At 57.9% G+C, this 50,238-nt stretch carries 49 protein-coding genes; 25 read left to right on the top strand and 24 right to left on the bottom strand.

Going from position 1 to position 50,238, the window contains the following annotated elements:
* Both aprA and aprB read right to left on the bottom strand, forming a co-directional pair.
* The coding region (gene aprA, locus ACQY5R_RS15925) for an adenylyl-sulfate reductase subunit alpha (RefSeq protein ID WP_428610087.1) at positions 1-1,838 on the bottom strand (1,838 nt) is incomplete at its 3' end.
* A gap of 56 nt (positions 1,839-1,894) precedes the next feature.
* Complete coding sequence (aprB, locus tag ACQY5R_RS15920; RefSeq protein WP_029134891.1) at positions 1,895-2,362, bottom strand: adenylyl-sulfate reductase subunit beta; 468 nt, start codon at positions 2,360-2,362, stop codon at positions 1,895-1,897.
* Positions 2,363-2,767: 405 nt separating this feature from the next.
* On the opposite strand from aprB, the gene ACQY5R_RS15915 reads away from it, so the two are divergent.
* From ACQY5R_RS15915 to ACQY5R_RS15895, 5 genes are all read left to right on the top strand, one after another.
* On the top strand, positions 2,768-3,322 hold the full coding sequence (locus tag ACQY5R_RS15915; protein WP_428610085.1) for a hypothetical protein: 555 nt from the start codon (positions 2,768-2,770) through the stop codon (positions 3,320-3,322).
* Complete coding sequence (locus ACQY5R_RS15910) at positions 3,319-3,717, top strand: DUF423 domain-containing protein (protein ID WP_428610083.1); 399 nt, start codon at positions 3,319-3,321, stop codon at positions 3,715-3,717. The genes ACQY5R_RS15915 and ACQY5R_RS15910 overlap by 4 nt, the downstream gene beginning before the upstream one ends.
* A 61-nt stretch (positions 3,718-3,778) precedes the next feature.
* On the top strand, positions 3,779-5,146 hold the full coding sequence (locus tag ACQY5R_RS15905) for a sigma-54-dependent transcriptional regulator (RefSeq protein ID WP_428610081.1): 1,368 nt from the start codon (positions 3,779-3,781) through the stop codon (positions 5,144-5,146).
* Between the two features lie 514 nt (positions 5,147-5,660).
* Positions 5,661-6,194: a sigma-70 family RNA polymerase sigma factor gene (locus ACQY5R_RS15900; protein WP_428610080.1), complete on the top strand. Its 534-nt coding sequence runs from the start codon at positions 5,661-5,663 to the stop codon at positions 6,192-6,194.
* Between the two features lie 3 nt (positions 6,195-6,197).
* Complete coding sequence (locus tag ACQY5R_RS15895) at positions 6,198-6,560, top strand: response regulator (RefSeq protein ID WP_428610079.1); 363 nt, start codon at positions 6,198-6,200, stop codon at positions 6,558-6,560.
* Positions 6,561-6,580: 20 nt separating this feature from the next.
* Here ACQY5R_RS15895 and glcF read toward each other — a convergent pair whose 3' ends face one another.
* The 11 genes from glcF to def form a co-directional block, all read right to left on the bottom strand.
* Complete coding sequence (gene glcF, locus ACQY5R_RS15890) at positions 6,581-7,798, bottom strand: glycolate oxidase subunit GlcF (RefSeq protein WP_428610078.1); 1,218 nt, start codon at positions 7,796-7,798, stop codon at positions 6,581-6,583.
* A complete protein-coding gene (gene glcE, locus ACQY5R_RS15885) occupies positions 7,798-8,868 on the bottom strand; it encodes a glycolate oxidase subunit GlcE (RefSeq protein ID WP_428610077.1) in 1,071 nt (356 codons plus the stop codon). The genes glcF and glcE overlap by 1 nt, the downstream gene beginning before the upstream one ends.
* A gap of 1 nt (position 8,869) precedes the next feature.
* Positions 8,870-10,342, bottom strand: a complete 1,473-nt coding sequence (locus ACQY5R_RS15880) for an FAD-linked oxidase C-terminal domain-containing protein (protein ID WP_428610076.1) — start codon at positions 10,340-10,342, stop codon at positions 8,870-8,872.
* A 7-nt stretch (positions 10,343-10,349) separates the two neighbouring features.
* Positions 10,350-11,801 (bottom strand): TrkH family potassium uptake protein, encoded by a 1,452-nt coding sequence (locus ACQY5R_RS15875; protein WP_428610075.1) that lies wholly within the window; start codon positions 11,799-11,801, stop codon positions 10,350-10,352.
* A gap of 42 nt (positions 11,802-11,843) precedes the next feature.
* Positions 11,844-13,217, bottom strand: a complete 1,374-nt coding sequence (gene trkA / locus ACQY5R_RS15870; protein WP_428610073.1) for a Trk system potassium transporter TrkA — start codon at positions 13,215-13,217, stop codon at positions 11,844-11,846.
* Between the two features lie 86 nt (positions 13,218-13,303).
* On the bottom strand, positions 13,304-14,671 hold the full coding sequence (locus tag ACQY5R_RS15865) for a sigma-54-dependent transcriptional regulator (protein WP_428610072.1): 1,368 nt from the start codon (positions 14,669-14,671) through the stop codon (positions 13,304-13,306).
* Positions 14,668-16,899 carry an ATP-binding protein gene (locus tag ACQY5R_RS15860; RefSeq protein ID WP_428610070.1) on the bottom strand — a complete coding sequence of 744 codons (2,232 nt, stop codon included), beginning with the start codon at positions 16,897-16,899 and terminating at the stop codon, positions 14,668-14,670. The genes ACQY5R_RS15865 and ACQY5R_RS15860 overlap by 4 nt, the downstream gene beginning before the upstream one ends.
* The gene (locus ACQY5R_RS15855; protein ID WP_428610069.1) at positions 16,881-17,477 is read right to left on the bottom strand and encodes a DUF4390 domain-containing protein; all 597 of its coding nucleotides are present in this window, start codon (positions 17,475-17,477) and stop codon (positions 16,881-16,883) included. Before ACQY5R_RS15855 ends, ACQY5R_RS15860 begins: the two co-directional genes overlap by 19 nt.
* Before the next feature lie 6 nt (positions 17,478-17,483).
* Positions 17,484-18,794, bottom strand: a complete 1,311-nt coding sequence (gene rsmB / locus ACQY5R_RS15850; protein ID WP_428610068.1) for a 16S rRNA (cytosine(967)-C(5))-methyltransferase RsmB — start codon at positions 18,792-18,794, stop codon at positions 17,484-17,486.
* Between the two features lie 18 nt (positions 18,795-18,812).
* The gene (gene fmt / locus ACQY5R_RS15845) at positions 18,813-19,754 is read right to left on the bottom strand and encodes a methionyl-tRNA formyltransferase (RefSeq protein ID WP_428610067.1); all 942 of its coding nucleotides are present in this window, start codon (positions 19,752-19,754) and stop codon (positions 18,813-18,815) included.
* Between the two features lie 59 nt (positions 19,755-19,813).
* On the bottom strand, positions 19,814-20,341 hold the full coding sequence (gene def / locus ACQY5R_RS15840; protein ID WP_428610066.1) for a peptide deformylase: 528 nt from the start codon (positions 20,339-20,341) through the stop codon (positions 19,814-19,816).
* 132 nt (positions 20,342-20,473) lie between these two features.
* Here def and ACQY5R_RS15835 point away from each other — a divergent pair, with 132 nt between their 5' ends.
* From ACQY5R_RS15835 to topA, 4 genes are all read left to right on the top strand, one after another.
* A complete protein-coding gene (locus tag ACQY5R_RS15835; protein ID WP_428610064.1) occupies positions 20,474-21,511 on the top strand; it encodes a LysM peptidoglycan-binding domain-containing protein in 1,038 nt (345 codons plus the stop codon).
* 27 nt (positions 21,512-21,538) lie between these two features.
* Complete coding sequence (dprA, locus tag ACQY5R_RS15830; RefSeq protein WP_428610063.1) at positions 21,539-22,726, top strand: DNA-processing protein DprA; 1,188 nt, start codon at positions 21,539-21,541, stop codon at positions 22,724-22,726.
* A 59-nt stretch (positions 22,727-22,785) separates the two neighbouring features.
* The gene (locus tag ACQY5R_RS15825) at positions 22,786-23,262 is read left to right on the top strand and encodes a DUF494 family protein (RefSeq protein WP_428610061.1); all 477 of its coding nucleotides are present in this window, start codon (positions 22,786-22,788) and stop codon (positions 23,260-23,262) included.
* A gap of 139 nt (positions 23,263-23,401) precedes the next feature.
* Positions 23,402-25,681, top strand: a complete 2,280-nt coding sequence (gene topA / locus ACQY5R_RS15820; RefSeq protein WP_428610060.1) for a type I DNA topoisomerase — start codon at positions 23,402-23,404, stop codon at positions 25,679-25,681.
* A gap of 137 nt (positions 25,682-25,818) precedes the next feature.
* Here topA and ACQY5R_RS15815 read toward each other — a convergent pair whose 3' ends face one another.
* Positions 25,819-26,250: a MerR family transcriptional regulator gene (locus tag ACQY5R_RS15815; protein WP_428610059.1), complete on the bottom strand. Its 432-nt coding sequence runs from the start codon at positions 26,248-26,250 to the stop codon at positions 25,819-25,821.
* 357 nt (positions 26,251-26,607) lie between these two features.
* Here ACQY5R_RS15815 and ACQY5R_RS15810 point away from each other — a divergent pair, with 357 nt between their 5' ends.
* The 6 genes from ACQY5R_RS15810 to ACQY5R_RS15785 all read left to right on the top strand — a co-directional run bounded on the left by ACQY5R_RS15810 (position 26,608) and on the right by ACQY5R_RS15785 (position 33,903).
* On the top strand, positions 26,608-27,960 hold the full coding sequence (locus ACQY5R_RS15810; RefSeq protein WP_428610058.1) for an efflux RND transporter periplasmic adaptor subunit: 1,353 nt from the start codon (positions 26,608-26,610) through the stop codon (positions 27,958-27,960).
* Positions 27,957-31,088, top strand: coding sequence for an efflux RND transporter permease subunit (locus ACQY5R_RS15805; RefSeq protein WP_428610056.1), 3,132 nt, complete (start codon positions 27,957-27,959; stop codon positions 31,086-31,088). Before ACQY5R_RS15810 ends, ACQY5R_RS15805 begins: the two co-directional genes overlap by 4 nt.
* A 146-nt stretch (positions 31,089-31,234) precedes the next feature.
* A complete protein-coding gene (locus ACQY5R_RS15800) occupies positions 31,235-32,056 on the top strand; it encodes a class I SAM-dependent methyltransferase (protein WP_428610054.1) in 822 nt (273 codons plus the stop codon).
* Positions 32,040-32,525, top strand: a complete 486-nt coding sequence (locus ACQY5R_RS15795; protein WP_428610052.1) for a WbuC family cupin fold metalloprotein — start codon at positions 32,040-32,042, stop codon at positions 32,523-32,525. Before ACQY5R_RS15800 ends, ACQY5R_RS15795 begins: the two co-directional genes overlap by 17 nt.
* 114 nt (positions 32,526-32,639) lie before the next feature.
* Complete coding sequence (locus tag ACQY5R_RS15790; RefSeq protein WP_428610051.1) at positions 32,640-33,131, top strand: NlpC/P60 family protein; 492 nt, start codon at positions 32,640-32,642, stop codon at positions 33,129-33,131.
* A gap of 82 nt (positions 33,132-33,213) precedes the next feature.
* A complete protein-coding gene (locus tag ACQY5R_RS15785; protein ID WP_428610049.1) occupies positions 33,214-33,903 on the top strand; it encodes an MOSC domain-containing protein in 690 nt (229 codons plus the stop codon).
* Positions 33,904-33,905: 2 nt separating this feature from the next.
* Here the strand turns inward: ACQY5R_RS15785 and ACQY5R_RS15780 are convergent, their stop codons facing one another.
* Complete coding sequence (locus ACQY5R_RS15780; protein WP_428610047.1) at positions 33,906-34,259, bottom strand: hypothetical protein; 354 nt, start codon at positions 34,257-34,259, stop codon at positions 33,906-33,908.
* Between the two features lie 217 nt (positions 34,260-34,476).
* Between ACQY5R_RS15780 and ACQY5R_RS15775 the strand changes: the two genes are divergently transcribed.
* Complete coding sequence (locus ACQY5R_RS15775; RefSeq protein WP_428610046.1) at positions 34,477-34,830, top strand: GFA family protein; 354 nt, start codon at positions 34,477-34,479, stop codon at positions 34,828-34,830.
* Positions 34,831-34,910: 80 nt separating this feature from the next.
* Complete coding sequence (locus ACQY5R_RS15770; protein ID WP_428610045.1) at positions 34,911-35,450, top strand: DUF805 domain-containing protein; 540 nt, start codon at positions 34,911-34,913, stop codon at positions 35,448-35,450.
* 161 nt (positions 35,451-35,611) lie between these two features.
* On the opposite strand, the gene ACQY5R_RS15765 is transcribed toward ACQY5R_RS15770, so the two are convergent.
* Both ACQY5R_RS15765 and ACQY5R_RS15760 read right to left on the bottom strand, forming a co-directional pair.
* Positions 35,612-36,148, bottom strand: coding sequence for a DUF1097 domain-containing protein (locus ACQY5R_RS15765; RefSeq protein WP_428610043.1), 537 nt, complete (start codon positions 36,146-36,148; stop codon positions 35,612-35,614).
* A gap of 370 nt (positions 36,149-36,518) precedes the next feature.
* Positions 36,519-37,871 carry an MATE family efflux transporter gene (locus ACQY5R_RS15760; RefSeq protein ID WP_428610042.1) on the bottom strand — a complete coding sequence of 451 codons (1,353 nt, stop codon included), beginning with the start codon at positions 37,869-37,871 and terminating at the stop codon, positions 36,519-36,521.
* A 101-nt stretch (positions 37,872-37,972) separates the two neighbouring features.
* Between ACQY5R_RS15760 and arsN2 the strand changes: the two genes are divergently transcribed.
* From arsN2 to ACQY5R_RS15720, 8 genes are all read left to right on the top strand, one after another.
* Positions 37,973-38,398, top strand: coding sequence for an arsenic resistance N-acetyltransferase ArsN2 (gene arsN2 / locus ACQY5R_RS15755; RefSeq protein ID WP_428610040.1), 426 nt, complete (start codon positions 37,973-37,975; stop codon positions 38,396-38,398).
* An 82-nt stretch (positions 38,399-38,480) separates the two neighbouring features.
* The gene (locus tag ACQY5R_RS15750) at positions 38,481-39,038 is read left to right on the top strand and encodes a DUF1285 domain-containing protein (protein ID WP_428610038.1); all 558 of its coding nucleotides are present in this window, start codon (positions 38,481-38,483) and stop codon (positions 39,036-39,038) included.
* A gap of 2 nt (positions 39,039-39,040) precedes the next feature.
* Positions 39,041-39,682: a lysophospholipid acyltransferase family protein gene (locus ACQY5R_RS15745; RefSeq protein WP_428610037.1), complete on the top strand. Its 642-nt coding sequence runs from the start codon at positions 39,041-39,043 to the stop codon at positions 39,680-39,682.
* Between the two features lie 26 nt (positions 39,683-39,708).
* Entirely contained in the window at positions 39,709-40,092 is a 384-nt protein-coding gene (gene gloA, locus ACQY5R_RS15740) for a lactoylglutathione lyase (RefSeq protein ID WP_428610036.1), read from the top strand.
* A 324-nt stretch (positions 40,093-40,416) separates the two neighbouring features.
* Positions 40,417-40,614: a hypothetical protein gene (locus ACQY5R_RS15735; protein WP_428610034.1), complete on the top strand. Its 198-nt coding sequence runs from the start codon at positions 40,417-40,419 to the stop codon at positions 40,612-40,614.
* Between the two features lie 45 nt (positions 40,615-40,659).
* Complete coding sequence (locus tag ACQY5R_RS15730; RefSeq protein WP_428610033.1) at positions 40,660-43,437, top strand: ATP-binding protein; 2,778 nt, start codon at positions 40,660-40,662, stop codon at positions 43,435-43,437.
* Complete coding sequence (locus tag ACQY5R_RS15725; RefSeq protein ID WP_428610031.1) at positions 43,409-43,783, top strand: response regulator transcription factor; 375 nt, start codon at positions 43,409-43,411, stop codon at positions 43,781-43,783. The genes ACQY5R_RS15730 and ACQY5R_RS15725 overlap by 29 nt, the downstream gene beginning before the upstream one ends.
* A gap of 15 nt (positions 43,784-43,798) precedes the next feature.
* Complete coding sequence (locus ACQY5R_RS15720) at positions 43,799-45,280, top strand: DUF294 nucleotidyltransferase-like domain-containing protein (RefSeq protein WP_428610029.1); 1,482 nt, start codon at positions 43,799-43,801, stop codon at positions 45,278-45,280.
* Between the two features lie 61 nt (positions 45,281-45,341).
* Here the strand turns inward: ACQY5R_RS15720 and ACQY5R_RS15715 are convergent, their stop codons facing one another.
* The 7 genes from ACQY5R_RS15715 to ACQY5R_RS15685 form a co-directional block, all read right to left on the bottom strand.
* Positions 45,342-45,809 carry a hypothetical protein gene (locus tag ACQY5R_RS15715; protein ID WP_428610027.1) on the bottom strand — a complete coding sequence of 156 codons (468 nt, stop codon included), beginning with the start codon at positions 45,807-45,809 and terminating at the stop codon, positions 45,342-45,344.
* Positions 45,810-46,238: 429 nt separating this feature from the next.
* Positions 46,239-46,715, bottom strand: a complete 477-nt coding sequence (locus ACQY5R_RS15710; RefSeq protein ID WP_428610025.1) for a MaoC/PaaZ C-terminal domain-containing protein — start codon at positions 46,713-46,715, stop codon at positions 46,239-46,241.
* Between the two features lie 51 nt (positions 46,716-46,766).
* Complete coding sequence (locus tag ACQY5R_RS15705) at positions 46,767-47,174, bottom strand: VOC family protein (protein WP_428610023.1); 408 nt, start codon at positions 47,172-47,174, stop codon at positions 46,767-46,769.
* A 429-nt stretch (positions 47,175-47,603) separates the two neighbouring features.
* Positions 47,604-48,254: a TorF family putative porin gene (locus tag ACQY5R_RS15700; protein WP_428610021.1), complete on the bottom strand. Its 651-nt coding sequence runs from the start codon at positions 48,252-48,254 to the stop codon at positions 47,604-47,606.
* 389 nt (positions 48,255-48,643) lie between these two features.
* Complete coding sequence (locus tag ACQY5R_RS15695; RefSeq protein WP_428610019.1) at positions 48,644-49,066, bottom strand: DUF4399 domain-containing protein; 423 nt, start codon at positions 49,064-49,066, stop codon at positions 48,644-48,646.
* A 197-nt stretch (positions 49,067-49,263) separates the two neighbouring features.
* Positions 49,264-49,608, bottom strand: coding sequence for a hypothetical protein (locus ACQY5R_RS15690; RefSeq protein ID WP_428610017.1), 345 nt, complete (start codon positions 49,606-49,608; stop codon positions 49,264-49,266).
* A 187-nt stretch (positions 49,609-49,795) separates the two neighbouring features.
* Positions 49,796-50,238, bottom strand: a 443-nt coding sequence (locus ACQY5R_RS15685) for a Crp/Fnr family transcriptional regulator (protein ID WP_428610015.1), incomplete at its 5' end; no start/stop codon positions are given.

The following is a 50,238-nucleotide window of genomic DNA, read 5'->3' as shown; positions in this document are numbered from 1 at the left end:
GTCTCTTTGCGGTACTGGATGTGGCGCAGGTGCGATTCCACGGTCCAGATGCGGTGCTGAATTTCCCAGGCTCTCATCAATTCGTGCAGATCACCGGCGGCCAGCTTCTCGTTGTCTTCGCGCATGGTCTGGAGCAGTTCCATGACGATCTCCAGATTCTTGGTAGTGGTCTGGTAGAAAGTGGCTGTTCCGGCACCATACTCGTGGGTGGCCTTCATCATGCGATACATCATGCCGTTGGGTTTGATGTAGTTGGGGTTGACGTCGATCGCGGTGGTGTAATCCTTGAACTCCAGGAAGTTACGTACCGGACGATAGATCTCGGTCACCAGATCCTCAACGCTGGTCTCCAGCTCGGGGGTGTGGCCCTGGTTGTCCATGACGAACTGCACCATGGATTTGGCACACATACGACCCTCGGCGTGTGAACCGGAGGAGAACTTGTGGCCGGATGCGCCCACGCCGTCAGCGGCGGTGAACAGACCCTGTACGGTGGTCATGCCACGGTAGCCCCAGTTCCAGCCTTTCGGCAGGTGTGCAGGCACACCATCCATCGTCTCATCAGTCGGTGCACCAACATCGGTAGGACCGGAGACCCAGATGCCGCAGCAGCCGGAGTGTGAACCCAACAGGTACGGTTCGGTCGGCATCAGCTCGGAGTTTTTCTTCTCTGGCTCAACGTTTTCACCAGCCCAGATACCACACTGGCCGATACACATATCCAGGAAGTCTTCCCAGGCCTCGGCTTCGAGATGCTTGACCTCACGGGGGGTCAGGGTCTCACGCAGGTTGGCGAGTGCGGTGACGGTGTCCATCCAGATCGGACCACGACCTTCACGCATCTCTTTCAGCATCAGGTGGTTACGCAGACAGGAAGCCGGAACAGCCGCCTGGCCGTAAGGAGGATAGTCGTCCAGCATCTCCTTGTTGCGGTCCATGTAGACTTCACCGAAGGCGTTGGTAGCCTTGGATTTGAACAGCAGGAACCAAGCACCCACCGGACCGTAACCGTCTTTGAAACGGGTCGGTACGAAGCGGTTTTCCATCAGGGTCAGCTCAGCGCCGGCCTCTGCAGCCATGGAGTAGGTGGAACCGGCATTCCATACGGGATACCAGGCACGACCCTGACCCTCACCGACTGAACGGGGACGGAAGATGTTCACACAGCCACCGGCTACCAGCAGGCAAGCCTTGAACTTGTAGACGAACAGCTTGTGGTCACGTACGGAGAAACCGACGGCACCGGCAACGCGGTTCTTGTCGTTCTTGTCGTTGACCAGCTTGACGATGAAGACACGCTCCTGGATGTTTTCGATACCCAGTGCCTTCTTGGCAGCCTCAGCGACGATCCATTTGTAGGATTCGCCGTTGATCATGATCTGCCACTTACCGGAACGTACCGGCTTACCACCGTCTTTCAACGGGGTCATGCCCTTGGAGCCGTCAAAGCGCTCGCCGTTCTCGTCGGTCTTCCAGATCGGCAGACCCCACTCTTCGAACAAGTGCACAGACTCATCCACGTGGCGGCCCAGATCGTAGGTCAGATCGTCACGGGTGATACCCATCAGGTCGTTGGAGACCATGCGGGCATAATCCGCCGGATCCTGCTCGGAACCGATGTAGGTGTTGATAGCGGACAGACCCTGTGCCACAGCACCGGAACGATCCATAGCGGCCTTGTCGACCAGTTTGACTTTGATATCCACGCCCTGTTTCTTGGCAGCGTCGACCCACGGGCCGATCTCATAAGCTGCACCACAGGCGCCCATACCACCACCGATGATGAGGATGTCTACCTCTTCTTCGATGACTTCAGGATTTCCGAATTCACCAGCCATTTGAATTTCCTCTTTATTCTAAAAACTTTACAAATACAGTTCGGCTATGCCGCAGCTCACTTCTTGATCAGCTCGCTGGGATCGCCTGCGCGATAACCGTTGACCTGCACGAAGAAGCCGGACTCAGCGATCTTGGAAATATCAGCCTCTGGCTTGCCACCGTAAGGATCGATAGAACCTTCCGGGGTGGTGCGGATGGGGAACTTGAAACGCTTCATGGTGCCGTTGCGGAACTTGATGGTCCACATGATGGAGTCGGTACCACGCAGCGGCTGTACAGATGCGCCCAGCGGAACGATATCGGCGTAGGGACGCGCTTCGATAGCCTGCTGCGGACAGATCTTGATGCAGGAGTAACACTCCCAGCACTGATCGGGCTCCTGGTTGAACGATTTCATGGCATGACCGGTCAAGGAACCGTCCATATCCAGTTTCATCAGGTTATGCGGGCAGATGTACATACAAGCGGTCTTGTCCTGACCCTTGCAGCCATCACACTTATCAGTACGCACAAATGTAGGCATGGTACTTTTTCTCCTAGTTTCACTGCAGTGTTAAAATCACCACCAGACTTCAATGGCGTTTTCTCGAGTCGATACCCGGATATCCGGGAAGATTCTCAATCTGTTGTATCCCCGGACCGCGTTCCTGCGGCAGCGCGCTGGCCCAGTGGACTTAAGCTCTGGTCACTCTCTCGATAACCCTGCATGACAAACAGAGAAGGCAACTTTCAGCCGAGCATTCCAGAAATCAGGAGTGACAACATAAAGATTTGCTAATAAAAGTGCCAAACAGTAGTTTTGGTCGGTGCATAAGCCCTGTTTATTCGCTGGATAAGAAACTGATGGCATCGCCATTTTGCAACCGGGCTTCCCTCTCGACCGCACCTCGGTTATGGTGAAGCAACGTCATTTAACACGCTGTCTTTTATGAAAAATCTACCCCCCAAACAGCAACAGATCGTCACCCTGCACGCCCCCTTCATCTGCCAGGTGGTGCAACTGGCCCAGCAGCCGGACAACCGGGCCGCACTGGAGCCGCTTTTGCAGCAGGCGGAGGCGAGCGGTTGGCAAGCCCTGGTCCGGGCAGTTCGACAGATCGCAGGCGGTCAGCGGGAGTTGTCGTTGATCCAGGGATTGGACGAGGAAGATCGGGTGATTGCCGAGGCGATTCTGCGCGGTCTGCAAGACCCCAACACCCTGCCCGACCCCACCGCCCGACCGGAACCGACGATGGCCGCACCCGGTCTGGCCGGGATGATCCAGGCCGCCGCCCGCGGTAACGTCGAGGCCCTGACCCTGATCTCCAACATGGCTGAGCAGATGAGTCGCGCCGGGGGATCCATGGCGCGGCTGGCAGCGGTGATCCGCCCGCTGATCAACGGCGAACGGGACGCCGATAAGCTATGCAAAGGGATGAATGAGCAGACACGCCAGTTGACCCTGGATATCCTCAGTGAACTGGGGCGGAGCCAATCCCATTGAATACCCTGTCCCGATACCAATTGATTGCGGGGGCTCTGTGCGGCTTTGTCACCGTAGCCCTGGGGGCCTTTGGTGCCCATGCGTTGCGCGCCAGCCTGAGCAACGAGATGATGGCTGTTTGGCAAACGGCCGTTCAGTATCAGGGCTTGCACTCGGCAGCGCTGCTCCTGACCGGTTTGCTGGGGCTGCACTTTCCGTCTGGCCGCTGGATCCGAATCGCCGGGTGGCTGATGTTGGCAGGCATTGTGCTGTTCTCAGGCAGCCTCTATCTGATGGCACTGAGCGGATTGATATGGCTCGGCTTCATCACCCCGCTTGGCGGCGTCTGTCTGCTGGCGGGCTGGGCCGCCCTGGTCTTCGGCCTGTTGCGGCGTCAGGCATCCAAAACCCCTTAACGGAGCTGCTTGCCCACGCCCGGATGAAGTATGCTTAGCGCCAGGAGGCACACAGAGACCCATGACCACCCGACTGCTGATCATCGAAGATGACGACGCCCTGAACCAGATGCTGCAACTCCACTTCGAGGAGCAAGGCTTTCAGGTGGAGGGGACGCATCATTGCGCCACGGGGCTCGACAAAATTCGCGCCTCCGCCTACGACCTCCTGTTGTTGGACCAACAATTGCCGGACGGCCAGGGCATCGACCTGCTGCGCCAAATCGGCGAGGAGTCGCTGGACCAGAGTGTGATCATGATGACCGGCCAACATGACCTGGAGTTGGCCATCGAGGCGATTAAACTGGGCGCGGTCGATTTTATCCATAAGCCGATCAAGATTAGCGAGCTGCAACACGTGGTGGAGCGGGTGCTGGAGAATCAGCGCCTGTCCCGCGAAGTCAAGGCACTGCACGCCGACGACCCGGAGCCAAAAACCCACCAGGAGTTGATCGGCCGTGGCGAAGCGATGTTGCAGGTGAGCAAGGAGATTGCGCTCAGCGCCGGCAGCAATGCCACCGTGCTGATTACCGGTGAGTCCGGCACCGGCAAGGAGGTGGTGGCACGGCTGATCCATACCCACTCCGGCGTCACGGGACCCTTCGTGGCAATCAACTGCGCCGCCATCGTCGACACCCTGTTGGAGAGCGAGCTGTTCGGCCACGAAAAAGGCGCCTTCACCGGGGCTAGCGAACGCAAACAGGGGAAATTTGAGCTGGCCCAGGATGGCACCCTCTTTCTGGACGAGATTGGCGAACTGGCGCCCTCACTCCAGGCCAAGCTACTGCGGATCCTGCAGGAGCAGACCTTCGAGCGGGTTGGCGGCAGCCAGCAACTGCGTACCAACGCACGCATCATCGCCGCCACCCACCGGGATCTGTTTGCCGAAGCGGCTGCCGGCCGGTTTCGTGAAGATCTGGCGTACCGGCTAAAGGTCATCTCCATTCACCTGCCGCCCCTGCGTGAACGGCTGGAAGATATTCCTCTGCTGGCGGAGGCGTTGATCGAGCGTATCGCCCGCAAGATTCACAAACCGCCCGTCCAGCTCACCGACGCATCCCTGGCGGCCCTCAAGAGTTACGACTGGCCAGGCAATGTGCGGGAGCTGGAAAACTTGCTTACCCAGGCGCTGGTGCATGCCCGGGGCAACGTACTGACACCCGATCTGTTGCTGTTCAAACCGCCTACCAACACCCCCCTCCAGCAGGCAACCCCGGCAACCGCTGGCAACGGCCCGGTGGAGCGGACCCTGGATCAGGTGGAGGCGGCGCATATCCAGCGCGTGCTGGATCATACCGGGGGACACAAAGGCAACAGCTGCGAGATCCTGGGCATCTCCCGCCCCGCCCTGGACCGCAAGATCAAGAAATACAACCTGATTCTCCCCTGAGAGACCGATAGGTCTTGCGTCCTGCTCAAGGCATACAAGTCTTGCATGCCCGAGCGATAACGAGGCCATCCTCCATCCACCCAACAATGTGTAGGGGCAGGCCCCCGTGCCTGCCCTTCCGGGAACCAAGGGTGGCCGTATCGAACGGGCAACCACAGGGGGTTGCCCCTACGCGACACGTAAGCGTCATGGTATGGCGTGTAGCCGACGGGTCTGGTGTCGGCGCAAACCGACAAGTGAGGCGAACAGATCCTGCCTACACAGGCGGTGACAATGCCACGGCTCATCTACCACCCCACAATTCGTAGGGGCAGGCCCCCGTGCCTGCCCTGCCCGTGCGGATACCGGCCTCATCAGATCGTTACGTTTAACGTTTCGTTACAACGTTTTGTTACGATTTTATACGGTAAACTTTACATTAATTCTTTATATTTCAATTAGTTATAAACTTGGCACGGCTTCTGCTCTGCTCCTTGCAAACCCAACACACAACTGACAGCAAGGATATCGAGTAATGAGCAATTTAGCCCTGGTACAGAACTGGAACGAAGCACCTGCACCGAGCAAGCAGGACGACAACCGCCACTTTAACGAGCTGGTCAGCCAATACGCACAGGACCTGCAGCGTTACGCCCATTGGCTCGCCGGTGACAAACACACCGCAGAGGATCTGGTCCAGGAGACTTTGTTACGGGCTTGGAAATCGTTGCATAATCTGCAGAACCCCAAAGCGGCCAAAGGCTGGTTGTTCACCATCCTGCGGCGCGAAAATGCCCGTCGCTTCGAACGCAAGCAGTTACAGGAATCCGACATTCCATTGGAGACCCTGGAGTCGAACGACAATTACTACGACACTTCCACGGAGGCCTTTGTGTTGCGCCGTGCCATCGACGATTTGCCAGCCGAGTATCGGGAACCCCTGGTGCATCAGGTGATCGGCGGTTATTCGCAGAAAGAGATTGCCGAGAAGCTGGGCATCAGCTCGGCCGGCGTCGGCACCCGGCTGTTCCGGGCACGCAATAAATTGAAAGAAGCCCTGGTCGCCTGACCCATGGCCTGCGCACCCCATCTGCTGATTGTCGAGGATAACCGTTCGCTACGGCAGATGCTGACTTGGGAGTTTGAGGACCTAGGCTATCGGGTTACCGCCACCGACTGTTGTGCGGAGGCGATGCGGACAGCCCGGCAGGAACAGCTGGATATGGCGTTGCTGGATTACAATCTGCCGGATGGTTGCGGGGCGGATCTGGTGACGCAACTGCGGGCTATCAACCCGCAGATGCAGATTATCCTCAGCAGCGGTTACCTCAATGTGCGTGAGTGTGACTACTCACTTTGCCATTTTGAACCCAAGCCGATCAGCGCCAAAAAACTCCACCAGCTGTTTCAATCCAAGACCCATCATCACGCCTAGCGCGTACCCTCGGGTAGCGCTCAGGCCATTGTCTCATCCAACAGCTCGATCCAGTGCCTAACCGACTGCGTGGTGCCGCTCTGCAAGTGCAATTGACAACCCACGTTCGCCGAGACGATCCATTGCGGCTCTCCCGCTTGCAGTGCCGTCAATTTATTATCCAGCAGCCGCTGCGAAAGCGCCGGTTGCAGGATCGAATAGGTACCGGCGGACCCGCAACAGAGATGGCTGTCCGCCACCGGGGTCAGCTTGAATCCGAGACGAGTCAGGATCGCCTCCACCCGGCCGGCCAACTGCTGCCCATGCTGTAGCGAACAGGGGGAGTGATAGGCAACCCGCAGTCCCGGCGCGGTGATCGAGAGCTGTTCCAACGCCTCCGCGTCCACCACTTCACACAGGTCCCGCGCCAGCGCAGATACCCGTCTGGCCTTCTCGGCGTAGCCCGCATCCTGTTGTAACAACTCGCCATACTCCTTGACCTGGCTACCGCAACCACTGGCGGTGATCAGGATCGCCTCTGCACCGTTTTCGATATGGGGCCACCAGGCATCGATGTTGCGGCGCATGAAAGCGGCGGCTTCGTCCTCTGCCGACAGGTGCTGACTGACTGCGCCACAGCAACCCTGGTCGGCCGGCGAAATCAGCGAGATACCCAAACGGTCCAGCACCCGGGCCGTCGCAGCATTGGTGTTGGGGGTCGCAACCGACTGGGCGCACCCCTCCAGCAGCAACATGCGCCGGCTGTGTCGGAGCACGGGGCGGGAATCCACCTGTACCCGGGTCGGCAGCTTCTGTTGCAGCTTAGCCGGCAACAGCGGCCGAACCCACTGCCCCAGGCGCAAGGCCAGAGCAAAACGGCCCGGATAAGGCAACAGTTGGCGCAGACCCCAGCGCTTCACGGCGGCCAACGGCGGGCGCCCCACCCGCTTTTCCACCACGCTCCGACCGATATCCAACAGCCGGGCGTACCTCACCCCGGAGGGACAGGTGGTTTCACAGGAGCGACAGGTGAGACAACGATCCAGGTGGCGCTGGGTCCGCTCGGTGACCGGCTGGCCTTCCAACACCTGCTTGATCAGGTAGATGCGCCCCCGTGGGCTATCCAGCTCATCCCCCAAAAGCTGGTAGGTGGGACAGGTAGCGGTGCAGAATCCGCAGTGCACGCAGCTACGCAGGATGGCATCCGCCTCCTGGCCCTGCGGGGTATCGAGAATGGTGGGCAACAGATGGGTTTGCATCAGAACTCCGGATAGAGCCGGCCCGGATTGAAGATCCCCTTGGGATCCAGGGCTTGCTTCAACTGTTGGTGCAGTTGCATCAGTGCCGCCGGGAGCGGCTGATTCACCGCCCCGGTGCGGTCACCGCCGCGAAACAGTTGCGCATGGCCGCCCTGCCGCACGGCAACCTCCCGCACCCGCTCGGCGGACTGGTCGGTGATCAGCCAGCGCTGGGCGCCGCCCCAGTCGATAAACTGCTTTCCGGGCAGACCCAGGGGGGGCGCGGCGGAAGCGACCGAAAGTCGCCACAGCGGTCGCCGATTGTCAAAGAAGGGGTGGGTCAACTCACGCAGGCGCTGCCAGAAACGCCCCCCCTCCTCCAGCACTTCTCCGCCCAATTGGCCCTGTGCGGCCATCACCCCCTGCTCCGACCCGGAGAGCCGCAGATAGAGATTGAGGCCATCATAGGCGGCTCCGCTCAGCGGCATCGGGGTGCCGGCCAGACGGTTCATCAATTCAATCGCCTGCGCTTCGCCGCAGGTCTGCACCAGGGTGCACTCTGTCTCGGGCAGCGGTAAGACCTTCAGACTGATATCCAGCAGCAGACCAAGGGTGCCCATGGCCCCGATCATCAGCCGGGAAAGGTCGTAGCCGGCCACATTTTTCATCACTTCACCGCCGAAGCGCAGCCGCTCACCGAGGCCATTGATCAAGGTCGCGCCGAGGACAAAATCCCGGAACGCACCGGCATAGGGGCGACGCGGTCCCGACAGGCCACAGGCGGCTGTCCCACCCAGGGTAGCGGCATCGCCGAAGTGAGCGGGTTCAAACGGCAGCATCTGCCCCTCGGCGGCAAGCAGCGCTTCCAGTTCGTCTAACCGGGTGCCGGCACGGGCGGTTATGACCAACTCCCGCGGTTCGTAATTGATCACGCCGCGGTGCCCGGTGAGATCCAGGGGAGAACCGCTGGGCTGCCGACCGAGGAACACCTTGCTACCGGAGCCGCACAACTGCAGTGACTGTTGCTGCGCCGCCGCCTCGGTCACTCGCTGCATCAACCCCTGGCTGATATCGTTGGAGGGAATCCGCATATCAGGCTCCTAACGTTCTGGCACTGGGCGCCGTCAGGGTGTCGCTACCCAGCGCTTTGTATTCGGAACAGCGCCGGGGCTGGGGTATCGCCTTACCGGGATTGAGCAATCGCTGAGGGTCGAACGCCTGCTTCACCGCATGAAACTGGGTCAGTTCGGCGGCGCTGAACTGGACGCACATCTGGTGGATCTTTTCATGTCCCACCCCGTGTTCGCCCGTGATGGTGCCACCGACCCTCACGCAGAGCTCCAGTATCGCGGCCCCCAAATCCTCCGCCCGTTTCAGTTCACCGGGTTGATTGGCATCATACAGGATCAGCGGGTGCAGGTTACCGTCGCCGGCATGGAACACATTGGCCACCGGCAGTTGAAACTGCTCCGACAGGCGGCTGGTCTCCAGCAGCACCTCGGCCAGCCGTTTGCGCGGCACGGTGCCATCCATGCAGTAGTAGTCCGGCGAGATCCGACCCACCGCCGGAAAGGCCGACTTGCGCCCCTTCCAGAACAGGGCCCGTTCCGCCTCATCCCGCGCGGTGCGGACCTCCGTGGCACCGGAGTCGAGCAACTGTTGCCGTACTTTGGCCAAGTGGGCGGAAACCTCTTCATTGGCGCCGTCCAGTTCGCACAGCAGGATCGCTTCGGCTTCCACCGGATAGCCGGCGTGGACAAAATCCTCGGCGGCGCGGATCGCCATGCCGTCCATCATCTCCAGACCGGCCGGGATGATACCGGCAGCGATCACATCACCCACCGCGTTGGCGGCTTTGCTGACATCGTCGAAAGCAGCCAGTAACACCTGGGCCCGCTCCGGCGTCGGCAGCAACTTGACCAACACTTCCACCACGATACCCAGCATCCCCTCGGAGCCGATCATCAGCGCCAGCAAATCAAACCCCGGCGCATCCAGTGCCTCGGCACCAAAGGTGATCAAATCACCCTGAGCCGTCACCACTTTCAGCTGCAGTACGTTGTGCACGGTCAAACCGTATTTGAGGCAATGCACGCCGCCGGAATTCTCCGCCACGTTGCCACCGATCGTACAGGCGATCTGCGATGAGGGGTCCGGGGCATAGTAGAGACCCTGGGCCTCAACCGCCTGGGAGATGGCCAGGTTTCGGACACCGGGCTGGACCCGCGCGGTGCGGTTGAGCGGATCGATATGCAGGATGCGGTTCAACTTCGCCAGGCTCATCAACACACCGTTTGCCAGGGGCAGCGCACCGCCGGACAACCCGGTAGCCGCGCCCCGTGCCACCACCGGCACCTGCAGCCGGTGACAGCACTGCATCACCTGCTGGACCTGTTCGGCGTTTTCCGGCAATACCACCAACAGGGGCACCTGCCGGTAGGCGGAAAGGCCGTCGCACTCGTAGGGGCGCAACGCCTCGGCTTCATGCAGGATCAGATGGTCGGGCAGTACTGCCTGCAACGCCTTGATCAGACCGGGTTTGTCGATAGTCGGGGATTGCTTCATGGGGCCACTACTTCCGCCAGTAGGCCGGTGACAACAGCACCAGCAGGGTAAAGATCTCCAAGCGTCCCAACAGCATAGCAAAGCAGAGCACCCATTTGGCCGGATCGTTTAACCCCGCATAGTTGGTACCTACCGCAGCCAGGCCCGGCCCCAGGTTGTTGATCGAGGCCGCCACTGCCGAGAAAGAGGTCATCAGGTCCAATCCGGTAAGCGCCAGGGCCAGATACATGAAGGTGAAACTGGCCACGTAGAGGGCAAAGAACCCCCACACCGCCTCCACCACGCGTGGCGTAACGCTCTTCTCACCGATGCGGATCGGCAGTTGTGCGCTGGGGTGGATCAGGCGAGTGATTTCCCGCAGCCCTTGCTTAATCAGCAACAGAAAGCGGATCACCTTGATACCACCGCCGGTGGAGCCGGCACAGCCGCCGATAAAGCTGGTAAACAGCAGCACAATGGCGATAAAACCCGGCCAGATAGAATAGTCGGCCGTGGTGAATCCGGCCGTTGTACCGATCGAAACCGCTTGAAACAGCCCTTTGGTAAAGGCCTCGCTCCAATCCTGGTAAGTACCGGTGGTGTACAGGGCTATCGTCACCACAATCGAAACAAACAGCAGCACCACCAGATAGAAGCGAAACTCGCTGTCGACAAAATAGATACGCGGATTACGCCGGCTGATGGCCAGAAAGTGCAGGGCGAAATTGACCCCGGAGAGCAGCAGAAACAGTACCGCCACCATCTCGATCAGGGTACTGTCGAAATGCCCCATGCTGGCGTCATGCGTCGAGAAGCCGCCGATGGCGACGGTGGAAAAGGCGTGGCCGACCGCATCGAACAGGGACATACCGGCCACCCAGTACGCCAGGGCACAGGCAATGGTCAAACCCAGGTAGATATACCAGAGCGCCTTGGCGGTCTCCGTGATGCGGGGCGTCAGCTTGGAATCCTTCATCGGCCCCGGTGTCTCGGCGCGATACAGCTGCATACCGCCGATACCCAACATCGGCAATACCGCCACCGCCAACACGATGATACCCATGCCCCCCAGCCACTGCAGTTGCTGGCGGTAATAGAGCACCGACGCCGGCAGCTCATCCAGGCCGATAATCACCGTGGAGCCGGTGGTAGTGAGCCCAGAAATGGACTCAAAGACCGCGTCGGTCAAGGACATATGGGGATCGACCGACAGGGTAAACGGGAGCGATCCGCTGATGCCCAGCACGGTCCAGAACATCACCACCACCATGAACCCATCCCGCAGACGCAATTCGCGGGACTGGTCGGGAACCAAAACCCAGGAGACACCCCCCACCATCAAAATAATAATGAACGCGATCAGGAAAGAGTAGTGGGCGCCGTCGTCATACCAGATCGACACCAGCAACGGCGGCAGCATGGTGACGCTGAACAGCATCAGCAGGATCCCGAGTATGCGTTGAATGGCACTGAATTGCATATGGCTCAGCTACGCCGGCACCGGGTCCCGGGCCGTCCCCTTTTATAAGAAAGTAATGCCCACCTGGAATAGCCGCTCAACATCCGGAATCTGCCGCTTGTCCACCAGGAACAGGATGACATGATCTTCCGACTCGATCACCGTGTCATGATGGGCGATCAGCACCTCATCGCCACGCACCACCGCACCGATATTGGTCCCCTTCGGCAACTTGATATCCTCGATCGCCCGACCCACCACCTTGGAGGAGCTGGGATCGCCATGGGCCACCGCCTCGATTGCCTCGGCCGCGCCACGGCGCAATGAGTGCACCATGACCACATCGCCGCGCCGCACATGGGTCAGCAAACTGCCGATGGTGGCCTGTTGGGGAGAGATAGCGATATCGATCGGTCCGCTCTGCACCATATCCACATAAGCCGCGCGATTGATCAGCGCCATTACCTTGCGTGCACCCAACCGCTTGGCCAACATGGCGGAGAGGATATTGGCCTCGTCATCGTTGGTAACCGCACAGAATACATCGGTCCCCTCGATATTCTCTTCCATCAACAGGTCTTCATCCGCTACATCACCGTGCAACACGATGGTCTTCGGCAACTCTTCGGCCACCTTCTGCGCGCGTCGGCGGTCACGTTCGATCAGCTTGACCTGGTAATCGCGCTCCAGGGCATGGGCCAGGCGCATGCCGATATTGCCGCCGCCAGCGAAGATCAGGCGCTTGAAGGGTTTGTCCAGACGCCGCAATTCACTCATCACCGCGCGGATATTCTCCTTGGCGGCGATGAAGAAGACTTCGTCATCGGCCTCGATGATGGTATCTCCTTCCGGCTGGATAGCGCGACCTTGGCGGTAGATGGCCGCCACCCGCGCTTCGATATTGGGCATGTGTTCGTACAAAGTACGCAGTTCGTTACCCACCAGCGGTCCACCGTAGTAGGCGCGCACCGCCACCAGACGTACCCGGCCACCGGCAAAATCCAATACCTGCAGCGCCCCGGGATTTTCCACCAGACGCATGATGTAGTCGGTCACCAACTGCTCGGGGCTGATCAGCACGTCGATCGGCATCGCTTCAGGAGAGAACAGTTGGGGGTATTTAGTAAAGCCGAGTGCACGCACCCGGGCAATCTTGGTTGGGGTACGAAACAAACTGTAGGCCACTTGGCAGGCGACCATGTTGGTCTCATCGCTGTTGGTGACGGCGAGGATCAGGTCGGCATCCTCGGCCCCGGCACGCATCAGCACCTCCGGGTGGGCCGCATGGCCCTGTACGGTACCCAGATCAAGCCTGTCCTGCAGGTCCCTGAGCAGTTCGGCATCCTGATCGACCACCGTAATGTCATTGGCCTCGGATGCCAGGTTATTTGCTACCGACGTCCCCACCTGCCCGGCGCCTAGGATGATTATTTTCATTGTTTTACTGTTTCTGTCAGTTTCCAGATTAAACCGATCTGTCGCCGCAGCCGGTATACCGCGCGGCTACAAAGCTGGCGAGCTTATTACCGTTTGTCTTTCACATCAATGCCCAACGATTTCAATTTTCGATAGAGATGGGTCCGTTCCATGCCTGACTCCTGGGCAATCTGGCTCACATTGCCGCCATGCTTCTCCAGCTGATACTCCAGATACGCCTTTTCGAAAGCCTCTCGTGCCTGGCGCAGGGGTTGATCGAAAGAGACCGGAAAACGGGCACCGCTCTGCAACGCCAGGCCTACGCTCCCCAACGCCGCCTCCACCTCATCCTGGGTGATTTCATCACCGGCACCCAGTATCAACAGCCGTTGCACCAGGTTCTTCAGTTCACGTACGTTGCCATGCCAGCTGTGGTTACGCAGGTAATTCTGAGCCCGTACATCAAAGCGCCGGTAGGGCAATTTCTCATGGGCGACGTAGCTGTCTACATAATAGGAGAGTAGCTCCGGCACGTCTTCCCGGTGTTCGCGTAATGGCGGTATATGCAGCGGCACCACATTGAGATGGTAAAACAGGTCTTCGCGAAAACGGCCCGCCTGCACTTCATCCTGCAGATTTTTCTGGGTGGCGGCGATGATACGCACATCGATCTGCACCGGCTCCGAACCGCCAACCCGCAGAAAGGCACCGCCGTCCAGCGCGCCCAGCAACTGGGACTGGGCCTCGATATCCATGTCCGCTACTTCGTCCAGGAACAGGGTGCCGCCGCGTGCCTGCTCCAGGGCGCCGTAATGGATCTGCTCCCCCTGCTCGCTGCCGAACAGCTCCAACGCCGAATTTCCCCGGGCGATGGACGACACACCCACATCGATGAAGGGCCGATCTCGGCGTACGCTTTGTGAATGCAGATAACGGGCAAAGGTTTCACGACCGGAGCCCGGCTCACCGGTAATCAGTACCCAGGTATCGTGTTGGGCGATCCGCTTCACCTGTTCCCGCAACCGCTGGATCACCGCACTGCGGCCGGTCGGCTCCACTACATGCGGGATGTGGCGGCGCAGGCCGATATTCTCCTGCTGCAGCTTGTCCGCTTCCAGCGCCCGCTCCACCGTTACCAGCAACTTCGCCAGCGACAGCGGTTTTTCCAGAAAATCGTAGGCGCCCAGGCGGGTCGCTTCCACCGCCGTTTCCACCGTACCATGTCCGGACATCATGATGACCGGACAGGGCAGCCCATCCCCCTCGGACCACTCCTTTAATAGTGAAATGCCATCCACATCGGGCATCCAGATATCCAGCAGTACCAGGTCGGGACGCCGGTCACGCAGCGCCTTGCGTGCGGTGGCGCCATCCTCCGCCATTGCCACGTCGTACTCTTCGTCTTCCAGAATCTCCTTGACCAGGGTACGGATATCCGGTTCATCATCCACCACCAGGATGTGGGGTGCGCTCATGGGGTTCTGCTCCTCATCTTGGGCCCGTCAGTTAGATCAACACCGTCTGAAAATTGCCCGTCCGTCCCGATAGTGGGTAACCGGAGGATCAGGCTGGCGCCCCCTTCCGGCCGGTTTTCGGCCCAGATGGTACCACCATGCTCTTCTGCGATCTTCTTCACCACCGCCAGACCCAGACCGGTTCCCTTGGATTTGGTGGTGACATAGGGTTCGAACAGGTGGGACAGTATCTGCTGATCAAAGCCGGGACCGTTATCCACCACTTCCAGCTGGATAAATTTATGGTCATTCTCCACTTTTAACTCAGTACTAACTTCAATTTGCGGGTCATTTTCCACACTGACCGCTTCTTGAGCGTTTTTAATTAAGTTATGCACCACTTGGCGTAATCTTATCGGATCCGCCTCGACCCGGGTCTCCCCCGCTCCCAGGCGGATCGCCAGACCGGCACCCAAACCCGCACTGCGATACAGGTCCAACACCTCTTTTACCAGCCCATCCAGATGTACCGGCTGGGAGTCGATCTGCGAGGGGCGAGCATAGTCGGAGAAGGCGTTTACCATCTCCTTCATCGCTTCCACCTGGGAGACGATGGTGTGGGTCGCACGATCCAGGACATCCGCATCCTTGCCCTGCATCTTATGGAGGTATTTGTGTCGTAACCGCTCCGCCGACAACTGGATCGGCGTCAGCGGGTTCTTGATCTCGTGGGCGAGGCGTCGCGCCACCTCACCCCAGGCGGCATCCCGCTGGGCTTTGAGCAGGTTGGTGATATCATCAAACACCAGCCCGTAACCCATCGACTCATCTTCCGGCTGGGCCAAGGGCGTGCCACGGCAGAGCAATACCTGCCGCCCTTCACCACCAATCAGGGTGATCTGGCCGCGCCAGTCACGTCGCTCCCGCTCCACCGGCTCCCGTATGGCCTCGATAAACTGACGCAGGCGCGGAGAGACCAGGGAGAGTGCATCCACATCCTGTCCCAGCATCAGCGACAAATCCACCCGGAGAATCTCGCCTGCCGCCTGGTTGGCGGTACGCAGATAGCCATTTGCGTCGAGTGAAATCACCCCCGACGAAAGACGTCCGAGCACCGTCTCCAGATAGGTACGCTGCGCCTCCACCTGGCGCTGGGTGCGGACGGTTTCATCGCGGGATTTGGCGATACGCCGGGACATGGAGTTGAACGAGTCCACCAGGAACCCAAGCTCGTCCCGCGCCTTGGGCAACGGCAACTGCAGACCGTAATTGCCTTCTGCCACCTCGCGGGTACCTTCGGCAATGCCGGCAACCGGCTTCACCAGTCGACGGGCAGTAAAGAACGCCGCCCAGATCGCCGCCAGCAAACTGAACAGCAGTACCATGGCAAGGGAGAGGGTGAAGGTACTCTTCAGGCTTTTACGCAGGAAGGCCAACTCTTTGTAGCGGCTGTAACTCCCTTCCACCTTGGTCGTAAGGTCGGCGATAGCGCGAGAGACCGGAAAACGCGCCAGCAGCAGACGACTGCGAATACGGTCCGCTACCACCGCCCGCACTTCAAGCTGCCCTTCCAGATTGGGATTCGGCTCTACCCCGACATAATCTTCGCCCGAACGGATCTGTTGCAGGATCGCGCCGTCGGGTCGGCTGGTGATGAGGATACTGGGGTCGGCATTGACACTGGTGATCGCCTTGCCGTTGGCATCCATCAGCACCAGTTCACTGGCCCCGAACTGTTCACGCAGATCCTCCAGACTGAGACTCAGACCGGCCACCGAGGAGCCGGAGAGTTCATCCAGCAGCAGTTGGGCCACTTTCAGCCGCTCCAGTTTGTGCAGATCCAACGAAGCCCGACCGAGGCTGAGGGCATCCTCCATGGATTGATCAATATGCACATCAAACCAGCTGTCGATACCCTGCAGGAGAAATTGCTGTGAGTAGTAGTAGACCACCGCCACCGGGGCCAGCGACAACGCCACAAACACCACCACTAAGCGTAACGCCAGCCGTGAACCGGCCGCCTGCCGGCGATAGCGGGTAACCAGCTGAACCAGATTGAAGCTGACCACGATGACCATCGCAAACAGCCCCAGCACACTGGTCACCAGCAGGGGGATAAACAGCCGGCTCAACTCTTCGGTGTTCTGCAGGGCACCGCTCATCAGGTGCAGCGACACCAGCACCAAAACCAGCAGGGCGACTACCGGCAGCGCCCCGTTAGTCAACCGTTTCAGGGCTGCAGGCGCCATTGGCTCCACTCGCTGGACAGATTCCAGGCCGGACTCAGATAAGCCAGCGGCCTAAGGGGGAGAGGTAAGGCTTCAATGTCCAGGCTTGACTTGAGCGACAGCTTATAGCTCTCACCCTGCTGCAACTTGTCCGCCTGAATCAGCTGCACGTCGCGCAGCCGTCCCAGCGCGGTAAAAGCTGCCTTGCGGGTGGCGTAATAGTGTTGATTGCCGTTGGCCAGGTCGGTCACCTGATAGAGGCCGTGCAGTGCCTGATGCAGTATCCGGTAGCGCAACCGGCTATCCACCAGATCCGCTTCCCAGACCCAGGCGCCTTCCCGACGCAGCTGGATATGTACCTCCAGGGTGAGCGGGACGCCGCTATCCAGTGCCTCCAGCGCTTCTTCGGTAAAGTTGTAATGGATGGTGGCATCCATCAAAAAGATACCTTCAACCTTGTGTGCCGAGAGCCCCTCCACCTCGAACGCTTTCGCCAAGGCCGAATGCGGAATACTGAGACTGACCAGCAACAGGCACAGGAGACCGCTCCACCTGATAGCAGTCTGTATGCATCCTGTTGTCGGTTGAGCGATATTCATCAGCGGTCAGCGTTTCTCCAAACAAGCATAGTAAAACCCATCCATCGTCTCCTCACCAGGCAGGGTTTGCCGACCTACCGGCCGGGCATGCCCCCAATCGGCTTCGATGACCCGCTCCCGGGCATCGGCTGTCTGCGCCAGAAAACGACTGACCTGCCCGTCGTTTTCATCCGACAACAACGAACAGGTGGCGTATACCATGCGCCCACCCCGCTTCAGCAATGGCCAGATAGCCTGCAGAATACGTCCCTGGGTCGCCACCAGGGCTGCTATGTCCTGCGCACGCCGCAGCAGCTTGATATCGGGATGACGGCGAATCACTCCCGTCGCCGAGCAGGGCACATCCAGCAGGATGCGGTCGTACTGCCTGTCCGCCCACGCGCCCTGCGGATTGGCGGCATCACCCTGCACCACCTCTGCCGTCAACCCCAGCCGTGCCAGGTTCTGGCGCACTCGGTCAAGCCGGCGTTGATCCAGGTCCATTGCAGTGAGCTGTACCGGCGCCGACTCCAGAATTTGTCCCGACTTGCCGCCCGGCGCGGCACAAGCATCCAGCACCTGCAGGCCTGGCTGCAGATCCAATAGCGGAGCCGCCAGCTGTGCACCACCATCCTGAACCGAGACCCGTCCTTCGGCAAATCCGGGCAACTGGGCGGTGTCCTGCGGTTGAATCAGTTGCACACCGGCTGGCACATGGGGAATCGGCATCGCCGGGATATCCGCCGCCAGCAGAGCGGCCAGATACTCATCGCGGCTGTTGGCCGCCAGATTGACGCGCAGACTCATCGGCGGATGGGCGTTGGCCGCCTGCCATATCGCCTCCCAGTGGTCAGGCCAATTCGCCTTGATACGCTGATACAGCCAACCGGGAACGGCATAGCGGCTGAGGGGGTCGCTATCGGCCAGGGCCAGCAAGGCCTCCCGCTCGCGCTGGAAGCGCCGCAATAGGGCATTGATCAACCCCACCGCCCACGGCTTGCCCATCTGCCGCGCCGCTTCGACGGTTTCTGCCACCGCGGCGTGAGGCGCCACGCGCATATAGATCAGCTGATAGAGGCCCAGCAGGATCAGCGCCTGCACGTCCCCCTCTTTCGGCTTGATCGGTTTACTCAGCAACTGTCCGGCAATCTTCTCCAGCCGCGGCCGCCAACGTGCCACGCCGAAGCAGAACTCCTTGACCAGCCCGCGATCCCGTGGCGCAACGGCATCCAGCCCGCTTTCCAGCAAATCCGAGATGGAACGGCCGGCCGCCAGCTGACGCAACAGCCGCGCCGCCACTATCCGGGGGTTTACCTGAGCCGCGGCCTGGGTATTCATCAATGGATCACCCGCCAATTAACCAAGCACCACCCCTTGCGGATTGTGGGCGTTGAGAAAATCGGCGGCGCTCATCGCCCGCTTTCCGGGCAGTTGCAACGAACGGATGCGCAACACCCCGTCACCCGTCGCCACATCAATGCCTTCACGGCCACAGGCCAGCACGGTTCCCGGTGCAGCCTGGTCGGTCGCCCCGGGCAGCGGCGTGCTCTCCCAAATACGCAACACCTGGCCATCCATCTGCGTCTGGGCCACCGGCCAGGGATTGAAAGCACGCACTTGCCGATCCAACGCGACAGCATCCCGGCTCCAATCCAGGGTGGATTCCGCCTTCTCCAGTTTCTGCGCGTAGTTGGCCAGTTCATCCTGCTGCGGCTCGGCCTGCAATGTACTGTCCGCGATCCCGGGCAGGGCGGCCATCAGCGCCTCGGCTCCCAGCTCGGAGAGGCGGTCATGCAGCGCCCCGCCGGTCTCCTGTGGCGCAATGGCGATCTCCCTTTTTAGCAGCATGGGCCCCGTATCCAACCCGGCCTCCATCTCCATAATAGTGATGCCGGTGTGCGTATCGCCCGCCAACACCGCACGCTGGATCGGCGCCGCGCCGCGCCAGCGTGGCAACAGGGAGGCGTGAATGTTGATACAGCCCAGCCGCGGCGCATCCAGCACGCGTTGCGGCAGGATCAATCCATAGGCCACGACCACCATCAGATCGGCTTGAAAAGATTCGAGCTGCGCCAAATCCTCCTCTTGACGGAAATTCTTTGGCTGGTAGACAGGGATACCCCGTTCCAAAGCCAACTGTTTGACCGGACTGGCGGTCAACTTGCGACCACGGCCGGCAGGTCGATCGGGCTGGGTATAGACCGCCACCACGGTATGGGGAGAGCCGATTAATTCACGTAGCGGGGGGACCGAGAACTCGGGGGTTCCGGCAAAAATGATCTTCAATTTGTCACTCATTCTTCTTCTCGCGGCCAGACCGGCCGTTACGGCAAGAGATAAAAGGGGCTGCCGGCGGCTTATAACGCCTGACCGACCGCCTCCTGTTGCGCCTGGCGACTCTCTTTTTCCAGTTTTTTACGGATTCGTTGTTTCTTGAGATTGGACAGGTTATCGATAAACAGCTTGCCATCAAGGTGATCCAATTCGTGCTGGATGCAGACCGCCAACAGGTCATCCGCCTCGAATTCAATGGTCTCACCGTCCAGATTCTGCGCCCGAACCTTGATATCGGTAGCCCGGATCACCGGCTCGTAGACACCGGGCACAGAGAGGCACCCTTCATCCATCTTGTGCTCACCACGCTTCTCCAGTATCTCGGGATTTACCAGGCAGAGGGGATCATTATGCTCTTCAGAGACATCGATCACCACCAAACGCCGGGGATCATTGACCTGGATCGACGCCAATCCGATACCGGGTGCCTGATACATGGTTTCCAGCATATCGGCCGCCAATTTGCGCAAATCTTCATCAAAAGATTTCACAACCTGTGCTTTATTACGCAATCTTGGGTCTGGAAAATGCAGTATGTTCAGAATAGCCATTGGGTTTTCCGTCAATCTATAGTACAAAGCTAGAATAATTCGCTAACATTATGATGATACAGGATTCTGGGCCGTCTATCCGGCCAGAATTACTGGTTATCCGGAACCAACAGTCAACGCAAAGGGATCGCCATGTTTACGTCTAGAAACAAGCTCGCCTGCCTGGTATTCGGCCTGCTCATCTCATGGGGCGCACTGGCAGCCGATACGGTCGCCGTCAATCCCAGCCACCCGGATCGATACGTGGTGGTCAAAGGAGATACCTTGTGGGACATCGCCGGCAAATTCCTCAGGGATCCCTGGCTCTGGCCCGACGTCTGGTATGTCAATCCACAGATCGCCAATCCGCACCTGATCTACCCCGGTGATATTATCACAATGACCTATGTAAACGGCCAGCCGCGTCTCGGCCTGCAGCGTGGCTCGGTGGTGCAGCTTTCGCCCCAGGTTCGTTCCACCCCCTTGAGCGGCGCCATCCCGGCTATCCCGATCGATGCCATTCATCAGTTCCTGACCCGACCTTATGTCATGGACCAGGATGATCTGGATAATGCGCCTTATGTGGTCGCCTTCGCCGATGAGCATATCCTCGGCAGTAACGACGTCCGTGCCTACGTCCGCGCTATCGACACTACTGACAACCAGAAATTCGACGTAGTTCGGCCGGGTGACGCCTACAAAGACGCCGAAACCGGCGAAATACTCGGTTATGAAGCCCTCTATATCAGCAGTAGCGAACTGCTGAAGCCGGGCGACCCGGCCACCCTGACGCTCACTGATATGGAGCTGGAAACCCTCAAAGGGGACCGTCTGCTACCGGTAACGGACGACACCCCGCTGAACACCTTCTTCCCCTCCGCCCCCAAGCAAGCGGTGAACGGCAGCATTATAGCCGTCTTGAACGGCGTCAGTCAGATTGGTCAATTTAATGTTGTGGTACTGGATCGCGGCGCTAACGACGGACTGGAACCCGGCAACGTAATGGCCATCGACCACCGCGGCGAAACCATCCGGGATACCGTTTCCAAGAACACAGGCGAAACCGTTACCCTGCCGGATGAGACAGCCGGGACCTTGATGGTCTTCCGCACCTTCGACCGGGTCAGCTTCGCCCTGATCATGAAGGCCACGCGTGCACTCCATGTACTGGACCGGGTACACAACCCTTAACCGCTGTCGGAGGAAAACCGCAACCCGATGTCCCATCAGGAGAAGAGTGACCACGCCACTCGGCAGGCCAAGGAAGGGCACCCCGAACATTCACAGACCGACCTGCATTACTGGTTGGCCCTACTACACACCCCCGGGCTCGGCAGCCGTAGCATAAATCGGCTGCTGGGCTATTGTGGCGGTGACCCCCGCCCCTTGTTCGCCAGCCAGCACCCGGCACACGAAGGCCTCCGGCCAGCAAGCGTCGCATGGCTGCGCGCCCCGGACTGGGACCAGGCTGAACAGGATCTACGCTGGCTGGAAGGGGAGCAAAGAAGCGTACTAACCCTGCAGGATGCCGCCTACCCGGCACTGCTCAAGGAGATCGAAGATCCCCCACCCCTGCTGTTTATCCAGGGGAACCCGACCATCCTCGACGCACCCCAGATAGCGATAGTTGGTTCGAGAAATCCAACCCCAAGCGGAGAGCAGACCGCCCTTGACTTCGCCCGTTTTCTCGCCGACGCTGGACTGGTGATCACCAGCGGATTGGCGGCCGGCATTGATGGCGCCGCCCATCGCGGTGCACTGCAAACCCTCAACGCCACCCTGGCGGTCACCGGTACCGGCCTTGACCGGGTCTATCCGGCCAAACACCGGGAGCTGGCGCACCAGATTGCCGAACAGGGCGCTCTGATTTCCGAACTGCCGCCCGGCACACCGCCTATTCCGGCCAACTTCCCGCGTCGCAACCGCATCATCAGCGGCCTGTGTGTCGGCACCCTGGTGGTGGAGGCAGCGCAAAAGAGCGGCTCTTTGATTACCGCGCGACTAGCCACCGAGCAGGGCCGGGAAGTGTTCGCCATACCGGGGTCAATTCATAATCCGCTGGCACGTGGCTGCCATGCACTGATCCGCCAAGGAGCCAAACTGGTCGAGACAGCCGAAGATATTCTTGAGGAGCTGGCCCCCTTATTGGGCCACTTGACCCTGGCTGGAAAAACAGCGGAGGAACCAGTCACGACACCCACACGAAAATGGGACCAGGAGTACCAGCAACTGATGGCGGCACTGGATTACGATCCCACGCCGGTCGATCTGCTGATTCAGCGCAGCGGATTGACCGCGGACGCGGTTTCCTCCATGCTTCTACTACTTGAGCTTGAAGGTTTTGTCTCAGCTGCGCCCGGCGGACGCTATTGTCGAACCGGAAAGATGAGCACCGAACCCCAATAGTTTGTAGATTTTAACGGTTTTTACCGGCATTTATTGGCCCCGCCAGTGAAGGACGCAGCATGAACGAAAACGTAGTTGATATCTTGATCTACCTCTATGAGAACTACATGGACAGCGATCAGGACTCTATTTCCGACCAGGGCCAAATCCATGAAGAGTTGATTCAGGCCGGCTTTCCGGAACAGGAGGTGAATAAAGCCTTCCAGTGGATGGATGAACTGGCCGAACGGCAAACCCCGGAAAACTTCCATCACCAACCGCAGGGCGCGCTACGTATTTACACGACCGAAGAGCAGCGCCGTATCGATACCGATTCGCGCGGACTGCTGATGTTCCTGGAACAGAATAGCATTCTCAACCCCTCGGGCCGCGAGCTGGTCATTGACCGCGCCATCGCATTGGGGACACCCACCATTGGCGTGGAAGAGATCAAATGGGTGGTCCTGATGGTACTGATCAATCAGCCGGGCCAGGAGAGCGCTTTTGCACAGATGGAAGAGTTAGTGTACAACGATATCCCTGCCTATCTGCACTAATAACCCGGACATGGGGCTAGGGGCTCGCCGGGCCCCTATAAAAAATAATTTTCGCACAGGTTAAACCATGGCGGACAGATCACCCTCTGTCTGCACTGATAAATTTAGCTGACAACTTTTAAACAACTGAACCGATCTGATGAAGCTGGTAATCGTAGAATCACCCGCCAAATGCAAAACCATTAAGAAGTACCTGGGCTCAGAATACGAGGTACTGGCCTCCTATGGCCACGTGCGGGATCTGGTGCCGAAAGAGGGCGCGGTGGACCCGGCCAATGACTTCAGCATGAAATACCAGGTTATTGAACGCAACGACCGCCATGTGCAGGCGATTGCCAAGGCACTGAAAAAGTCCGATGCTCTACTGCTGGCCACTGACCCGGATCGCGAAGGCGAGGCCATCTCCTGGCACCTCTATGAACTGTTGAAGAATCGCAAGCTGCTGAAAGACAAGGAAGTGCAGCGCGTCGTGTTCAATGAGATCACGCAAAAAGCCTTGCAGGAGGCGGTAGCCCAACCCCGCGATCTGTCGATGGACTTGGTAAACGCCCAGCAGGCGCGGCGCGCCCTGGACTATCTGGTCGGCTTCAACCTATCACCCCTCCTATGGAAAAAGATCCGCCGCGGCCTGTCGGCCGGGCGGGTACAGAGCCCGGCCCTGCGCATGATTGTGGAACGGGAAGAAGAGATCGAGGCGTTTGTTGCACGGGAATACTGGACAATCGAGGCCGACCTGACCAAGCAGGAGCAACCTTTCAGCGCCAAGTTGACCCATTATCAGGGCAACAAGCTGGACCAGTTCGATATCAATAATGGCGAGGCGGCTATCGCAGCCGAACAACAGCTTTTGGCCGCGGCCGCCGGCAAACTGAAAGTTGAAAAGGTCCAGAAGAAACAGCGCAAACGTAATCCCGCCGCCCCTTTCACTACCTCGACACTGCAACAGGAAGCCGCCCGCAAACTCGGTTTTACCGCACAACGCACCATGCGCACGGCACAGCAGCTGTATGAAGGCATCGACACCGGCGGGGGCGCCATCGGTCTCATCACCTATATGCGTACCGACTCGGTCAACCTGTCCGAGGACGCCATCAATGAATTGCGTGAATTCATCACCGCTCAGTTCGGCGCCGACCAACTGCCGTCCAAGCCGCGCAGCTTCAAGACCAAATCAAAAAACGCCCAAGAGGCGCATGAGGCGATTCGTACCACCTCCATACAGCGTACCCCCGAAGCGTTGCAGAGCCACCTGACCAAAGACCAGCACCGGCTTTATGAACTGATCTGGAAGCGCACCGTGGCCTGCCAGATGATCCATGCCACCATCGACACCGTCTCGGCAGATCTCTCCTGTGGCGAAGGTAACAATTTCCGGGCCAATGGCTCGACCGTAGCCAATGCCGGCTTCATGGCCGTCTATATGGAGAGTGTCGATGACGCCAAGAAGGGCGATGGGGATGAAAAACTGCTGCCACCCCTCACAGAAGGCGAGGAGATCATCCTCAACCAAATCCGTCCCGAGCAGCACTTTACCGAGCCACCGCCCCGCTACAGCGAAGCAAGTCTGGTCAAGGCACTTGAGGAACACGGTATCGGACGCCCCTCCACCTACGCCTCCATTATCTCCACTCTGCAGGACCGCGAGTATGTGCAGTTGGAGAAGAAACGCTTCTATCCCACCGACGTGGGACGCGTGGTCAACAAATTCCTGACCCAGTACTTTACCCGCTATGTGGACTACGACTTTACCGCGAAACTGGAAGACGAACTGGATGCCATCTCGCGTGGCGAGCAGGAGTGGATACCGCTACTGCGTCAATTCTGGGCGCCATTCAAAGAGCGCATCGATCATACCCAGGAGAATGTCAAACGCAGCGACGTCACCCATGAAGCGCTGGACGAAGCTTGTCCCAGTTGCGGCAAACCGCTCTCCATCCGACTCGGGCGACACGGCCGCTTTATCGGTTGCACCAATTATCCAGAGTGCGATTACACCCGCGACTTGAACGGCGACAAGAAAGAACAGGAAGAACCCACCATTGTCGAGGGACGCAAGTGCCCGGAATGCCAATCCGACCTGGTGATAAAGCGGGGCAAATACGGCAAGTTTATCGGTTGCAGCAACTACCCCACCTGCCGCCACATCGAGCCGCTGGAGAAACCGGAGGACACCGGCGTAGATTGTCCGAAATGCGGCAAAGGCACGCTGATGAAACGCAAGTCGCGTCGCGGCAAGGTATTTTACTCCTGTTCAACCTACCCGGACTGTGACTATGCCACCTGGAACGAACCAATCGCAGAACCTTGCCCCAGCTGCGGCTGGCCGGTGCTGACAATCAAAACCACCAAGCGCAAGGGCACTGAAAAAGTCTGTCCGCAGAAAGAATGCTCCTATTCAGAGCCAGTAGAGGAAACTTGACCGCCCCGAACCGGCGAACAGCATTGAGTCAGCAACTCCTCCCTACTGAAAGGGAATAATAACGGATCCCTAACGAGGAGAAGAGTTGCTTGGCTGTTCTTTGCAGAATAGGGGGCATAACTCCGGCGGGACCGACTTTAGCCGTTGCAGGGATTCCCTGTTTCATCGAGCATGATCTGAAGAAAATCGCATTCGTCTTCGCCACCGGCTTGAGGGCAGGCATCCAGCAGCTTTTCCAACTTTTCTCGTTGCCGATTCAACTCCTCAAACTGTTTGAGCACAACCTCATACTGTTTTTGGACGCGCTCTTGCACGATAGCGCACTCAATCTGAACACTTTCTGGATAGCACAGTTTCAACAACTCCGACACGCTACGCAACGGGAAGCCAAGATCCCGGCAATTCTTGATGAACCGAACCCGCTCAACGTATTTTTGCGGATAGAGGCGATAACCGGATTTGTTTCGAGGCGGCCCGTCTATCAACCCCTTCTGCTCATAAAAGCGTATAGCCGATACTCCGATCCCGGTACGCTGAGCAAGCTGTCCAATAGTCAACACATCATCCATAAATCTCCTTAACTCACTCTTAACTTTCAAGTGAATACAAGGCCGACTCTAAAGCCTAAACCCACTGCAAGGTCAACCAAATTCCATTGACCCCCATCAGGCCTCTATCATGTTTAGATGGGTTTATTCAACCCTGTTGAGAATGATCAAAAACAGACGATTTCATTTGTGGTTTTTCACTCTATGTCAGTACTTTTCCAATGTAACTAAATCAAAAAATTCGCATGTCTTGATATATCGCATCGATTGCCATTCTTGCGTCCCCTATTATTTACTCTAGTCCATACGGAACCGTGTGGTGGTTTGGCCGTCATACTCCATTCAAATCAATAATCCCTAGCTCCGGAGTCCTGAATCATGCCCATCAGCAAAAAATGGGTCATCCTGATCCCTGTCATGGCAGGTATTGCTGCCTTAACGGCGCTGAAAAAGAGCAGCAACCCGCCCACTCAAGAGACTCGGCAGGAGCAGGCCAAACTGGTCCGTGTAATCAACGCCCCCAGCCTGACCGTTATTCCGACTGCCACGGGGCATGGCACCGTCAGACCCAATCGAACCTGGGAAGCGGTGGCCCAGGTGAAGGGAAAAATCGTCGAGAAGCATCCGGCCCTATTGAAGGGCGCCATCATTGAAGCGGGTAGCCTGATCCTGCGTATCGATCCGGCCGACTATGAACTGGCCATCGCCCAGGCCGAGTCAGATATTCAGGCCACACGTGCGCAACTCGATGAACTGGCGGCGAAAGCAGTCAATACCGAAAAGTCGTTAGCAATCGAACAGGCTGCACTGGCATTGAATCAGAAAGAACTGGAGCGCAAACGCCTGCTGGTAGGTAAAGGCGGAATCAGCCGCTCTGACCTGGAGAGTCAGGAGCGCAGCCTGTTGACCCAACAGCAAAGCGTTCAGGCCCAGGTCAATACCTTGAATCTGTTCCCCAGTCAGAAGGCGCTGCTAAAGGCCCAACTCGAACGGCATATGGCCAGCTTGGCTACGGCCCGCCGCAGTCTTGCCAATACCGAGATCCACCTCCCCTTTACCAGCCGGATCGCTGAAGTGAACGTGGAGCAGGACCAATATGTCCGGGAGGGCGAACAGTTGGTTGTCGCCGATGACCTGGACAAAGCCGAGATTGAAATCCAAATTCCCATCACCCAGATGAGCCACCTGATTCACGCCAACCGCCCCATTGACGTGCTCAACCTGAACCCGGCCGAGACGCTGCAACAGATCGGCCTCAGCGCCACAGCCACCCTGCAGGAAAATGGTCTGAGTGCCTCCTGGGACGCCCGTTTTGCCCGGTTGAGCGATACCCTGGACCCCAAAACCCGCACCGTTGGCGTGATCGTCGAAGTCGACAAACCTTATGCCAATGTACTGCCCGGCAGCCGCCCACCGCTGGTAAAGGGGCTGTTTGTACAAGTCACCCTGGCCGGCAAAGCGCGCCCGGACAGCCTGGTCGTTCCACGTTCCGCCCTGCACGATCACCATCTCTACGTGGTCAATGAACAGCAGCGATTGGAGATCCGCGAGGTGGAGGTGGGCATGCTGCAGCCTGGTTTCGCCACCATCACCGACGGTCTGAAGGCGGGCGAACAGGTGGTGATCTCCGATTTGGTACCGGCCATTCAGGGCATGTTGTTGAAACCAAGTCCTGATCCGGCGACACAACAGCAGCTGTCAAGTACTGCCGGTGGAGCGTTGGCATTATGATCGCTTTCTTTGCCCGCCATCCCACCGCCGGTAATCTGCTGATGCTGTTTCTCGCCGTTTTGGGTCTCTCTACCCTGCCCGGCCTGCAGCGGGAGACCTTCCCCGATTTCGCGGCCGAACAGTTGCAGATCAGCGTCGCCTATCCGGGGGCCAGCGCCGAGGATGTGGAAGAGGCGATTTGCCAGCGTCTGGAAGATGCCATAGATGGCGTCAGCGAAGTGGAAGAGCTGCGTTGCGAGGCGCGTGAAGGGGTCGCCATCGCCGTGGTAGAAATGACCGAAGGGGGTGACATGACCCGCTTCAAGGATGACATCAAGAGCGAAGTGGACGCCATCAACACCCTTCCCGACGAGACGGAATTACCGGTAATCAAAGAGCTGGGCCGCACCGACAATGTCGTCGCCATCGCCATCACCGGCCCTATGTCCAGCCGTGACCTGAAGGCTTACGCGGAACAGGTGAAGGAGCGCATGCAACGGTTGCCGGAGATTTCACAGATTGAGATCAACGGTTTTTCCGACCACCAGCTACGCATCGAGGTACCGGCCCGCTCCCTGTTGCAATATGGCATCAGAATGTCCGACGTCGCCAACAGCGTGCGTCGCCAGGGCATCGACCTGCCTGCCGGCTCGCTGGAAACCGCTGACCGTAACCTACTGATCCGCTTTACCGACCTGCGACGCACTCCGGAGGCCTTAGCCGATCTGATCATAGTGAGCGCCAACTCCGGTGCGGAAATCCGCTTGGGTGACATCACCCATATCAGTGACCGCTTTGAACTCGATGAGGAACAGGTACTGTTCAACGGCCAACGCGCCGCCTTGCTGCAGGTGATCAAGACCAAACAACAGGACACCATCAAGGTGATGGATGCCGTGAGCCGCTTTCTGGAGCGGGAACTGCGCCCGACCGCCCCCCAAGGCGTTAACTTCCATATCACCCAGGACCGCTCTTCTATCGTCAAGGACCGCCTCAGCCTACTGGTGAAAAACGGTGGGCAGGGACTGCTGCTGGTATTCCTGGTGATGTGGCTGTTTTTTCAGGGCCGTTTTGCCTTCTGGGTCGCCATGGGATTGCCCGTCTCCTTCCTGGGCGCCCTGTTTTTCATGAGCATCCTCGGCCTCACCATCAATATGATCACCATGGTGGCGCTGTTGATCGCCATCGGCCTGTTGATGGACGACGCCATCGTAATAGCTGAAAACATCGCCACCCAATTGCACCAGGGGAAGCGCGCCATGCAGGCGGCCATCGACGGCACCCGCCAGGTTTCACCCGGCGTCATCTCCTCGTTCCTGACCACAGTATCCGTGTTCGGCCCGCTCGCCTTCCTCTCAGGCCACATGGGCAAGGTGCTGCAATTCATCCCCATGGTGCTATTGCTGGTATTGGCGATCAGCCTGATCGAGGCGTTCCTGATTCTGCCCCACCATCTGGCCCATTCAATAAAGCAGCACGAGCAACAGATAAGTCAGTTTCGACAAGGTTTCGACAAACGCCTGATTCACTTCAGGGACAACACGGTGGGCCACTTGGTCGACTGGGCTATCCATCAGCGCTACTGGTTTATCGGTATCGTTATCGGCCTGTTCCTACTCAGTATCGGCATGCTGGTGGGCGGCAAGTTGAAATTCCAGTCGTTCCCGGATATCGAAGGCGACATCATTGAGGCACGCATTCTGCTGCCCCAGGGCACACCGTTGGCACGCACGAAAGCGGTAGTCCGGCAAGTGACCGACGCCATCCAGGTTGTGAACGAGCATTTCACGCCACTGCAGCCGGACCGGCAGCAGCTAGTGCGCAATGTACAGGTACGCTTCAACAACAACCTGGATGCCAACGAGAGCGGCCCACATCTGGCCACGGTCACGATAGACCTGCTCACCGCCGAAGCGCGTAACGGTCATCTGGACGACTATATCAACCTGTGGCGGGAAACCGTGGGCGAGATTCCCGACCTGGTGGCGATGAACTTCAAAGAGCCCACCATTGGCCCCGGAGGCATTCCCTTGGAGATCCGTCTCACCGGCCCCGATCTGGATCAGCTTAAACAAGCATCGCTGGCCCTGCAGGAGTGGCTGGCCAGCTACCGCGGCACCTTCGACCTGTCGGATAATCTGCGTCCCGGCAAACCGGAACTACGCTTGCACCTGCGCGATGGTGCGTTGTCCCTGGGACTGGATGCCTCCACCATTGCCAACCAGCTAAGAGCCGCCTTCTATGGCACCACCGCCAATGAAATCCAGGTTGGTGCCGAAGCGTATGAGATCGATGTTCGCCTGGACGCGGATGACCGGGCCAGCCTGACGTATGTGGAAGGCTTCCGCATCACCACCGCATCCGGTGACCAGGTACCCTTGAGCACCGTGGCCTGGATCGAGGAGTCGCGCGGCTACTCACGTATCCTGCGGGTCAACGGCACACGCACGGTCACCATCAGCGGCGATCTGGACACCCGCATCGCCAACGCCAGGGAAGTGATCAATCACACCTTGGCCCATTTCCTGCCGGATCTGCTGAGTCGCTACCCAGGGATGCAGGCGGCGGTTGAGGGACAGTCCAAGGATACGGCCAAAACCGGCCGCTCCATGTTGCGCAGCTTCGCGATCGGACTGGTCGGCATCTTCATCCTGCTCAGTTTCCAGTTTCGCAGCTACATGGAACCCCTGGTGGTGATGTCGATCATCCCCCTGGCCCTGATTGGGGTCATCTGGGGGCATCTGCTGATGGGGCTCAGTTTCACCTTGCCTGGCATTATCGGATTCACCTCGTTGGCGGGCATCGTCGTCAACGATTCGATTCTATTGGTTGAATTTATCAAGTTGCGGGTCAAGGAGGGACACCACATTATCGAAGCGGCTAAAACAGCCAGCCGTGACCGGTTCAGGGCGGTACTACTCACCTCAATCACCACCATTGCCGGGTTGATCCCGTTGCTGCTGGAGAAGAGCATGCAAGCACAGGTGCTGGTGCCGTTGGCCACCAGCATCGTCTTTGGCCTGATGACCACCACCCTGTTGGTACTGCTGGTGGTACCGGCACTGTTTAGTATCCTGCATGACCTTGGCATCGCCACCACGGCCAAGGAGTTGGCCGGCATGGAGAACGAGAACGCCGAGTCAGCTTGACAGACTCCATTTACGGAACCCGGAACGAACGCTATATACAGCCGGTTACCTGGCCCAGCCGGAGGCCACGGGCCCATACCTTTTATTAATGCCCGGATTGGTACAAACTTGAACCAAGTGGCGCTATCAAACTGGAGCTGGCGGAAATGAAAGTAACGTGGGAATCGGGTGATGCCTATGAGCTCTACATGGGCCGCTGGAGCCGGCTTGTCGCCACACCTTTTTTGCAGTGGCTGAACCCGGGACCGGGGCTACGCTGGCTGGATGTGGGCTGTGGTACCGGTCCGTTGAGCGACATTATTCTCAGCCACTATAAGCCGGCGGAGCTGTATGCCGTAGACCAATCTGAAAGCTTTATCAAAACAGCACAGATGCGCCTGCGCCAAGACGTCCAGTTGCGCGTCGGTAATGCCATGTCCCTGCCGGTGGACGATGACGCGGTGGATATTACCGTATCCGGGCTGCTGCTCAACCTGCCTCCGGCACCCGATGAGGCACTTCAGGAGATGGTGCGGGTCACCCGTGACGGCGGCACCGTTGCCGCCTACGTTTGGGACTACGCCGGCAGCATGGAGATGCTGCACCATTTCTGGGAGTCAGCCGTTGAACTGAACCTAATGGCCGAAGTAATGCACGAAGGCAAACGCTTTGCCGATTGCAATAAACCGGCCCTGCGTGAACTGTTCAACAATGCCGGTCTCACGGAGATCACCGTCACCGCTTTCGAAATCATCCAGGAGTTCCCTGACTTCGAGCAGTTCTGGGTACCCTTTCAAGCGGGACAGGGTACAGCCCCCACTTATCTGCTCTCGCAACCGGAAGCGGATCAGCTAGCCCTACGTGACCTGCTTCAGTCGCGACTGCCCACTGCCAGCGACGGCTCAATCAAACTGCGCGCCCGGGCGTGGGCAATCAAGGGCCGGGTGAATAAATCGACCTCCCAGGAAGACGATGCGGCAGACAATTGACCAACCGCTGTATCAACAATTACTGAATGACGCGCACCGCAGTCCACGCAAGCGGGCTCACCTGAATCTGCATCGCAGTTATGACGAACCGGTTCAGCGAGTCTGCATCGGTCTGGTCCAGGGCACTTATGTGCGCCCCCATGCTCATCTCCAATCGCATCAGTGGGAGCTGATACTGGCGCTCCAGGGTAGTGTCGGCCTGGTAATATTCAACCCGCAGGGCCGAATTAAAGAACGTTTTATACTCACGGCCGGCTCGGCCGTCCATGGAATCGAACTGCAGCCCGGCACGTGGCATACGCTCTATCCGCAGGATTCGGAAGCCGTCATCCTGGAGATAAAACAGGGACCCTACAACCCCTCTTCGGCCGCCGAAATTGCCGCCTGGGCACCACCTGAGGGGTCAGAACACACAGACCGCTTCCTCGACTGGATTGGCCAGGCTGAGACCGGTTCGACATTTTTCTGACCGTAATCGCGCAGCCATGCGAGCATCTGCCAATCACTGCTATTATCTTAGGATGACGGTGATTGACGACCTCGCGGTTTAAATAGTCGCCGACGGGCTGACAACGGTTGAGCTATGCGTAGACTGATTCTGATCTCCCTGTTGCTGTTATTGAGCGCCTGTGGCGGTGTTACAACCAGACCGCCGCCTGCCGGCGCCCTTGTGGGGGATGCCAGGCTAAGACCGGTGGAAGATGATAAAACCCTCCTTATGCGACTTTACCGGCAACATCAGGTGTGGAGGGGCACACCCTACCGTCTGGGAGGGCAGAGCCGCTCCGGTATAGACTGCTCCGGATTCGTCCAGCTGACCTACCGCTCTCAGTTGGGTCGCTCGCTACCCCGCACCACCAGCCAGCAAGCCGGCTTCGGCATTCCGGTCAACCGCGCAGAGCTGATGACTGGCGATCTGATTTTTTTCAAGATCAACGGCATCACACAACATGTGGGAATCTACCTGGAACAGAATCGCTTCCTACACGCCTCAAAAAGTAGCGGTGTCATGATCTCCGCACTGGACAGCCCTTACTGGCAATCCGCTTACTGGCAATCCAGGCGGGTCCTGTAACTACGATTCATGTGGCCCTTATACAGAATATCGGCCACCACCAAAGTATCGGGCGGTAAAATCGCCCAGGTTTTATTAGGCTATGAGCACGTTGATATTAACCGGCGCCACCGCACCACTTAACAGCGAGACGCAGAGCGCGATCCACAAACAACCGATTAACACCCCACTGCACTGTGGTTTGCGAGGTTTGGCTGGCGATGAGCAACAAGATCGGCGGCACCACGGCGGGGTAGAGCGCGCGCTGCACTATTATCCCCAGGAGCACTACACTTACTGGGAGCGCTTCTGGCAAGCCATGGCATTGGCGCCGACCGCCATCCCGTTTGCCCCCGGCGCTTTTGGTGAAAATCTGTCCGATACCGGCCTGCTCGAAGAGCAGATTAATATCGGCGATATCTTCACATTGGGGGAGGCTGTCCTACAGGTCAGCCAACCCCGCTCTCCCTGTTTCAAACTGAATATCCGCTTTGGTTATCCCCAGATGTCCCTGATCATGCAGACATCGGGGCGTATCGGCTGGCTGTATCGGGTACTGCAGGAGGGCAAAGTCAGTCCGGGTGACAGCCTTAAGCTTCACGAACTCTCCACCTCCAACCTATCGGTGCACACCTGTCTGGATATCCTCTATAACCGGCCATTTTGCCGTGAAGACCTGGAACTGCTAGCGGAACACAAAACCCTGTCGACCGGTTGGAAGCGCCACGCCGCCAATCAATTGGAAAGCGGCATGCCGGACCGCTGGACCCGGCGTTTGTTCAACAGGGAATAGATTCAGCCCAAATCGACCATGGGTGTCACGGCACGTATCCAGTCACACAATTCACAGGCGCAACGCGCCGTTTCATGGTCCTGCCGTTCCGGCTGATAACTGACATATTCAAAACCAAATTGCAGCAATCGAGCCAACTCGCGAGCAGACGCCTGCATCAGCTCCGGCTCAGCCAGCTGCTTGCTGAAGCTCTGGCACTCTAGAATATAGAGGCAGTCGACACACTCCTCGGCCTGTTCATTGAAGTGATAATGTTGTGGGCAGGCGCGCCGCTTGATTTCACGCTCCATCAGTAACCGGGGAAAACCCAGTGCCGCAATAATTGTATCTCGCTTCTCGGCCACATGCTCTGACATGCTACCCTACTCCAAATCTCGCCCCGTCGATGCCCGATCAATAGTTGATGGGCCGCACCCCCTGTGAACCTTTACGACATGCCGGCTATACTTGCCTCAGTGCCAAAACAGGCACTCCCGAACTGAATCCTAGCACAAGCGATTCCACCAATGATTGATCTAGTACAGGCGAATCCCGGTCTCAGCGGAGAGCATAACCTTCCAGAGGAAGACTTTTATGAACACCTATAACGGCAGTTGCCATTGCGGCGATATCCGCTTCAGCTTTGAACAGGAAGAGATCAGCAGCGGTCTTCGCTGCAACTGTTCCATCTGTGTCCGCAAAGGCGCGCTGATGTCTGACTTTACACTTCCGGCCAAAGCGCTACGGATAGATGCCAAACCGGGCGCACTGGCTATCTACCGGTTCGGCAACGGGGTAGCCAAGCACTATTTCTGTAAAACCTGCGGTATCTACCCGTTCCATGAGACGCTGCGTCTGCCGGGACACTTCCGGGTTAACCTCGGCTGCATCGAAGGGCTCGATCCGCTCAGCATGGAGAGCAAGGTGATCGACGGTAAAAGCCTGTAGTAAAGAGCTTGAGACCACGTTGCGCTCAACGGCACCAAGATTTAATATCCCAGTAGTCTGAATCTACGGAGCCTATGTTCATGGAAGAGACCAATCCCTATCAAACACCGACCGCAGCGGTCGAATCCATCGACACCTACACCTATCAACCGCGGATCTTTGCTGTCTCGGGTCGTATCGGTCGACTGCGCTATCTGGCATACGGAACCGGCCTCATGTTGCTGTCCAATATACTGATAACGCTGCTCAGCACGGTTACTGTATCATCCGATGCCCTGGTTAACGGGATGCCTATCCTGTTAATCCTGATCTATCTCTTTCTGTTCGCGACCAGCATCGTCTATACCAAACGACGGCTCAATGATCTCAACCACACAGGCCTGCTCAGCGTACTGTTTATCGTGCCGGTGGGTAATATACTGCTGGCCCTCTATCTCATCTTTGCCAGGGGTACCCACGGACCCAACCGCTATGGGCCTGAGCCCTGCCCCAATCCCGCTGGCGTGAAGATTCTGGGATTGCTGATGCCCATCCTAATGGTTAGCGGTATTCTCGCCGCAATCGCCATTCCCGCTTATCAAGACTATGTACAACGCGCAAAAATCATGCAACAGCATTAACAATGCCCCGTGCGATAGATACGTGGACACGCACGCAACGAGTAGCTGGGGTACGGGCTAAATAAAAAAACCACCAGGAGTAGATCGATATGACACGACGGAATCCACCGAACGGCAGGATCCGTCGTGCACGAGGTCTCAATCGAATGGGTCCACTATTGTCAGGCGGTGGCGGGCTGTTTGCTAACCAACACGCCGCCAATCTTGGCCGAGGCATAACCAAACAGCGCCCCGAGGATCATGGACACCGGCACGATCAGCAGCGCATTGCCAAAATTCACCGCGGTCATACTGTCTACCGATAATGCCTGTGGAGTCTGTAACAAGAAAGCGAAGGTGGACGCATAACCGTAGACGGAAGCCGGAATGACAGCAAACGCCGGAATATGCGCTGCCAGCACCACAACCAGTACGGTAGCGGCTACCACAATACCGGCCCATACCGGCAGGGTCAGGGTGGCGGCCATCGGAATCGACAGAATCACCAGGGCAGCGACCCACGCACACACTACACCAAACAGATTGCCAACCAGGGTATTTTTCAGCGCCGCTTCATCGCCACCTGAATGGTAGAAACAGCCCCAGGCGACAAACGCTGCCCAAATAAGCACCGGCCCACTCCAGGCCGACAAAAACGCCCACGTCGCAATACCGCCAAGCACGCTGATACTAATTGATAACGCAACCAGTAAACTCATCCTCAATCCTCCTGTTCTATTTGTGATATGCAGTTCAAGTGCGCCCCGGGATGTGGCAAGGGAGCACCGGTATCATCTGCTGACAGGGATTATTTTTACGTTATCAATTGGTTTATTCGACATAAGTCTAGCTGTGGCGGGAATTAGACTTTTGTCTATTCAACTTTTTACGATGCTGCCGGAAGGTTTTAACCCGAATACCGGCTGGCACGGCAATTCAACGGACTTTTATCACGCGACATAACCGATATTAGCCACTTATTAAATCATCATCCTTAAAGCATCCGCATCATGATATCGGAGAAGAAGGCGGACTGACCTATTCTGTGCACCCACTTAAGCCAAGGTGCCAGAGGTGCGGCATCGTCGGTTACCTCGAAACAAGCTGTTCTCTACCCAATAGATAAAAACGCAGATTGAGCAACAACGCCGCCGTGGTCAGACCCACCGCCAGCCCACCCCAGAGCCCCTGCGGGCCTACCCCCCACTCTATGCCAATGACCCAGGCGGCAGGGAAGCCGACGGCCCAGTAGGCAAACATGGTTATAAACATCGGCACAGCGGTATCTTTCAATCCGCGCAACGCACCCGACGCCGAAACTTGCAGCCCGTCTGAGAACTGAAACAGGGCCGCGGCAAACAGCAGGGTCATGGCCATCTTTGCCACTGCCGCATCATTTGTGTAGAGACCCACAATCAGCTCCGGGAACAGCAACAGCAGGGTGGCAGACAGGGCCATGATGGCGCCCGCCATCACCACCCCCACCCGACCCCGGATAACGGCTAGCACCATATCCCCGGCACCTGCCGCATGGCCAACCCGAATGGTCACAGCCTGCGAGATACTCAGCGGCAACATAAACATCATGGCGGCGTAATTGAGCGCGATCTGGTGGGCCGCCATCTCCACTTTACCCAGGCTTCCCATCAGGATCGCCACCGCGCTAAACATACCCACCTCCATGATGATGGAGACCGCGATCGGCAGGCCCAATTTCAGGATTCGGGCAATCTCTTTCGGGCGTGGCCCAGAAAGTGCGGCAAACAGGGACAAATGCCGGAAACGCCGACCGCGAACCAGATAGAGGAACATCATCACCGCCCCGACCCAGAGCCCGATCGCGGTTGACAATGCAGCGCCCGCCGCCCCCATCACTGGAAAACCGAACCCGCCGAACATAAACAGGTAGTTACCGAATATATTGAGCGGGAGCAGCAAGAGTTGTATCAGCATCACCGGCTTGGTGTTGCTCAAGCCTTCATTCAGATAACGCGGCGCCAGATAGAGGCAGAGTCCCGGCATGCCCCAGGCACTGACCCGAAGATAGTCACCGGCCAGCGGGGCAATTTCCGGATCGATGGCCAGTGATGGCAACGCCGCCGCCATCCCATAAGTGATGGGTACCGCCGCCACACCGACCAGTATGGCGACCCAGAGCCCCTGGTGAAATTCAGCGGCGATCGCCCCATCGTCCCCGGCCCCGTTCAGATGGGCAACCAGGGGGGAAATCGCCAGTGTCGCACCGATACAACCCAGCAGCATCAGCCCCCAAAGCGAGGCGCCCAAACCGACCGCCGCCAGAACTGAAGCGCTGATCCGCCCCGCCATCACCGTGTCGATGAATCCCATCCCAACCTGCAGCAGTTGGGCAACCACCAGTGGAGCGGCCAGCGACAGAGTGGGAGCGGCCTCCCTTCGCCATAGGATCAACCAACGCGGCATAGCAAACTCTCAGGATAACAGTCAAAAGATAGCGGCCAACAGGGATCCACCGGACGCCCCTCTATAGGTTAAACTTGGTCTCAGCCGTTAAAGGAGGACCGATGCAAATCATACCCGCCAGCGATCTCGATATCGTCAAACAAATGCTGCGATCGGTTGGGTTGCCGACCGAGGATATCGACCACAATACGCCTGCGCAGTTCTATCTCGCTCTGATGGATGGTACGGTTGTCGCATTGGCCGGCGTTGAGTGCCACGGCCGGGAAGCGCTGCTACGCTCTCTGGTGGTAAGCCCCCTTTCCCGAGGCAAAGGTATCGGCGAGGCGCTGATATCGCATATCCAGAACATAGCCCGGGAACAGGGCGCCACGACGCTGTATCTACTCACCACCACTGCCGCGGACTATTTCCGCCATCTGGGCTTTCGTGATGTTCGCCGTGAAGAGACACCGGCAAGTATCCGCCAGACGCAGGAATTTTCCCATCTCTGCCCCGGTGACGCCGACATTCTTTGTCGTCTGATATAAGTTGGCCGGCATAGAGTAACGGGCGTCACGCTCTTGTCTATTCTTTGAGATAATCACTCGATATTTGCCACTGCAGAACACCATGTCCAAACTCGACAATATCCTGGAGCAGATCCAACAGCGCGAAGCTCACAGCACCGCCCATCAGCCGTGGAACCCGAGCCAGTGCGGTGATATCGATATCCGCATCGCCAGCGACGGAACCTGGTACCACGAGGGGCGTCCGTTCCGGCGCGAACAACTGGTCAAACTGTTTGCCTCGGTGTTGCGCCGGGAGACGGACGGTGAATACTACCTGCTAACACCCGCGGAGAAGATGCGCATTCAAGTCGATGACGCCCCCTATGTGATCGTGCAGATGGAACAGATTAACGAGCCACAACCGGCCCTGCTGTTCACCACCAACCTGGGGGACCAAGTGGTAGCCGATGCGACGCACCCGATCCGGGTCGAATTTGATCCCACCACCGGCGAACCACGCCCCTACATCCACTTCAGGGACAACCTGGACGCCCTGATCAACCGCAGCGTCTACCTGTCACTGGTGGATATCGGCGAGATGTTTGAGCATGAGGGCCAGAGCCATCTTGGTGTTACCAGCCAAGGGATGCGGTTTGACCTCGGGTCCGTTGAAGAGTAGCCATGCGTAGCCCCCGTATCACCCATGATTGTCCATCCACCAGTCTGGTCAGCTACTGGATCGGTCGAGGGCTGTTGACCCTGCTGGGCTGGAAAGTGGAGGGAGAGGTTCCCACCGGCACCAATTTTGTCGTGATCGCCGCACCCCATACCAGCAACTGGGATTTCCCTATCGGTCTTGCCGCCGCCTACCTGCTCCGTTTACGGGTCAACTGGATCGGCAAACATACCTTGTTTCGCTGGCCATACGGTGGGTTTATGCGCTGGCTGGGGGGGATAGGGGTCGACCGATCCAATCCAGCAGGCATCGCCGAACAGATGGCCCAACAACTGAAAAACGCCGACAGGATGGTACTGGCGATCACGCCGGATGGTACTCGCGGGAGACGGGAGTACTGGAAGTCCGGTTTTTACCGCATTGCCCTGGCCGCAAAAGTCCCGATATTTTGCGGTGCACTCGACTACCGGACTAAAACGGTCCGCATTGGACTCAGCTTCCTCCCTAGCGGCGATATTTCAGCAGACATGGCGCAGATCCGCGCCTTTTATGCCGATGTCAGCGGCGCCAATCCTGACAACCACACACCGATCCGCCTGAGCGAAGAGTTGGAATCCGACCCGACCGGGCAAATACAGGCATCCTGACCGCAACTCAACAAGAGATCAGAGCGATGAGAATACTCCACACCATGTTACGCACCGGCGATCTGCAGCGATCGATCGACTTTTATACTCAGATCCTGGGTATGAAACTGTTGCGGCAACAGGATTATCCTGAGGGGAAATTCACCCTCGCCTTTCTTGGTTACGGCGCTGAAGCGGAGCAGAGCGTAATAGAGCTGACCTATAACTGGGGCGTGGAAGCCTACGACTTGGGCAACGGTTACGGCCATATTGCCATTGAAGTGGACGATGTCTACCAGGCCACCGAACAGATCAAAGCACAAGACGGTAAGATTTTACGCGATGCCGGACCGATGAATGCGGGAAGCACCATCATCGCCTTCGTGGAAGATCCGGATGGCTACCCGATCGAGTTGATCGGAGCACGCTAAGCGACCGGGGTGAAACCAAACCGCCGATGCGTTAAGCCGCGTGCCGCGCATCTAACAACTTGGAGCAGATAGCTGACCCGGTAACGTCATAGGTTGCCCTATTGCCAACCTGGCGTATCCCCTTGTCCTATACTTAGAGAAATCCTGATTAAAGCCATCCCTGGCTTTAATCAGCGCACGAAAACAAAAAATGTGATTTTTCGTTTTCTTCATTTTCAATGGCTTACAGTCACTGAAAATGGCAGCACATCCTTGTACTGCTGGAACCTCTGAATTAATCAGATGTTCCGTAGGCGAATAAAATGCACTTAAAAGGGGGCTTGGGTGAGGCGAGCAATTCTGACCAGTCAACGGCTGCTGGCGGTGTTTCTCACCGGTATGCTGTTGCTGTTTTCACCGATTGTGTCACTGTTTGATAAGCCGGAATTTTGGTTCGGTATTCCGCTGATTTACTTCTACCTGTTTTCCGTTTGGGCCATTTTGATTGCCGCTATGGCCCTGATCATAGGCAGTAAAAAATGATGCCCGAGCACGCCTACGAGACACCCGCCGGATTGAGGTGTTGATATGCTCGGCGGCCCGTTGATTATTCTCATCTCGTTTTTATATCTCGGCCTGCTGTTTGCCATCGCCTACTGGGCCGACCGGCGCGCCGATCAAGGCCGGTCGGTGATCGACCGCCCAACGGTATATGCCCTGTCGCTGGCCGTTTACTGCACCGCCTGGACCTATTACGGCAGCGTCGGGCGGGCGGTGCAGAGCGGTATCGGTTTCTTGCCGATTTATCTGGGCCCCACCTTGGGCGCGGCACTCTGGGTGTTCCTGTTGCTGAAGATGATCCGGGTCAGCAAATCCCAGCGCATCACCTCGATTGCCGATTTCATCTCATCCCGTCACGGTAAAAGCCATCTATTGGGCGGTCTGGTAACCGTCATCGCGGTGGTCGGCATCGTGCCCTATATCGCCTTGCAACTGAAAGCGGTCTCCAACAGTTTTACTATCTTCCGGCACTACCCTGAGATCATCATGCCGGGCAAGACGGCCGCCCTACCCATATGGCAGGACACCGCCCTCTATGTGGCCCTGTTACTGGCACTGTTCACCATCCTGTTCGGTACCCGCCACCTGGACGCCAGTGAACGGCATGAAGGAATGGTGGCGGCCATCGCCTTTGAATCCATTGTTAAGCTGGTGGCGCTGACAGCGGTAGGCCTGTTTGTCACATTCGGTCTCTACCAGGGCTTTTCCGATGTGATGCAGCAGGCGCAACAGGCCGGACTGATGCAATCCATGATGCACGCCACCTCCGTCTCTGACCTGAACTGGTTTTCCTTCTCATTCCTGGCGGCGATGGCGGTGATCCTGCTGCCGCGCCAATTCCAGGTGGCTGTGGTAGAGAGTAGCAGCGAACGGCACATTACCCGTGCGGTTTGGCTGTTTCCGCTCTATCTGCTACTGATCAACATCTTTGTCCTGCCCATTGCCCTGGCCGGCCAGTTGGCGTTTCCCAACGGTAATATCGATGCCGATACCTTTGTATTGACCCTGCCCATTGCACACGGACAAGAGTGGCTGGCCATGTTCTCCTACATCGGCGGACTGTCGGCGGCCACCGGTATGGTGATTGTCGAGACCATCGCCCTCTCCACCATGGTCTGCAACGATCTGGTCATGCCGCTCCTGCTGCGTCATTGGCGTAGCCGCACCGTACCGGCCGATCTCACCGCGGTGCTGCTGCGGGTCCGGCGCGGGGCCATTTTCGCTATCCTGCTGCTCGGCTATACCTATTTCCACGTTGCCGGCGAAGCCTATGCGCTGGTTTCCATCGGCTTGATCAGCTTTGCCGCGGTGGCACAATTCGCCCCCACCATGATCGGCGGCCTCTATTGGCGCGGCGGCACCCGGGCGGGCGCTCTGGCCGGACTGGGTGCCGGATTCACCATCTGGCTCTACACCCTGCTGCTACCCTCATTTGCCAAATCCGGCTGGCTGCCGTCGGCTTTCCTCGAATACGGTCCGTTCGGTATTGCCTTGCTAAAACCCCAAGCACTGTTTGGTCTGGAGGAGATGAATGAGATCAGCCACTGCCTGTTTTGGAGCTTGACCGCCAACATCGGTGCCTACCTGATCGTCTCGCTGATCAAGCCGCCGAATGCGGAAGAGACCGCCCAGGCCAGCCTGTTTGTGGATGCCATGAAATATGACCGCCCGGCCGTCGGACTGTGGCGAGGAAGCGCCGAGGTCGCCGAGTTGAAGCGCCTGGCCGTCCGCTTCCTCGGGCGTAACAAAGTGGAAGAGGCATTTGCCGCATTCTCGGACCGCCGTGGCGATACCTATAACCCCTCAAAACCGGCGGATGCAGAGACCGTACATTTTGCCGAAACCCTACTGACCGGCGCCATCGGCAGCGCATCGGCCCGGGTCATGGTGGCCTCGGTAGCCCAGGAAGAGCCGCTGGGTTTGGATGAGGTGATGGGGATCCTGGACGAGGCGTCGCGCATCCGCGCCTACAGCAAAGAGCTGGAGAAGAAATCCCGTGAACTGGAAGCGGCCACGGCGGAATTGCGCGAGGCGAATGATCGGCTGAAAGAGCTGGACCAGCTGAAGGATGATTTCATGTCATCGGTCACCCACGAACTGCGCACCCCGCTCACCTCTATCCGCGCCTTCTCGGAGATGCTGTTCGACGATCCCAGGATTCAGCTGGAAGACCGTAAACGCTTTCTTGGTATCATCGTCAGCGAGACTGAGCGCCTGACCCGGCTGGTCAACCAGGTCCTGGACCTGGCGCGGATCGAATCCGGACGTGGTGAATGGACCACCGGCGAAGTGAACTTGGCCCGGATGATCCAACAATCGATCGAAGCCACGGAGCAACTGGTTCGAGACAAAGGCGCGGTGATCGAAACCCGCATTCCGGACGGTGACTTCCAGGTCTGGGCGGACCATGACCGCCTGATGCAGGTGATGCTCAATCTACTCTCGAACGCCGTCAAATTTGTTCCCGGCGACAGCGGCAAGATCCGCGTCACGCTGACGGATAACCGGGAGAGCTATCAGGTCAGCGTGGCGGATAACGGTCCGGGTATCGCACGGGACAAACAAGAGATGATCTTCGAGAAATTCCAGCGCGGCGATGATGATGGCACGGCCAATTCCATGGGTACCGGACTGGGGCTGCCGATCAGTCGCCAGATCATTGAACACTTTGGTGGAACCCTGTGGGTGGAAAGCCAACCCGGAAAGGGTGCTATCTTCTCTTTTAAGATGCCAAAAGGCAGCGACCCGCTGCCTTCCAACGAGACGGGGCCAAGTGATGAGCCAACATATACTGATCGTGGATGATGAAAAGAATATCGCCATCTCTGTTGATTACCTGCTGCGACGGGAAGGCTTTGAGGTGTCCGTCGCCCATGACGGCGAAGAGGGGATGAGGCTGATCCGCGAGGAGCGACCTGACCTGGTACTGCTCGACATCATGATGCCAAAACTAGACGGTTTCCAGGTTTGCGAAACGGTCAGGCAGGACCCGACATTGGCCAACATCCGCATTGTCATGCTCACCGCCAAGGGTCGCGATGCGGAAAAAGAGAAGGGATTGGCGCTGGGAGCCGACGCCTACATCACCAAACCTTTCTCGACACGTGAGTTGATCAGTCAGGTGAAGGCCCTGCTTGAGCCATCGGCATAGGGAGGATATTTCGCTATGGAACGCAACAGAGACGGCACATCGGACATGGGCGGCAGTTACGCCCAGGCATCCGGGCCGGGATTTGTCGAGGGGCCTTTACGTTACCTGGTACAACGCCCCCCGCTGACGCTTCCTCCATCCGCCACGGTACGGGAAGCTCTGGCGGGCATGAATCAGATGCAGGCCGACACCCTGGTGGTGGTGGATGAGGGGGAAAACCTGCCGCTCGGTATTGTCACCCTGAATGACCTGGTCTATGCCATCACCCTGGATGGCGGCGGTCTGGACGAACCGGTAGCCGGCATGATGACGGCGGCCCCGCTCAGCCTGCCGGCCGATGCCCCGGCCCACCGGGCGACCGTCCTAATGGCCAAGCGGGGGGTCCGGCATATTGTGCTGCAGGAAACCGATGGCCGCCTCTACAACGTCATCTCCCGCGCCGACCTGTTTGGACTGCGCGGCGGAGGTGCCGACCTGCTGGCTGAATCGGTCACCGCCGCCATGGACGTGGAGAGCATGTCGCGGGCCGCCGCCGCCATCCGCCAGCGCGGCGCCGAACTGTTCAACGGCGGCATGAGTGCCGAAGCCATCTGCCACTGGATGTCGGCCCTGAACGATCTGGTGGTGATGCGCATCATCGAATTGGTCGAGAATGAGTTCGATCTGCCCGCCGTACCCTGGTGCTGGATGGTCATGGGTTCCGAGGGCCGCCTGGAACAGACCTTCTCCACCGACCAGGATAACGGCCTGGTGTTTCAGGCGGACGATGCGGCCAGTGCCGCCCGTCTGCGCGACGCCTTCCTCCCCTTTGCCCGCGCCGTCAACAAAGGGCTGGACGCCTGCGGTTTTACCCTCTGTCGTGGCGGTATCATGGCGGGCAATCCAGCCTGGTGCCTGAGTCTCGATGAGTGGAAGGGTCACTTCAGCGAATGGCTGCGCACTCCCGATCCCACAGCGCTGTTGAACAGCACCATCTTTTTCGATTTCCGGCCGCTGTATGGCCGCTACGAATTGGTGGATGCACTGCGCACCTGGCTGTTGCCGCAACCACCGCAACACCCGCGCTTCCTGCGTGCCCTGGCCGAAGAGGCCTTGACCTGCGCACCACCGTTGGGCTGGACTGGCGGGTTTGTCTATGACGGCGGCATCGAGCACCCCCACAGCATCGATTTAAAACGCTTTGGCGCCCGGCCATTCGTCGATGCAGCCCGGATCTGGAGTCTGATGTACGGGATCTGGGCCACCAGTACCGGTGACCGGTTACGAGCCGTAGCGGAGCCGCTCAAACTGTCGCCCGAACAGGTGGCCGGCGAGGTGGAGTCGTTCTATCTGATACAGCGCTTTCGATTCCGTCAGCAGTTGCTGGCAGAGGATCCGGATGATGTCAATCGCGTCGACCCCGATACCCTGAATGAATTGCACCGGTTGATGCTGAAAGAGGCATTCAAGCAGGCCAAGAAAATCCAGCTGCGGCTGAAGCTACAGCACAGTCTCTAGCCTTCCGCGTAGTGGCACAAAAACGTGCCCGCCGTGCCAAACCGCCACACCGGAGCCGCACCTACAATCCGTCCTCATCCCGCTGCAACTGCTCGATGGCGGAGACCTGTCCGTCGACAAATTCCACCCGTGCCACCGTGTATGCCTCACGGGTTTCACTGTTAATCCAAACACTCCGAAAGGTGACCCGCTGCTGTCCATTGCTGTCCAGGTAATAGACGGGAATACTCATGCGATCCAACTGGGGCGTATGGCGGATACGGGTATAGCCCCATACAGTGGCGCGCTTCTCGCGGGTGGTGCGGGTAAAGACTTGGTCCGGCTCACCCCAGGCGAGCCGCACCATATCGCCGGTAAACCCGATCTCAACCCGACCCTGGCGAACCTGCTCCTGTATCGCCACCGGAAACGCATCGAACAGCCCCTGGTTCTCGGTGATGCGCCGGTCACGCAACTCCTGCACCGAGGCGCAGCCAGCCAGTGTCAGCAACAGGAAGAGCGCGAGTATGGCGGTCTTGCGAAACAGCATAATCCCCTCCATAACAGTGCGGCCGTTTGGTCATGCCGCAACGGCCCTACAGCTAAAAGTATAGGTTCTTCGTCGGGCGGCGAAAAACTCGGCCAATGGCCGTTGGCTGGATATGTCCGCTATCTCCAAAAAGGATATTCCGCAGAGTTTATGGGAAAACTTCACTGACCCCGTCATCTCGCACTAAACCCGTCATTCCGGTTCATGCCGGCATGACGGGATCCTAAAGATATCAGCTTATCTGTTACCTAAGCCTGGTAGGGTGGCACGTCTTTTGTGCCCACGCGGTTATTGCGCAGTAGGTATTCCCACGCGGTTATCGCGAAGTAGGCATTCCCACGCGGAGCGTGGGAACGAGAAAGGTTGTCAGGATGCCGGCGACACCGGTAAAAGGGCAGACACGGGGGCCTCCTACAGTCGGCCTTCTCGCTACCCGGGCCGCCGGCGTACAAACCAGGTGGAACTGAGCGTCGCCACTACCTCATCACCTTGGCGGGAAATCGTATTCTGCAGTTTGAGCATACCTTCACCGGGACGGCTACCCAGCTCACGCGCTTCGCTAATCTCCGTCCGCGCCATGAGATGGTCACCGGCGAACACCGGTTTCAGCCAGCGGATATTGTCCCAACCGGGGGAGATCACAGTCTCGGCATTGGGAAACGCCTCTTTGCTGAGGCGGCGCCAGATCGCCGCCACCTGTGGACCCGACGCAATCAGTCCGCCCCACCCTTGGGCAACGGCCACCGCTTCATCCAGATGAAACGGCTCGGGATCATACAAAGAGGCAAAGGCGATCATTTCGTCGCGACGCATCTCCCAGTCACCGTATTCAAACTGCTGGCCGATAGTAAAATCCTCAAACCAGACCAAGTCCGGATAAACCCCGGTTGATGAACGCTCTTGCATCGCTTTACCTCTGCACGGCAATAACTGCCGCATTGCCGAATAACTATAAAATCAATCGGCCGGCCCAATCCAAAAGAACGGATTATGCGCCACCTCCCAGAGATGACCGTCCGGGTCTTTGAAGTATCCCGAATAACCGCCCCAAAACACTTTTTGCCCCGGCTTTACCAGGGTGGCTCCCGCCGCCACCGCCTGGGCGAGCAGCGTATCCACTTCCGCTTCGCTTTCCACATTGTGTGCCAGGGCAAAGCTGTTGAAGCCGCTCCCTTCCGGCGACACCTGGGCATCTTCCGCCAACGCTTCACGGCCATACAGGCCGAGCCAACTGCCGTTCAGGGTAAAAAAAGCCACCGTTGGCGGTGACTCCATGCGCGGGAATCCCAGCCCCTCTTCATAGAAACGAATAGACTTTTCCATATCCCTGACGCCCAGGGTAATCATGCTGATTCTTGGTTTCATCCACAACCTCCTTGGTTAAGACTATCCGGTAGAGGATAGCGGAACACAGCACACAGAGCACCCTGCCCATTCACTCGGAGGGCACCCGAGTAAATAGACGGCTTTCCGTGGTAGGCGGATGCCGGCGGTCGGCGGTCGTCAAGCCTGCTTGTTCAGCGCGAATCAGCCGCGCTTAGCTGGCTGGGACCAGTACCAATAAACGACGCTCAGCACTCCGGCGAATCGCTCTAAGATCTGATTTTTATGGACAGTGGCCTCGATTTATATCAAGCCAAAAAAGAAATGGGACTCCACCACTGCAGGGGAACAGTGGGCAATGATAGGGATCACTTCTACTTTATTGAAGATACGGCAGCACACGACAGGCGGTGTCACCGTCACAGACTTTCAGGCACCGGGGCGGATGGATGCCGCCCCGGGGGGGTATTATCAGTAGCTTTTTGAGATAGTCAGGATACCGCGGCCATCAGCCAGGGAGTTATTACTGGCATCGGTGTCGGTATAGGCCAGTTCAAAATCGACGCCATAGAACGATTTGGTCACGCCTATTTTCCAGTCTGTGACCTCTTGGCCGCTATCGGGATCGTTATAACCGACATGCAAGCCGAGACCAAAATCCTGCGGCAAGGTAAAGTCGGCGCCGACTTCCCAATAAGTGTTGTCATTGTCCGGGTCATGCGAAACCTTGGCACTGAGGAAGTCATAACTCAGCCCCAGATAAACCTCTTCAAAATTGATATTGGACTCACTGGGATAATCGTAGTGAATCACGCCCACATCCAGGCCAACGCCGCTGGCAAATTCGGTGCTGTAACCGCCATAGAGATCTAACTCTACATTGGCATCACTTTTGAAATCGACATTGGAACCCCACACCCCCAAATAAAAACCGCTGGCGTGGGCAAAATCAAAGCCGCCCTGGATGGCCGGTCCGTTATCGGTCTGCGACGTACCCCGCCAGACATAGTCTGACGTCAGGGCCACGTTGGCACTGATGGGACTTGCATCCTCAGCCAACACCAACCCGGTGTAAGAACCGAGCACAAGACAACAGGCGACGGATAATTTTTTCAGCTTCATTGGACCTACCTTCATGCAATGTGATGTATCAAACAAAAGACCACATAACCGCGGTCGACTGCCAATCGCTCAGCATAGCCTGTGCCAAATCAAAATAACGCTTTTAATACAATAGGTTAATAAAAATAACGATCAAGAATCCTCATTCCTTACGCACACAAAATGTGCGCCGGCACCCCTCCCCTCAGCAAGTCATGATACAAACCAGTGCAATCGCTTCAGGTAAAGCCTTCATGACAACTGGGCGTGCAACGTATGGGAACTATCCGGCCGGTTGACGGGGAAGAGAACGACCGCTTGGGATGAGGGGGAAAGGGACTACCGAAGCACTGTGCGGTATACCGCACTGCCTTCGAGACAGACAGTGCGGCTTATGGAGGGTTGTCCTGTTATTTGACGGTAACCGTCACCACATCGGAGACCACCGGTGGATCATGGGGAACATGCCCCTTGTCACCCAGAATCAACTGCAGGGTATGCCTACCCGGACTCAGGGTCAGCTCGGCCTGGGTCTGGCCGCCACCAAAATGTTTGATCTCCTTACCCAAAGGCTGATCCATTGCCGGCATCATCTTGCCATCAATCAGCAGATGATGATGGCCGGTTTTCTCCTTTTCCGTACCGGCCGGTGCCACACCCATCCCCTTTAAGCCAAAGGTCACCACAAAGGTGCGGGGAACCGTATCGCCATCGGCCGGTGAAATAATGTAGACCGCCGCACCGGAGGGTGACGGTGTACGCATCATCTCCGCCGTAGCCAGTGGAGTAATAAACAGCAGTGACAACAGCAGTGGGACTTTGAACATTTTCATCGATCGCTCCTTGATGGCACATACAGATCGGACGGCTTGTTGAGCATTAACTCTACGTCTATAGAACGAGATAGATACTCAAACTAGATCCTGAGGCATGGTGTGAAAGGTTTGGAGTCTCGATAGTAGGGAGAATGGCCGGCCCTAACAACATAGAGAAAGTGTGTGAAAACGACAGGCCAAGAAACCAATTGTACTTAGCGCACCCGGTAACCGGCATGACAAGCCACGCAGCTTGCGGTGATATCTTGCAGCGCCCGATAAGCCGATGGCACATCCCCCTCCTGAGCCGTACGGGAAAAGCGGCTGGCGGCATGATGCAATTCGGTGCCGGCCTGGCGCATCCCCTCCGGGTAATAGGGAGCTATATGGCTGGCTCCGTGTTTATCCAGGGAACTCATGCCCAGCTCTGACTCTGCTAAATCGGACGCTTCATCAAGTTCTCCTGCCCCAAGCAGTTGCAAGAGCCGGTCAACCACCACCAAATGGCCACGCATATTCTGCAGCATGTGCGCCTGCATCGGCGCCGGCAAATCGACCATGATCCGTGTATCCGTCTCGGCAAAGGCTGGCGAGACCACCAAACAAATAAGTAACGTTACTGCAATACAAAAGGGTTTAAACATGAGATGCCTCTGAAGATCTGCTAGTAGGCGGTCATTCTAGGAAAAGGGAGGGAGGGCGGCGTATGATTCAAATCATACGGGGAAATATTTAAGGAATCGTCGCTTAAAGCAGCCGAATAACCCCAGCTTGCCTCTGCAATACACCCGACTGTTCCAGCTGGCTCAACTCACGATAAAAGGTCTCATGAGCCAAGCCAATTCGATACGCCGTCTCTTTTAGAGATAAAGAAAAAACCACCTGTCCGGACTCATCCGCTTGCCCTCGGACAAAGGCCAACACCCGCTCTCTTGCGGAACGGATATTCTTCAGCTCATTGATCAGGCGCAGATCCCGTATCTGCCGCGCAAAGCGGGTCAGCACCTGCTTCATCAATGAAGGCTCTCTGTCCAGCAACGCCAACAGTTCAGCTTTGCCAAAACAGCTCAGCTCAGAGCGAATATCCGCTATAGCAGAACAGTGGTAACAGTCGGAAAACAGGGAAGCTTCCGCGATCGAGTCACCCGACAAGGCAACAAACTGCACCACCGGGTTCCCGTCAACCGTAT

Origin of the sequence: Sedimenticola sp. (assembly GCF_050289425.1) — a bacterium.
In the GTDB taxonomy this organism is placed as follows: Bacteria; Pseudomonadota; Gammaproteobacteria; order Chromatiales; family Chromatiaceae; genus Sedimenticola.
Note: the sequence above shows the minus strand (reverse complement) of the source record. Positions and strands in the feature narration are given on the sequence as shown.

What these genes read in the sequence shown, in the direction of transcription:
- aprB (WP_029134891.1), bottom strand. Translation starts at nt 2,362, where the DNA reads ATGCCTACATTTGTGCGTACTGATAAGTGTGATGGCTGCAAGGGTCAG.
- ACQY5R_RS15915 (WP_428610085.1), top strand. Translation starts at nt 2,768, where the DNA reads ATGAAAAATCTACCCCCCAAACAGCAACAGATCGTCACCCTGCACGCC.
- ACQY5R_RS15760 (WP_428610042.1), bottom strand. Translation starts at nt 37,871, where the DNA reads ATGCCGCGTTGGTTGATCCTATGGCGAAGGGAGGCCGCTCCCACTCTG.
- ACQY5R_RS15905 (WP_428610081.1), top strand. Translation starts at nt 3,779, where the DNA reads ATGACCACCCGACTGCTGATCATCGAAGATGACGACGCCCTGAACCAG.
- ACQY5R_RS15875 (WP_428610075.1), bottom strand. Translation starts at nt 11,801, where the DNA reads ATGCAATTCAGTGCCATTCAACGCATACTCGGGATCCTGCTGATGCTG.
- ACQY5R_RS15730 (WP_428610033.1), top strand. Translation starts at nt 40,660, where the DNA reads ATGCTCGGCGGCCCGTTGATTATTCTCATCTCGTTTTTATATCTCGGC.
- ACQY5R_RS15780 (WP_428610047.1), bottom strand. Translation starts at nt 34,259, where the DNA reads ATGTCAGAGCATGTGGCCGAGAAGCGAGATACAATTATTGCGGCACTG.
- ACQY5R_RS15810 (WP_428610058.1), top strand. Translation starts at nt 26,608, where the DNA reads ATGCCCATCAGCAAAAAATGGGTCATCCTGATCCCTGTCATGGCAGGT.
- ACQY5R_RS15805 (WP_428610056.1), top strand. Translation starts at nt 27,957, where the DNA reads ATGATCGCTTTCTTTGCCCGCCATCCCACCGCCGGTAATCTGCTGATG.
- rsmB (WP_428610068.1), bottom strand. Translation starts at nt 18,794, where the DNA reads ATGAATACCCAGGCCGCGGCTCAGGTAAACCCCCGGATAGTGGCGGCG.
- ACQY5R_RS15815 (WP_428610059.1), bottom strand. Translation starts at nt 26,250, where the DNA reads ATGGATGATGTGTTGACTATTGGACAGCTTGCTCAGCGTACCGGGATC.
- ACQY5R_RS15705 (WP_428610023.1), bottom strand. Translation starts at nt 47,174, where the DNA reads ATGAAACCAAGAATCAGCATGATTACCCTGGGCGTCAGGGATATGGAA.
- ACQY5R_RS15720 (WP_428610029.1), top strand. Translation starts at nt 43,799, where the DNA reads ATGGAACGCAACAGAGACGGCACATCGGACATGGGCGGCAGTTACGCC.
- ACQY5R_RS15825 (WP_428610061.1), top strand. Translation starts at nt 22,786, where the DNA reads ATGAACGAAAACGTAGTTGATATCTTGATCTACCTCTATGAGAACTAC.
- gloA (WP_428610036.1), top strand. Translation starts at nt 39,709, where the DNA reads ATGAGAATACTCCACACCATGTTACGCACCGGCGATCTGCAGCGATCG.
- topA (WP_428610060.1), top strand. Translation starts at nt 23,402, where the DNA reads ATGAAGCTGGTAATCGTAGAATCACCCGCCAAATGCAAAACCATTAAG.
- ACQY5R_RS15785 (WP_428610049.1), top strand. Translation starts at nt 33,214, where the DNA reads ATGAGCACGTTGATATTAACCGGCGCCACCGCACCACTTAACAGCGAG.
- ACQY5R_RS15765 (WP_428610043.1), bottom strand. Translation starts at nt 36,148, where the DNA reads ATGAGTTTACTGGTTGCGTTATCAATTAGTATCAGCGTGCTTGGCGGT.
- ACQY5R_RS15795 (WP_428610052.1), top strand. Translation starts at nt 32,040, where the DNA reads ATGCGGCAGACAATTGACCAACCGCTGTATCAACAATTACTGAATGAC.
- ACQY5R_RS15695 (WP_428610019.1), bottom strand. Translation starts at nt 49,066, where the DNA reads ATGAAAATGTTCAAAGTCCCACTGCTGTTGTCACTGCTGTTTATTACT.
- ACQY5R_RS15710 (WP_428610025.1), bottom strand. Translation starts at nt 46,715, where the DNA reads ATGCAAGAGCGTTCATCAACCGGGGTTTATCCGGACTTGGTCTGGTTT.
- arsN2 (WP_428610040.1), top strand. Translation starts at nt 37,973, where the DNA reads ATGCAAATCATACCCGCCAGCGATCTCGATATCGTCAAACAAATGCTG.
- ACQY5R_RS15865 (WP_428610072.1), bottom strand. Translation starts at nt 14,671, where the DNA reads ATGAGCGCACCCCACATCCTGGTGGTGGATGATGAACCGGATATCCGT.
- glcE (WP_428610077.1), bottom strand. Translation starts at nt 8,868, where the DNA reads ATGCGGATTCCCTCCAACGATATCAGCCAGGGGTTGATGCAGCGAGTG.
- ACQY5R_RS15725 (WP_428610031.1), top strand. Translation starts at nt 43,409, where the DNA reads ATGAGCCAACATATACTGATCGTGGATGATGAAAAGAATATCGCCATC.
- def (WP_428610066.1), bottom strand. Translation starts at nt 20,341, where the DNA reads ATGGCTATTCTGAACATACTGCATTTTCCAGACCCAAGATTGCGTAAT.
- ACQY5R_RS15770 (WP_428610045.1), top strand. Translation starts at nt 34,911, where the DNA reads ATGGAAGAGACCAATCCCTATCAAACACCGACCGCAGCGGTCGAATCC.
- ACQY5R_RS15860 (WP_428610070.1), bottom strand. Translation starts at nt 16,899, where the DNA reads ATGGCGCCTGCAGCCCTGAAACGGTTGACTAACGGGGCGCTGCCGGTA.
- ACQY5R_RS15745 (WP_428610037.1), top strand. Translation starts at nt 39,041, where the DNA reads ATGCGTAGCCCCCGTATCACCCATGATTGTCCATCCACCAGTCTGGTC.
- ACQY5R_RS15835 (WP_428610064.1), top strand. Translation starts at nt 20,474, where the DNA reads ATGTTTACGTCTAGAAACAAGCTCGCCTGCCTGGTATTCGGCCTGCTC.
- ACQY5R_RS15790 (WP_428610051.1), top strand. Translation starts at nt 32,640, where the DNA reads ATGCGTAGACTGATTCTGATCTCCCTGTTGCTGTTATTGAGCGCCTGT.
- dprA (WP_428610063.1), top strand. Translation starts at nt 21,539, where the DNA reads ATGTCCCATCAGGAGAAGAGTGACCACGCCACTCGGCAGGCCAAGGAA.
- fmt (WP_428610067.1), bottom strand. Translation starts at nt 19,754, where the DNA reads ATGAGTGACAAATTGAAGATCATTTTTGCCGGAACCCCCGAGTTCTCG.
- ACQY5R_RS15775 (WP_428610046.1), top strand. Translation starts at nt 34,477, where the DNA reads ATGAACACCTATAACGGCAGTTGCCATTGCGGCGATATCCGCTTCAGC.
- ACQY5R_RS15800 (WP_428610054.1), top strand. Translation starts at nt 31,235, where the DNA reads ATGAAAGTAACGTGGGAATCGGGTGATGCCTATGAGCTCTACATGGGC.
- ACQY5R_RS15715 (WP_428610027.1), bottom strand. Translation starts at nt 45,809, where the DNA reads ATGCTGTTTCGCAAGACCGCCATACTCGCGCTCTTCCTGTTGCTGACA.
- ACQY5R_RS15855 (WP_428610069.1), bottom strand. Translation starts at nt 17,477, where the DNA reads ATGAATATCGCTCAACCGACAACAGGATGCATACAGACTGCTATCAGG.
- glcF (WP_428610078.1), bottom strand. Translation starts at nt 7,798, where the DNA reads ATGCAAACCCATCTGTTGCCCACCATTCTCGATACCCCGCAGGGCCAG.
- ACQY5R_RS15690 (WP_428610017.1), bottom strand. Translation starts at nt 49,608, where the DNA reads ATGGTCGATTTGCCGGCGCCGATGCAGGCGCACATGCTGCAGAATATG.
- ACQY5R_RS15700 (WP_428610021.1), bottom strand. Translation starts at nt 48,254, where the DNA reads ATGAAGCTGAAAAAATTATCCGTCGCCTGTTGTCTTGTGCTCGGTTCT.
- ACQY5R_RS15895 (WP_428610079.1), top strand. Translation starts at nt 6,198, where the DNA reads ATGGCCTGCGCACCCCATCTGCTGATTGTCGAGGATAACCGTTCGCTA.
- ACQY5R_RS15900 (WP_428610080.1), top strand. Translation starts at nt 5,661, where the DNA reads ATGAGCAATTTAGCCCTGGTACAGAACTGGAACGAAGCACCTGCACCG.
- trkA (WP_428610073.1), bottom strand. Translation starts at nt 13,217, where the DNA reads ATGAAAATAATCATCCTAGGCGCCGGGCAGGTGGGGACGTCGGTAGCA.
- ACQY5R_RS15750 (WP_428610038.1), top strand. Translation starts at nt 38,481, where the DNA reads ATGTCCAAACTCGACAATATCCTGGAGCAGATCCAACAGCGCGAAGCT.
- ACQY5R_RS15880 (WP_428610076.1), bottom strand. Translation starts at nt 10,342, where the DNA reads ATGAAGCAATCCCCGACTATCGACAAACCCGGTCTGATCAAGGCGTTG.